This is a genomic window from Streptococcus sp. DD12 (assembly GCF_001578885.1).
GTDB lineage: Bacteria > Bacillota > Bacilli > Lactobacillales > Streptococcaceae > Streptococcus.
This window is the reverse complement of sequence record NZ_KQ969495.1, coordinates 962,137-1,019,807: the sequence shown is the minus strand read 5'-3', so window position 1 is coordinate 1,019,807 and position 57,671 is coordinate 962,137. Positions and strand designations below refer to the sequence as shown.

Here is a 57,671-nt window from a genome sequence, read left to right as displayed (position 1 = left end):
CATTGACATCATAGGTTGACACGTAGTCAAAGCGGTCATGGTCCTTTTCGGCCATTTTCTTGTAGAGAGGAAGGACCACGCGGACCTCAGCGCCTTGTTTGACCAGCTCTTTTGGAAGAGAACCGATAACATCGGCAAGGCCACCACTTTTAATATAAGGAAGCCCTTCTGAAGCCACAAAGAGGATAGAGGGCTGTTTTTTTGCGGTATTTGTTTTAGACATGGGGCCTCCTAGATGATTTCGCTAGCCTTGATGTATTCCGGTTTGTCTGGTTGCCCTTGAATATCAATAGGGTGCTTGATGAAGGCATGCTTGTCAATAATAGTGTTTTCAATATTGGCACCGCGTTTGACTGTCACGCCACCCAAGATGATACAGTTTTTGACCACAACCCCTTCTTCGATAGTGACATCACGGTCAATCACGCAGTTTTCGACCTGTCCATCAATATTGCTACCGTTAGAAATCAAGCTTCGTGTCACCTCGGCAGAGGCGCCGTAAAGGGTTGGTGAAGAATCGTTGCTTCGGGTGTAGATTGGCCAGTTGTTCTTGAAGAGGAGGCGACGTTTGCTAGCGTCAATGAGCTCCAACTGTGTTTCAAAGAAGGCTTTTACATTGTTGATGCAAGCGACATAGTCCCGATGCACATAGCCATAAATCTTGTATTCGTCAACGACGTCACGCAAGATATCCTTGAACCAGTAAAGGGAAGACACTTGGTTAGCCCGTTTAATCAACTGCACGAAGAGTTCTCGTTTCATAAAGTAAGCTTCGAGTGAAATCGGACGGTTTTTGTATTTCCCGTGGTTTTCTTCAAAGGCTGTGATGCGACGGTTGTCATCCAACTTAATCGTGTTACAACCGATATAACTGTCTTTGGCGTTTGTAATGTTTTTGTAGAGGACGGTGATGTCGGCACCTGTTTCCTGATGCGCTTCAGCCAGTTCTGTGAAATCTTGGCTGTAGATGAAGTAGCTCGGCGCAATCAAGACATACTCTTTTGTGGAGGACTCGATATAGCGGAGGTTATCCGTAAAGGCCCCGACATCGTGATTGTAGATAGGGGAAACATCACTTTCACGGTTGAGGAGGCGGAAACTTCCACGTTTACTGTTGATGTTGTAGCTTTTTCCAGTCCCCACGTGTTGGATGGTGGAACGGCTTTTTTCTGGCATGTAAACTTGAAATTCTGTGATGCCAGAATTAGACATATTGGACAAGACGAAGTCAATCAAGCGGTAGCGCCCTAAAAAAGAGAAGGCTTGGATGCCGCGATGGGCCATGACGCTGTCAAAATCAACATTTGTACCTTCGATATTGACGATCCCTAGTGTATTTCTTAGCATGAAAACCTCCTATAATGTTGTGTTTTTATCAATGAGCAAGATGTCGTCCTCGCTACCAGAAAGGATAACGTCTTCACCGATGTGGACATCTTCGGCCACAATGGCATAGTCAATCTTGGCACCAGCTGCAATATTCGCTCCTGGTAGCAGTACGGTATTGGTAACTTTAGCGCCTTCTGCAATCTTGGCATTGGTAGACACGACCGTGTGTTCAGCATGGCCCTCAATGACGGCTCCCTTGTCGACATAGACACTACGAACAAAGGCATTTTCACCGATGACTTGAGCAGGGGCACCAGAATCATCAGAGTAGACACGCCAGCTCGGGTCAAACAAATTGAGTTCGTTGGTAGGGTCTACCAAGTCCATATTGGCCTCCCACAGGCTGTTGACCGTACCCACATCCTTCCAGTAACCTTTGAAAGGATGGGCTTGTAGGCGAAGACCGTCTTCGAGGTATTTTGGAATGATATCATGGCCAAAGTCATGGGAAGATTCTTCATTTTTCTCGTCTTCGATCAGGTATTTTTTGAGGGTTTTCCAAGTAAAGATGTAAATCCCCATGGAAGCCAGGTTGCTCTTAGGGTTTTCAGGTTTTTCTTCGAACTCTTCGATGCGTAGTTTTTCATCGGTGTTCATAATCCCAAAGCGTGACGCTTCTTTCATCGGAACTTCGATGACGGCAATCGTAGCATCAGCCTTATTTTTTTCGTGGGTTTCTAACAGCCGATCATAGTTCATCTTGTAAATGTGGTCACCTGAAAGGATGAGCACGTATTCGGGCTCATTGAGGTCCAAAAAGTCGATGTTTTGTGTGATGGCGTCGGCTGTTCCCTTATAGAGGCCAAAACCTTCGATTTTTTCACGAGGAGGAAGTACAAAGATACCGGATCCTTGCACGTCGAGCCCCCAACGTTGGGATTGCGAAACGTATGAGTTGAGCAAGACGGATTCGTACTGGGTCAAAACACCGACCGTGTCGATGCCTGAGTTAGCGCAGTTACTGAGCGGAAAGTCGATAATACGGTACTTTCCTCCGTAGGCTACAGCAGGTTTGGCGATTTTCTTGGTCAGGCTTTTCAGCCGTGTGCCACGCCCTCCAGCTAGAATCATTGCTACCATTTTATTACGTGCCAAATGATTGTCCTCCTTTAATAATGAATGAATTTACCATCCTTAGTATAGCATAAAGTCGTTCACATTGAAAGCGCTATCTGATTAAAGATGTGACTTTTTTCAAAAGAATTGTTCGGTTTTCCCGAATTTTCCAGGATTTTAGAAAAATAGGCCTTTTTTCAAGAAAACAGACGCAAGCTTCTATAAAAGGTTCGATGCTAGAAGAAATGATGGCTGTGGATTTGAGAGGGGAAACAGTCTTTTTCCAGCGGAAAATTGTCATATTTTTGTCATGCGCTTGCAAGTTCTGCGACAGCTCTTTTACAAGTTTCTAACACTTGATGATAAGATAATGACACTTATTGAAAACTTAAACGGCTTTGGGTAGAATGACAATTGGAATAATAGTATTCTTAGAAATCACAGTGGAGTGAGATAGGAATGACAGATAAGATCTTAAAGCATGATAATAAACAGCGGTTTTCCTTGCGAAAGGCCAAGACGGCTGTGGGGGTAGCCTCGGTTTTGGTGGGCTTGACCTTTATGGGAGGACAAGTGTCCGCTGATAGTGTCACGACTAGTCTACCTGAAGGAGACACGAGCGCTAGCGCTACGCCTGTAGAGACTTCTCAAGAGACGGATATTACGCCAGAAACGACAAGAGAGGAAGCGACGACCCAGGAAGCACAAGTGGATCAAACAGCAGGGACCTCTGATTCATCGCAGCAAGAAACGGCCCCTGATACGGCTAGCACGGCTTCTGCTGAGACCTCAACCTCAGCGCAAACGAGCCAGCAGGCTGTTACCAGCACGGCTAATTCAGCTGAAAAAGCAACAAGCTTGACTAGTAGTAGTCAAGGGCTTTCAGCAACTAGTCAGGCTCAGGCGACTATTTCAAGTCCAGTCCAGGCAGAAGATAAGTCAGCGCCAGCACCTGCTTTGCCCGCCAGCTTGTCCCAAGAGACTGCTAAAACGGATACGCGAGACAATAGCGTAGCGAGCCCTACCACGCAAGCAGTCAATCGCAGCAAGCGTTCTTTAGCAAGTTCCGAAAGCTCTGTAGCCATCTGGGATGAGGCTGAAAAATCAGACCGTGTGACGCTCAATCACGGGGACAACCAACAACGCCAGGTTGCCATTTCCCTACCGACACAACTCGGTGACACCATCACGGTTACTGTCCCAAGTATTTTTACGGCCTCTACTGACCGAGATGCCACAGGGACACTCTATACCGTCACGACCAGCACACAGGCAGCAGAAGCTGGTTATGTGACCAGCAAGGGGCATTACCTGACAACCTACACTTATCGGGTCAATACAACGGCTAGTTTGTCTTTCACGCTGAATCTGACCCCTGCAGTGTCTGATTGGTCTTTCTTGAAGACCGGAGATAATTATGCGCTAACAGTCAGCCAAAACGGCCAGTCGGTTGGGCAGGTGACCTATACCATCGGTCAAGCCGCTAGTATGGGAGCAGTCAGTCTCTTGAACGATAGCAATCAATACGCTAACGGCAACATGATGACTGGGCAAAAGTACGCTTTTGGCATACAATTGGCCAATGACGGCAGCCGTGACGGGGACCAGTTTGCAGGGCAGGTGACCATTGCCGTGCCCAAAGGTTTTGTTTTGGACACGAGTGAACAGGCAGGCTTTGGTCTGGTCAGAGATAGCCAAACCATCGGAGACAGTGCGGAAGCCTTTCATCTTTTGGCAGATGGTTCAGGTGTGACTGTCAGCCAAGCTGGTGGTGCAGGTCATCCTATTACCATGACCTTCCAGACAGATAAAGCCCTCCTTGACAAGGGCAGTCTGATTTTTTGGGGGACTTATCAAGAAAGTTTGTCGGCCCAAGATAATCATTTCTCGGCTAAAGTGGCTTACTATTCGACCAATGCGCAAGGCGAACGGTCGCTGGCTGCAGACTTGACAACCGCGAGCGATTTAGTGGTTGCCATACCCGTCACGCGAGAAGCGCAAGCAAATCTGACAGCAAGTTTCACCAATGCATCTGATTATGTTTACCTCGACCACGGTCAGGTGGATGGCCCGCATCAGTCCGATGATAAAGCCTTAGATTATGGGCAGTCTCGTGGTTTGATGGTCTTTAACGAGGGAAATCAGGCGCAGACCAATGTAGCCATTCAACTAACGCTAGAACCTGGTAGTGTTCTAGTGGATCAGTCGGGCACCTTTGCCTTGGGGATTGTGACCACTTCTGAAAATGAACCTGGTGACATCGTTGCGACGCTGACGGATGGACGTCGCGTCACCCTGGCGACAGCTGTGCGCCATCGCAGCAATCAAAATGCGACTGTAGTTGCTATCACAGAAGAACAAATTGCACAAGGGGTTGCACGTGACGGCTCCAACATCGGTGGGCTGAGCCTCCATTATCGGGTCATCCAAGCGGGCTCCAAAGTGCAAGTGACTTTTTCTAAAAATGCGCTCTTAGCTGCCGCTAGCAGTAAAAAAGCCGGCGATAAGGCCCTCTATAGTTACAGTGTGAGCTCAGACCAGTCAGCTAACCAATCGGATGTGTTGCAGTTGACCATTGCTGAACCTGTCCAAACGCGGGTGCAGTTTACAGGGGTGGTAGAGGACTTTAAAAATACCAGCTACCAACCAACTTCAGATGAAGGGGGTAACCGTGCGCAAATCACTTACAATTTCCGTAATTCGGTTTCTGGTGCCACAACAACAGCGACGAGTTATCTGGTGACTGTGCCACGAGGCTTTGATGTCGTGTCCGTAGACGATTTGGCCCTATACAAGGATGAAACCCTTTATGAACAAGGAAGTATCACAGATTTAGGGCGTGTCGGTCTTTCAGGTGAACGGATGTTCCGTATTGACTTGGCTGAAACACCATCTTATCAGCACCCTATCTACCTCAAGAGCAAGACCTCTTATCAAAGGCCTGTGCAATTGGTGGCTGACCGAGACCAACTGCCAGCAACCTACACCTATCGTTACGGAAATTATCATGATAACAGCGCCCAATCCCTTATTATGGCCATTGACCAGCTGGGGCTTTATGCAGACAATGCCTTTTATGATAAAGAGACACTAACCTTAAAAGACGGTAGCTCTTATGCGGTCATCTTGTCTGGGACAGGCTGGTATCCTGATTTTCAAGAGGCTCATTACCAGTTTACTTACCCATCAGCTTATGGGCAACTCAACGCGGTGAAATCATCGGACGAAGAGCGCTATAGCGGGGCTTGGTCTAGTGGTAAGCCGACTGAAAATGTCGCCACTAACAATTATTCTCAAGGCCACGAGGTTGCAGATACCAGCGGTACCATTCGTTTGGTGACCCTTCTGACCGACAAGTCTTCATCCAATTATTCTTATAATGTCATCAATCTTCCGAGTCAAGCAGCTGGGGATAAGGCGGATTTGCGTTTGACGGGACCTGGAGAGGTTTCTCTTTCTGGTGACTTGGCCAATGGCACCCTCTACTATGCCATGACGCCGTTAGCAAGCCCTCAGCAGGCTTTGACCGAAGCAGACCTGTCTGCCTATGTCTTGGCCGACCAGGTGACGGACTGGAGTCAAGTGCGGTCTGTCCTTCTGAAATCAAACCTCATGCGACCAGGGGCGACAGCGGTGGCCTACTTGCCTTATGTCGTGACAGGGATGGCAGATGGCCAAGGTCAGGTGGATGTTGATGTGGTGACCTACTTTACGGGAGACCATGGCGGCAACACCTATCAGGCTAGTCAGGTCAATAAAGTCGCTATCCAACGCTATGTCGGGGTGATAACAAAATGGCAAAAAGAGGAAACAGCTGGACGTTATACAGATTTGCAAGAGGCGAGCACGCTTGTCTTGGCTTCAGGCCAACCCTACGCAACGAGTGGTCTTTCAGCAGCAAGCATCCCAGCTAGCTACCATCTCGAAAGCGCACCATCTAACGCGACAGGCATTGCACCGACAAAGGATGTCACGGTTACTTATCGTTATGTCAAAGACATCCAACAAGCCTTGGTGACTATCTACGATGCGACCGAAGGACGCATGATGTCAAACCTGCTTTTTGAAGGAAAGTCTGGTGAGGCCATTGACTTTGCTCAGGCAAATGCGGTATTGAAGGGCGCCTTAGCTTCTGGTTATGTCATCGATCCAACAAGAGGGGATAGTAAGGATGGGCAAATGCTTCCTGCAAGCTATGATTGGAACACTGAGCAACAACAAGCTTTCGTGGTCTACCTCTTGCATACCTATGTAACCAGTCAAGACAAGCGCCAGATTGTGAGAGATATTCGCTTGCATGACCTGGATGGTCAGGTCTATACGACCCGTCAAAGCGCTGAGATCAGCCGTCGTAAGCAAAGCGATAATGTCACCAATGAGGTGACCTATGGCCCTTGGTCGACGGATATCTGGGCGGATTATCAAACGCCAGAGCGACCAGGTTACACCCCAACGCCTGCAACTGTATCGGCCCAAACGGTGACAGCTGACCAAGCGGATGTGGTGGTCGATATTAGCTACTCAGCCAATAAACAGCAGGCAAGAGTTGACTTTATCGATGCAGAGACCAAGCAGGTTTTAGAAACCGTTAGCCTAACAGGGCTTTCGGATCAGCCATCTGACTATGACCCAGCTAAGACTATCGCTGCCTTTGAAGGAAAAGGGTATCGCCTCTTGACTAGCAACTTCCCTGAAGCAGGCCTTGTCTTTGATCATGAAGATGGTCAGGATCAGGTTTATCTTATCAGCTTCAACCATGGCTTTGTAGACGGAAGCGAAAGCAAGGAAGTCAACTCAACGGTGCGTTACCTGGATAAGGATGGCCAAAGCCTCTTGGCTGACCATGTTCAAACGGCTACCTGGACACGTTCGACAAGGACAGACCAGGTAACAGGCCAAGTGACCTATGGCGATTGGGCTAGCGACAAAGCGCAGTTCCAAGCAGTGAAAACGCCTGTGGTTATCGGTTACCTAGCCGATGTCGCAGCGGTTCCAGAGACTGCAGTGACTTTGGCTGACCAGACGCAAGTTGTTCGCTATCAAGCCTTGGGACGCATTATCCCTGTACGCCGTTGGGGAGAAGCTATTCCAGGAGCCGACAGGCCCTTTTACACCAATGACCCTGAGGATGCGACTAAGGTTTTAGAAACCCAAACGCCTGAAGTTGACGGTTTTACAGCGACGGTAGCTAGCCTGCTCCCAGGTGACCCGTTAGTGGATACACCAGTCGTTTATACCCGCGAAACGTCTCGAACCATTTACTGGGAAGAAGGGTCAACGATTTCTTGGACAGAATACTATGCGAGTCGTCAAGGACGCCGGATGCGGATGACAGGCGGTGAATGGACTACCTACTGGACACGTCGCAACCAAGGGCAAACGACCTATGCGACTAGAGCAGTTGTTCTGCCACGCACAGGCGACAGTCAAACCACAGGGGCCGCCTTGCTAGGGATCGGTCTGATGGGCTTAGGCCTGTTAGGGGCAAGCCCAGGAAAAAAGAAAGAAGTAGACTAAGGTCATCGACTAGTCACTTCCAGTAAAAGTCTAGAACGAAAGTTCTGGGCTTTTTTGTATGGGCAATGGAAAATGATTTTTATACTGGAATAGCTAATAAAGCGGTCTACTTAGAGGAAAAAAGCTGGAAAATTTCTGGATTTTTATAAAAACTTTGAAAAAACCTTGACAGGAATCAAATAAAGAGTATAATAATTCGTATAATTATTCAAAAGGAGATAAAACATGAAAGTTTCGATTGTCGGCGTCACAGGCTACAGCGGTTTAGAATTAGTCAAGTTGCTCTCTCAGCATCCTCAAGCAGAATTGGTATCCATTCATGCGACGCGCGATGTCGGAAAAGCTTTATCAACGATTTACCCTTACCTATCCGGTGTCTGTGACTTGCCTATTACAGCAGTTGACCCTGAGGTGATTATGGCTGAGGCGGACCTGGTTTTCTTGGCAACGCCATCGGGTGTAGCCAGCAGGTTGAGTGCTCCCTTTGTGGCAGCCAACTTCCCTGTGATAGACCTTTCTGGGGACCACCGCTTGCCAGCAACCACCTATGCCAAATGGTATCCTAAACCACCTGCCGAGCAAAACATTATTGATCAATTTGTCTATGGGCTGTCAGAGGTCGGCATCCCCAAAGGAAGTCGCTTTATTGCCAATCCTGGCTGCTATGCGACAGCGACGGAGTTAGCCTTGTTACCACTGGTCAAGGCTGGTGTCATAGACAACCAACACATTATCGTTGATGCCAAGAGTGGTCTGACAGGGGCTGGCAAGGCCCTCACAGAAACCAGTCATTTTGTTAATGTCCATGATAATTATGTGACCTATAAGCTCAATCGCCACCAACACATTCCAGAAATTGTTCAGTTGTTGGCGCGCTACGATAAGAGCCTTGATAGCTTGCAATTTTCAACCTCCCTCCTACCAATCAACCGTGGGATTATGGCGACGGTCTATGCGCCTTTAAAAGAGCCCTTGTCTGAAGAGGAAATCTTTGCCCTCTATCAGACTTGCTATCAGGACAAGCCCTTTGTGCGTTTGCAGACGGATTTGCCAGAATTGCATAATGTGATTGGCTCCAATTTTTGTGATATTGGCTTTGCCTACAACTCGGCTACTAATGTGCTGACGGTTATTTCAGTTATTGACAATCTCATCAAGGGGGCAGCTGGTCAAGCCATGCAGAATTTCAATCTCATGTTTGGCCTTCCTGAAGACATGGGCTTTGTCAAAACACCGACCTACCTTTAAAAACGAGAAAATAAGAAAAGAGATAATATGAAAATTATAGATGGAACTATTGCTAGCCCGCTAGGTTTTTCAGCGGATGGCTTACATGCTGGCTTTAAAAAGAAAAAATTGGATTTTGGTTGGATTGTATCGGAAAAACCTGCCAGTGTGGCTGGGGTTTACACGACCAACAAAGTTATTGCAGCACCACTGGTTTTGACGCGGCAGTCGGTTCAAAAGACTGGGCAGATGCAAGCTATTGTGGTCAATTCGGGAGTGGCTAACTCTTGTACGGGTATTCAAGGGATGGAAGATGCCCAAACCATGCAGGCTTGGACAGCGGAGAAATTGCAAATTGACCCTGATTTGGTAGGCGTTGCCTCCACCGGTGTCATTGGGGACCTGATGCCCATGGATACGCTGAAGTCAGGTTTGGAAAAACTTGTCGTCAATGGCAATAGCGAGGATTTTGCCAAAGCCATTTTAACCACTGATACCATGACTAAGACTATCACTGTCCAAGAGACTTTTGGCAAGGATACCGTCACCATGTCAGGCGTGGCTAAGGGGTCAGGCATGATTCATCCTAATATGGCAACCATGCTGGCCTTTATCACCTGCGATGCTGTCATCAGTAGTGAGGTTCTCCAAACAGCCCTATCTGAGCTGGTGGAGACGACCTTCAATCAAATCACGGTGGATGGGGATACCTCTACCAATGATATGGTCTTGGTTTTGGCTAATGGTTGCACCCTCAACCAGCCTATCGAACTTGGCACGCCCGAGTATGATAGCTTTAAAGCCATGCTGGCTTGTGTCATGGAAGATTTGGCTAAAAAAATCGCCCAAGATGGCGAAGGAGCGACCAAGCTGATTGCTGTAGAAGTAACTGGGGCGCCCAATGCCTTGGATGCGCGGATGATGGCAAAGAGTGTTGTTGGTTCTAGTTTGGTCAAGACGGCGGCTTTCGGGGAAGACCCCAACTGGGGGCGGATTTTGGCAGCCGTCGGCTATGCCGGAGTGGATGTGCCGGTGGACAATATCGACATTTCCCTGGGTGGCTTGCCGGTTATGCTGGCTTCAAGTCCCGTCTCATTTGACGATGAAGAAATGCATGATATTTTGCAAGAAGGGCAGTTGACAATCAAGGTTGATTTGCATGCCGGAAAGGCTTCTGGTAAGGCCTGGGGCTGTGACCTCTCCTATGATTATGTGAAAATCAATTCCCTCTATCGGACCTAAGCGAAAGGAGCTAAGCATGGCAGAAGTCATTGTTATTAAAATCGGTGGGAGAGCTAGTCAGCAACTGACGCCAGCCTTCTTGGAGCAAGTGCAGGCTTGGCATGCGGCCAATAAACAGCTTGTTCTCGTCCACGGGGGTGGTTTTGCCATTACAGAAGCGCTCCAACAGGCGGGGGTTAACAGCAAAAAAGTCGATGGGCAACGCGTCACAGAAAAAGAGCAACTGCCCTTGATAGAATCAGCCCTTCTTGATAAGGTCGGTGTTAGTATCAAAAAGACCTTGCGCCAGGCAGGTTTGCCCGTGATTCAACTAGGCAGTGATTTGGAGCAGGTTGTTGCAGCAAGTTTTCTCGACCAAGAGCGCTACGGGTATGTGGGAAAAGTCGATAAGATTGAACGCGCATGGCTGGACCATCTGTTGGATTTGGGCAATATCCCCTTATTAGCGTCATTAGGCTACAGTGCCAACGGCCAATTGCTCAATATCAATGCCGACTACCTAGCAACAGCGGTTGCTGTGGCCCTACAAGCAGAGGAGTTAATCCTCATGACGGACGTGCCAGGTGTACTGCTTGACGGTCAAGTTGTCGCAAAATTGACCTCTCAAGACCTTGACCACTTGAAAACGAGTGGGCAAATTACAGGGGGCATGATTCCTAAACTAGAGAGCGCCTGCCAGACAGCGGCGGCTGGTGTAGGTCAGGTGCGTATTAGCGACCAATTGACCGGAGGCACCATTATTCAGAAAGGGTAAAACATGAGTCATCTATTTCAAAACTATAATCGGGCGGCTATCGAGTTTGTCAAAGCTGAGGGCAATACGCTCATTGATAGCCAAGGAAAGGTCTATCTGGACTTTTCAACTGGTATTGGGGTTACCGGTCTAGGTTTTCATCCACAGGTCGTTACAGCTCTAGAAGAACAAGTGGCGGCTATCTGGCACACACCCAATCTCTACCAAAACAGTTTGCAAGAAGCGGTCGCGGAGCAGTTGACCCTGACCCATCCAGACTATTTAGCTTTTTTCTGTAATAGTGGGGCGGAAGCCAACGAAGCAGCCATCAAACTGGCCCGTAAGGCTAGCGGCAAAGAAGACATTATCAGTTTTAACCAGTCCTTTCACGGGCGGACCTTTGGGGCCATGTCAGCGACTGGCCAAGACAAGATTAAGCAAGGTTTCGGTGCTGGGGTTCCTCATTTTCACTATGCGACCTATAATGACTTGGAGAGTGTCAAGGCCTTGGTAACCGACCAGACGGCGGCTGTGATGTTAGAACTGGTACAAGGGGAGTCGGGCGTGGTTCCGGCGGATGCGGCTTTCGTCTCGGCGCTGGCAGATTATTGTCAAAGCCAAGGGATTTTGCTGATTGTGGATGAAGTGCAGACAGGGATGGGAAGAACAGGACATCTCTATGCCTTTGAACACTATGGCATTAGCCCAGATATTTTCACCTTGGCTAAAGGTTTGGCTAATGGGGTACCGGTTGGGGCCATGCTAGGTAAGCAGGAACTGGGCTGGGCTCTAGATTATGGCAGTCATGGGTCAACTTTTGGGGGCAATAAACTGGCTATGAAGGCAGCTCAGGCGACGCTAAACCTGCTGCAGGCACCAGGCTTTTTGACCCAGGTCCAAGAAAAAGCCAGCTACCTCATGGGTCAATTGCAGGAGCAATTGGGCGACCTTTCTTCGGTGGTTGAGATTCGTGGGCTTGGGGCTATGATTGGTATTCAAACAAAAGCCTCCCTACAAGCCATTGTCAGTCAGGCGCGTGAGCAAGGCCTGATTGTTTTGACAGCTGGTTCTGATGTTATCCGTCTCTTGCCACCCTTAACCCTGACAACTCAGGAAATCGATCAAGGAGTCAGCATTTTAAAAAGCATTTTTGAAGCCATTGATTAAGGTCCCGAGAAGTCATCTCAGCCTGAGATTGAAGATGAAATCTTTTTAAGGCTACCCTTAGGCGAGGGCGGACAATAGCGCCTCCTGACGGATTGCCTAGCTTAACTTTTGGCTTAAGCTCTCAAAATGACAAAACGTTTGAAACACTACTGTTTCAAGCGTTTTTCTCACGACGGGAAGTCTTGGTTCTTGCTCGACTTAACGGAAAAATTTTTTTAGTGGCAGAGTTCTGTAGCATCTAGCAATAAACAGTTTTCTAGGGTCTAAGGCTGAGAAAATTTTCTCGGCCTTTTTGGAAGGTTATCAATATGAGGAAGAAAAACAGCAGAAAATGCCAGAAAGAAGTCAATTTATGACGTTTTTTTTTTTTCGGAAATTTAATATAGTAAAAGGCGGTATTAAAACTTAAAAGAAACTGAAAGGAAGGCTTGAGATGCATAGATTTATTATTCCCAATGTAGCTCTTGTTTTAACGGCGGTATTTTTATTTTTAAACCCCTTTGTGGCGATTGTCATTGCGGTTGTAGGGACTGCTGCGACATTTTTGATTAAATAACTCGTAATACTTATTTGAAAGGAACTGAATGCATGTTTGCGATTAAAAAAACTTTTTCTTGGTTAAAAAATACCAGGGTGTCTCTTCTTGTTTTGCTGATTGTCTTTTTAGGGCTGGTAGGTGGTTATTTCTACGCCTATACTAAAGGCTTTAGATTTGGTCAACAAGCCGCCAATGGCACGCGTCAGAGCACGCTAGTCACAAAAAAATTGGAAAGCGCTAGTGAAGTTGTCTTTTTAAATGTTGGGATTCAGCGTGTGGATAAGATTGAAAAGAATTCAAAAATCCCTGGAACCAACGTGACGGTACCGATGTCTTCTAAAAAAGCCATTATCATCTTAAACTACACGGCTAAGTTTGGTATCAAAGAAAAGGTTTCTGTCAAACAAGTTGGCCAACACAAGTATCAGGTCACCATTCCTAAGTATCAAGTGATTGGTTTCCAACTGGATGAAAATAGCCCTTATGAGCTCTACAGTGCTTCTGGTGAGTTTTTGAGTTACTCAACAGAAAATATCGACACAGGTAAGGCTGTCACGGATGCCCTGTCAGACAAAGAACAGGCCAAGTACCTGGAAGCCTATAAGGAACAAATCACGCAATCGGCTAAAGACTACTACACCCTTTTAGCTAAAGGATTTGACAGTAAGGCACAGCTCGTTTTCACTAACCGCAATTAAAAAAAGAGAGTCACGCGATAACCGGATACCTTTAAGGGGTTATCGAGAGGACTCTCTTTTTATTTTATTGGGCCATGAAAGCTTTAGGTATTGCTTTGTGACATCAGCCAGAGGAAGTAAGGGGCGCCGATAATAGCGATGACAAGGCCAGTTGGGATATTGGTACCAACCAGAAAAAGTCTGTCAAGGCTATCCGCTAGACTGAAAATGAAGTGTGTGGGGGTGAGCGGGCGCCCTTTTTTCGTTAAAGGATAGAAAAAATCAAAATTCTACGATACAATAAATTGTAGTGTAAGCGCAATAGATGTTACCACAGCAGAGGAGAGTCGGAATGCTGAAGAATATGGTGGAAGTCGATGTGAAAGTGAAATGTATAGAGGATGATGTTACTCAGGCAAAACTGTCAGAAGAAATTGGCACTTCGGCACCGTATATCAGTCGACTCATAAGGAATAACGAAAGAATCGTCAATAAAACTTTTCTGCAGCTGATGGAAAAGCTGGGTTACGATGTTGAGTTGACCTATCTAAAGCGAGAGGAGGATTAAGACGATGGTGAATTTGAGCAGATTGAAAGAAATAAAAGATTTGCGTACCGTGTGGCCACATGAAGCCCTGGACTTCACTCCGTGGCTTTCGCAAGACGATAACATCTCTCTCCTCGCCGATGCGATAGGTCTTGATGTTACCGTGGATGAAACGGAATCATCCGTGGGCGATTTTAATGTTGATATCTTTGCGTCCGAGACGGGGACGGACAGAAAAATCATCATCGAGAATCAGCTGGAGGATACCAACCATGACCACCTCGGTAAGCTGATAACTTATGCGTCCGGCAAGTCGGCGGATGTTATCGTTTGGGTAGTGAAACACGCTCGTGAGGAACATAAGGCCGCTATCGAATGGCTGAACAACCATACCGATGAGAAAATCGGATTCTTTCTTTGCGAAATAAAATTATACCGAATCGGCACTTCTGAACCTGCCGTGAAGTTCGAGGTCATTGAAAAGCCGAATGACTGGACTAAGGAAGTAAAAAAGAGCGAGTCCGCAAGTAAAACTCAGCAGCAGAGATATGACTATTGGGTGGCGTTCCAGGAATACGCTTTCCAGAACGCACAGTTTGCAAAGAACTTCAATCGCCGAAAGCCGTCTATGGATCATTGGATGAACTTCAGCGTGGGTTCTTCTGCCTGCCACATCGCCGTATCACAAATTCAAAAACGGAACGAACTGGATGTGGAACTGTATATCCGTGAGGATAAAGATTTGTTCCACTCCCTCTTTGATAATAAGGATGCCATCGAATCAGATGCCGGTTTGACCTTCGACTGGCGAGAACTGCTGGAACGCAAGGCAAGTCGCATCGTTATCGAGAAGGGCGTAACCTTTGCTGATAAAAACCAATGGAATGCACAGTTTGACTGGATAATCGAGGTCATGCTCAAAATGAAGAAGGCTTTCAAAAAATTCATATAGTGACAGGGGGGCAATCTAATGCAGCGCGAATGCAGAATAATAGTTCTGAAAATAAAGGTATTCTCGGAACTGCAGGAAAAATATCTGACTGTTCCAAAGTAAGGACTACGTCCCTGCTACAAGGTCTTATTGAAGAAGAACAGGTCTATCTGGAATGCGAGGTGCAGAAATGAACAAACTTGGGCTGATCGGCGGTACAGGGCCGGAATCCACCATCGAGTATTACAAGGGTATTGAATACGGCGTACAACAGAAGGTGGGACGCAGCTTTTTCCCAAATCTGACCATCGAAAGTCTGAGTGTGTTTGATGTGCTGAACTTTTGCGGGAAACAGGACTATGCTGGATTGATGGAGTATCTTCTAAAAGGCATCCGCAATCTGGCAGCAGCCGGGGCGCAGTATGCCACGCTAACAGGCATCACGCCACATATCGTATTTGACGAGCTGTCTCAAGCATCGCCTATCCCGCTTATCAGCATGGTGGACACGGCAGGGGACTACGCCTTGCTGCACGGCTACAAGAAGATCTGCTTGCTTGGTACGCTGCCCACTATGGAGGGGAAGTTCTTCCAGAACTCCTTTGCAAAAGGCGGTATTGAAGTGATAACACCCGATGCGGAGGAAAGGAACTACATCGGGACAAAAATTGAAACAGAGCTGGAATTTGGCAAAGTACTGCCGGAGACACAACAGGCGTTCAAAGAGATTGCAGAGCGCATTATCCGAGAGGAGCGGGTGCAGGCGGTTGTGCTGGGTTGCACAGAACTGCCGCTGATCTTTGACGGCGTGGAGTTGCCGGTGCCCTACATTGACGTGATGCAGGTGCATATCAACGCACTTGTTGACTTGATCATGCATGGCTAAGCGAATCGACAACTTCTAGCTTGCAACACAGAAACTCCAGGAAAGAAGGTGTAGCCGATGGACGTACAAGCCGCTATAAAATGGAATCCCATACGCCGTCACGGTGCAATCGATACCGTTATGAGGGGTGTGCATCGTTAAGGGGTGGAAAAAGGCTGTCACGGATGCCCTGTCAGACAAAGAACAGGCCAAGTATCTCGAAGCCTATAAGGAACAAATCACGCAATCGGCTAAAGACTACTACACCCTTTTAGCCAAAGGATTTGACAGTAAGGCACAGCTCGTTTTCACCAACCGCAATTAAAAAAAGAGAGTCACGCGATAACCGGATACCTTTAAGGGGTTATCGAGAGGACTCTCTTTTTATTTTATTGGCCCATGAAAGTTTTAGGTCTTGCTTTGTGACATCAGCCAGAGGAAGTAAGGGGCGCCGATAACAGCGATGACAAGGCCAGTTGGGATATTGGTACCAACCAGAAAGAGTCTGTCAAGGCTATCCGCTAGACTGAAAAAGAGCAATCCTATCAAGGCGCTGGCCGGCAAGGTCCAACGATGGTCCTGACCAAAGATACGCTGACTCAAGTGGCCTGCCAAAAGGCCAATAAAGCTGACGTTGCCGACTAAGACGACACTGATAGCGGTCAAGCCAGCGGCTAGGAATAATGCGTATAGGCGCTCGCGGTGCAGATGGAGGCCCAGCCCTTGTGCGGTTTCTTCAGGGAGGGCCAAAATATTGAGGGCCTGGCTGCGGCAGTAGGCTAAATCGAGAAGAATACCGATAAGGGGGCTAAAAACCGCTAGACTGGTCCAGTTGTCACCTGTTATCTGACCACTTAACCAATTGGTTACCAAGCTGGTTTGGTTATCATTTAAGCCAGCCATCAGAGCAATCATCAGCCCTGAAATAAGGGTAGCCAAGCCGACACCTGTGATAATGAAGCGCGTGGGATTGAGCGGACGCCCTTTTTCTTTGGCTAGAAGAAAAATGAGGCTGATAATAGCTAAACCGCCTGCTAAGGCAGCCAGAACCATGAGCGCTTGGGTGGCAATCAGGCTACTGTCTGCAAAGGCCACTACCAAGGTGATGGCAAGTCCAGCTCCTGCATTGATGCCTAAAACACCTGCATCAGCCAAAGGGTTTCGAGTCAGGGTTTGTAGCAATTTACCTGCTACTGCTAGGGCGCAACCGACAACCAGTGTCACTAAAAGGCGGGGAAGTCGAATTTCTGTCAGGATAAAGACTGAAGCGCTATCGGCCTGACCTGTCAGGACAGCCAAAGGCAAAGTCAGGTCTTGACTGCTGTCTCCAACGGCCAAAGCGCCATAAGCTGCTAGCAGACAAAGGCAAATCAGAAAGCTGAGTTTGATTTTTTTGGCTTTAGAGGTCATAGGCGCTCCCTTCTGACTAACCATAAAAAGCAAGGCAGACCGACCAAGCTAATCACCGCACTGATTGGGGTTTCCTTAGGTGCTTGAATAAGCCGACAGACCAGATCTACCCAAATCAAAAAGACAGCTCCAGCCAAAGCTGTTAAAGGCAATAACTGTCGGTAATCTTTTTTGACAAGGCTAGCGATGGCGTGGGGAATGATGAGGCCCACAAAGGCAATGGCTCCCACCAGAGAGACTGCTGTTGCCGAGAGCAAGAGAACGGTGGCTAGCGCACGCAAGCGGACCTTCTGTGAGGATTGTCCCAAGGCTTGAGCTAACTGCCCATCCAAACTGAGAATATTGAGCTGATGAGCCTGTAACTGCGCCAAAACAAGCCCTAGCAGGATGAGTGGTGCAATGATGCCCAGCATGGACCAATTGGTCGCTGCTAAACCGCCAGCCTGCCAGCCAATCACTCGTGTAGAAAGATTAAAGGCTAGGGTAATGGCCTGTCCAAGGGCAGTGAAAAAACTGGCTACCATGACGCCGGCTAGGAGTAGGCGAAGTGGGGGAAACCCCTTTTGTCTTTGATAAGCTAGTCCAAAGACCAAGAAGGTCGCTAAAAGAGAACCTAAAAGGCAGACCAGTATCAGGCCTAGATAGGGAATTGACCCCCAAAAGGCATAGGTAAGAATAAGAGCGAGCCCAGCCCCTGCATTGATGCCTAGTAGCCCTGGGTCAGCAATGGGATTTTTAGTAACCCCTTGCATGATGGCGCCGGAGCTAGCCATGGCAGCCCCCACTAAGGCAGCGGCGATGACCCGTGGCAGGCGCAGGTCGATGATGACATCGGATAGGGCATTTTGACGGAAAGGCTCTTGCAAGGTTGTCCAAAGGTCCTGTGTGCTATAAGCAATGGCCCCAAAGCGTAAAGCGAGATAGAAGCCTAAGAGCAATAAACAAAACAAGGTGAAAAAAACAAGCCAAAAAGCTTTTGGCTGTTTTTTGAGACCTTTTTGTGGAAATAAACTTGCCATAAAAGGCCCCTTGCCTTAGTTAGCTTGGTCTTGCGCTAGTTTGATGAAGGCCTTCAATTGACTTTCTAATGACAGAGGGTCAGAAAAGTAAAAGAGGGCTTCGTCAACTTGGAAGACATGCTTGTTCTGGTAAGCGCTCGTGTTTTTCCAGACGTCGCTTTCGGTTAAGGCGTTGACAGAATCAGCACTAGCTTTTGTGCTATTTAAAATAGCATAATCGCCGATGTAGTCACCGATGGCTTCTTGTGATACGCCAAAGTAGCCCGTCTTAAAGACATCGTCTTGAACTTTTTGAGGGGCTTTATAACCTAGGGCATCGTAGACCAGTTCGCCACCACGGCCCCAGTTGTTGCCGTAGAGGTAGATGTTTTTATCATAAAAGTCCATGACGGTAAAGGTTGCATCGCTAGGGATGGTTTTGGCTAAGGTTTTCTTAGCAGATGCGACTTGTTTTTTCCAACTGCTGAGCCAGTTTTGGGCTTCTTTTTCCTTGCCAAAAACCTTGCCGAGTTGTGTCATCATATCCAGGTAGTCGTGTTTTCCGTAGGTGATCACAAGGACGGGTGCAATTTTTTTGAGCTTGTCCAGGTTTTGGTCAGTCGAAAAAGCGATAATCAAGTCAGGTTTTTGTGCCGCAATGGCTTCTGTATCGCTAGATTGCAATTTCTTAGCCTTTTTGAGTTGGTCGCCAAAGGCTGGGCTGTCTTTTTCATAATCAAGGGAATAGCTAGACACATTGACCCCGAGTTTGAGCAGATAACCGGTGTAAGAGTAGGCGAAGTTCACAACTTTTTTCGGATTTTCAGGGATTTTACCAGAATAGCTAAAACCTGAAATTTTTGGCATGCTGGATGTCTTGCTTTGGTTAGTGGATGAGGCTTGACAACCCGCTAAAAAAAGCAAGAGGGTGATGAGGCTAGCAAGACCTAGCCAGATTTTTTTACGGTGCATATAAAACTCCATAATCTATAGGGACTATACTAACCGATAGGTCAGTAAGATAGGGCGATGGGTGATAGGGTCTTGGGTTAGCTCCGCTTGGATTTGGAAAATGTCTTTCAAATGGTCAGCAGTCATCACATCCCAAACAGACCCTTGGGTGATGATTTGGCCGTCTTTCATGGCGATGAGATAATCTGAAAAACGGGCCGATAAATTGAGATCGTGCAAGACCATAACAATGGTCTTGTGCGTCGTCTCGTTGAGCTCTTTGAGGAGCTCAAGGATTTCGAGCTGATGGTTCAAATCGAGGTAGGTGGTCGGTTCATCTAAAAAAATGGTATCCGTGTCCTGGGCCAGAGCCATGGCAATCCAGACCCGCTGACGTTGGCCACCCGATAGGGCGTCAACTGGCTGGTCTTTTAAAGCTTGTGTGCCCGTCACGTCCAAAGCCCAGTCAATGCAGGCCTTATCCTTGTCGGACAAAGACCCTAGAAAAGACTGGTGCGGGTAGCGGCCGTAAGCCACTAAATCGTAGACCTTGATGTGTTCTTCTTGCCCTAAAACTTGGGGCAAGAGAGCGATTTTCTTTGCGACGGCCTTGGTAGGCAGTGTGGCAATGTTTTGACCATCTAGGATGACCTGCCCATCCGTCAGGGGTAGGAGTCGGGTAAGTGCCTTAAGCAGTGTGGATTTTCCACAGCCGTTGGCCCCGATGATCGTCGTGATTTGTCCTTGGGGGATGGTCACACTCAGTTGGTCCAAGATAGGCCTGGTGTCGTAACCGACTTGAATGCCATCAGCTTGAAGATGTGTCATATCTATCCTCCTTTCTATTTGTGGATTAAAAATCATTATAACATAAGCCAATCTTAAAATATAGCGCATTCAAAGCTTGCTTGGCTGGTAAGGGACCATGGTTTTGCTTGGGGTTTGGCAGGTCTAAGTCAGTTGGACGGTCGCTGAGGAAATATGGCTGGCCCGTCTTGGGTGGGGCCATGAGCAGGGGATTTAAGGCCAGTAGAAGGCGAAAGCAATCTGCGGTCACATCTTGAAAGTAGCCGTTTTTTGTGCTAAAATGGAGCGATAGATTAGCGAAAGGAAACATTATGGCCAACCTATTAAAAAGTGTCATTGAAAATGATCGTGGCGAGCTCAGAAAATTGAGCCGTACGGCCAAAAAAGTCGAATCGTACGCCGAAGAAATGGAAGCCCTGACAGATGAGCAACTGCAGGCAAAAACAGAGGAATTTAAAGAACGTTATCAAAAGGGTGAAAGTCTAGATGCCCTTTTGCCCGAGGCCTTTGCGGTTGTCCGTGAGGCGGCCCGCCGAGTGCTAGGCCTCTACCCTTATCATGTGCAAATCATGGGAGGGATCGTCCTTCACCATGGTGATGTCCCTGAAATGCGGACGGGTGAGGGGAAAACCCTGACTGCGACCATGCCTGTGTACTTGAATGCTTTGGCAGGTGAAGGTGTGCATGTTATCACGGTCAATGAATACCTCTCTACACGTGATGCGACAGAGATGGGTGAGTTATATAGCTGGCTGGGCCTATCTGTTGGGATTAACCTAGCGGCCAAATCGCCACAAGAAAAGCGTGAAGCCTATGCTTGCGACATTACCTATTCGACCAATGCCGAAATCGGTTTTGACTACCTACGTGACAACATGGTTGTCCGCAAGGAAAACATGGTGCAACGGCCTTTGAATTTCGCCTTGGTGGATGAGGTGGACTCCGTTCTTATCGATGAAGCACGGACCCCTTTGATTGTGTCTGGTCCTGTCAGCTCTGAGACCAACCAATTGTATTACCGTGCCGATAGTTTTGTAAAAACCTTACACCAGTCTGATTATGCCATTGATACACCGACCAAGACCATCGGTTTGACAGATTCTGGGATTGATAAGGCCGAGGCTTTCTTTAACCTAGATAACCTCTATGACTTGGAAAACGTTGCGCTGACACACTTTATTGACAATGCCCTTCGAGCAAACTACATCATGCTCTTAGACATTGACTACGTTGTTAGTCCAGATAAGGAAATTCTCATCGTCGACCAATTTACTGGACGGACCATGGAAGGGCGTCGCTTCTCAGATGGCTTGCACCAAGCTATCGAAGCCAAAGAAGGGGTACCAATCCAAGATGAGACCAAGACGTCAGCTTCGATTACCTACCAAAACATGTTCCGCATGTACAAAAAATTGGCTGGGATGACAGGAACGGCTAAGACGGAAGAAGAAGAATTCCGCGAAGTCTATAACATGCGCATCATTCCTATCCCAACCAACAAACCCATTGCGCGGATTGACCATGCAGATATTCTTTACCCAACCCTGCAATCAAAATTCCGTGCGGTTGTAGATGAAGTCAAACAACGCCATCACCGTGGCCAACCGGTATTGGTGGGTACCGTGGCGGTTGAGACCTCTGACTTGCTTTCACAAGAGTTGGTCAAGGCAGGCATTCCTCATGAAGTGCTCAATGCCAAAAACCACTTTAAAGAAGCACAAATCATCATGAACGCCGGTCAGCGTGGGGCGGTTACCATCGCAACCAATATGGCAGGTCGTGGAACCGACATCAAATTGGGCGAGGGGGTTCGTGACCTGGGTGGCCTTTGTGTCATCGGGACAGAACGCCATGAGAGCCGTCGGATTGATAACCAATTGCGTGGACGGGCGGGTCGTCAAGGGGACCCGGGGGAATCTCAATTTTACCTGTCTTTAGAAGATGACCTCATGCGCCGCTTTGGTTCAGACCGCATCAAGGCCATCCTAGAGCGGATGCGTTTGGATGAAAACGACACCGTTATCAAATCACGGATGTTTTCTCGTCAGGTCGAGTCCGCTCAAAAACGTGTGGAAGGGAACAACTACGATACCCGTAAACAGGTCTTGCAGTATGATGACATTATGCGTGAGCAAAGGGAAATTATCTACGCTGAACGCTACGATGTGATTACCGCCGACCGAGACCTGGGCCCTGAAATCAAGGCCATGATTGGTCGCACAATCGACCGCACAGTCGACGGCCACAGTCACTCAGGCAGCAGCCGTGAGGAAACGCTGGAAGCCATCTTGACCTTTGCCAAATCAAGTCTCTTGCCAGAAGATAGTATCTCAATGGCGGATTTGACAGACAAGTCGGATAAAGAGCTAAAGGCAGACTTGTACGCACGGGCTGAAAAAGTTTACGACAAGCAAATCGCTCGCTTGCGAGACGAAGAGGCTGTTAAAGAATTCCAAAAGGTTCTGATTTTGATGGTTGTCGATAACAAATGGACAGACCATATCGATGCTTTGGACCAATTGCGCAATTCTGTCGGACTACGTGGTTATGCACAAAATAACCCAGTGGTCGAATATCAAGCCGAAGGTTTCCGTATGTTCCAAGATATGATTGGCTCAATCGAATTTGACGTCACACGGACCATGATGAAGGCGCAAATCCACGAACAAGAACGTGAACGGGAACCAGAACATGCGTCGACAACCGCTGTGCGCAATATCAAGCCAGCCCATGTTGGAAAGACGCTAGCAGAGATTGAAGAGTCTGACATCGACTACAGCCAGGTCAAACGCAATGACCCATGTCCATGTGGCTCAGGCAAGAAATTTAAAAATTGCCATGGAAAAAAACAGTATTAGGATAGAAAAAGGGGATAACCATGACATTCACACCAAAAAGTGAAAAAATCGATATCGATGCCGTACGCAAAGAGTCACAATTAACCGGCCAAGCCTTGGCAAACAAAGAGGCGCGTGACCGTGAACTGGAAGCTATCATCAAAGGAGAAGATGACCGTCTGCTCTTGGTGATTGGCCCTTGTTCATCTGACAATGAAGAAGCTGTCTTGGACTATGCCCACCGTTTGGCCAAATTACAAGAAGCTGTCAAAGACCGGATTTTCATCGTCATGCGGGTTTACACCGCCAAACCACGGACCAATGGTGATGGTTACAAGGGACTGATGCACCAACCAGATACCCAACAAGCACCAAGCTTGATCAATGGGATTAAGGCTGTGCGTAACTTGCACTACCGTGTGATCACTGAAACAGGGATGACAACGGCTGATGAGATGCTGTATCCAGAAAACCTGCACTTGGTTGATGATTTGGTGTCTTACATCGCTGTGGGGGCACGTTCTGTTGAAAACCAACAACACCGTTTTGTCGCTTCAGGGATTGATGTGCCAACAGGGTTGAAAAACCCAACTTCTGGTAATCTGAATGTGATGTTTAATGGGATTTATGCGGCTCAAAATGAGCAGAATTTCCTGTTCAACAACGAAGAAGTTGAAACATCAGGCAATCCTTTGGCCCATGCTATCTTGCGTGGTGCAGTCAACGAACATGGGGAGAATGTTCCAAATTTCTACTATGAAAATATTTTAGAAGCGATTGCCCACTATGAAAAAATGGGGCTTAAGAACCCATTCATCATCATTGACACCAACCATGATAACTCTGGTAAGCAATACATGGAACAAATCCGTATCATTCGTCAAACCTTGATTAACCGTGACTGGAACGAAAAAATCAAGCAGACGGTACGTGGTTTCATGATTGAGTCTTACCTAGAAGACGGTCGCCAAGATGAACCCCTTGTCTATGGAAAATCTATCACCGACCCATGCTTAGGTTGGGACAAGACCCAAACATTGATTGAAGATATTTACGAAACGTTAGGAAAATAAGATGGCGATTCACGAACAAGGACTTCCCTTGGATATCCAGGAAGTGAAAGCTTACTCCAAACTCTCTGGACAGGCTTTGGCAACTAAAGAAGCGCGGGACAAAGAGTTGGCGGCTATTATCCGTGGTGAGGATGACCGCTTGCTTTTGGTCATCGGCCCTTGCTCTTCGGATAACGAAGAAGCTGTTTTGGATTATGCTCACCGTTTGGCGGCCTTGCAGGAAGCTGTTAAGGATAAAATTTTTATCGTCATGCGGGTTTACACAGCCAAACCACGGACCAATGGGGATGGCTACAAGGGCTTGGTTCACCAGCCAGACACCTCCAAACACCCAGATTTGATTAATGGCATCAAGGCTGTTCGTCACTTGCACTACCGCGTGATTACAGAGACGGGCTTGACAACGGCAGATGAAATGCTCTACCCTTCAAACCTTCGCTTGGTGGATGACCTTGTGTCCTACCACGCAGTAGGTGCACGCTCTGTCGAGGACCAGGAACACCGCTTTGTCGCTTCTGGATTAGATGCCCCAACTGGGATGAAAAACCCCACTTCAGGGAATCTCAATATTATGTTTAATGCCATTTATGCGGCACAAAACAAACAACATTTTATCTACAATAATTCAGAGGTGAAAACCGACGGGAACCCATTGGCTCATGCCATCTTACGGGGAGCTCTGGACGAATATGGGGTTAATCAGCCTAATTATTATTACGATAAAGTCGTACGTGCCATTGCTAGCTATAAGCAAATGGGCTTAGAAAATCCCTTCATCGTCATTGATACCAACCATGACAACTCTGGGAAAAACTACCTGGAACAGGTTAGAATTGTACGGCAGACCTTGATTAACCGTGACTGGAACGAGGACATCAAAAAGGCTGTGCGTGGCTTTATGATTGAGTCTTATCTCGAAGACGGTCGTCAAGATGAACCGGTAATTTACGGGAAATCCATCACCGACCCTTGTCTCGGTTGGGACAAGACCAAGGCCATGATTGAAGACATTTATCAACAATTATAGAAAGGAGTGAGTGGACTCGTCAGACCAACTGACAGGTTCACTCACTTTTCATCAGGTATGATTAGAGGACATGGGATTGATTTGCAGGCCATTTCAGCTATCGCTAAAGCTCAAGACAAGCACCCGCGTTTTGCCCAGCGGGTCTTGACTCCTGCTGAGTTAGCCGTTTTTCAGCAAAAACCGAGACAGGCTCAACTGACCTATCTGGCAGGACGGTGGGCGGCCAAGGAGGCTTTTTCAAAAGCCTTAGGAACTGGCATTGGAAAAACAGTAGGTTTTCAAGACCTAGAGGTTTTGTCGGATAGCAAGGGGGCTCCTTACTTTTCACGTTTGCCTTATGACGGGAAAGCTTTTGTGTCGATTAGCCATAGCGGAGATTTTGTGCAAGCCAGTGTCATCTTAGAGGAGGATGTATGATTCCAAGTTTACACCGCCCCACGCAAGTGGTGGTAGAAACCGATAAAATCCGAGAAAATATTGCGACCATTCAGGCGCATTTGCCCAAAAAGACGCAGACTTTTGCGGTTGTTAAGGCCAATGCCTATGGGCATGGGGCCCAGGAAGTCGCACAAGCTGTTGAGGATCAAGTAGATGCTTTTTGCGTTTCTAATCTGGATGAAGCCTTGGAATTACGGACAGCTGGGATTGCGCAGGATATTCTCATTCTAGGGGTGGTCATGCCGGATAATCTCCGATTGGCAAGGGCCTATCGCATCACCCTAACAGTGGCTAGCTTAGAATGGTTGGACCAAGCTCAAGCTTTTGCTAAGGATTTGCGTGGTCTTCAAGTTCACCTCAAGGTCGACTCAGGTATGGGGCGGATTGGTTTTCGTGATGCCGAAAGTCTCAACAAGGCCATGACAGCTTTAGAAGCGGCAGGTTGTGAAGTGGCTGGTATTTTCACCCATTTTGCCACGGCTGATGAAGCAGATGTTAGCTTTTTTGAGCAGCAGTTGACCCGATTTAAGACTATTCTAGCCGACCTAGACAAGCTTCCTCCCCTCATCCACAGTAGTAATTCAGCAACTAGTCTTTGGCATGCTGACACGGTTTTTAATGCTGTGCGGTTAGGGGCCGCCATGTACGGTATCAACCCAAGTGGTCAAGCCCTAGACCTGCCCTATCCCTTAGAGCCTGCCCTGAGCATTACCAGCGAATTGGTACACGTCAAAGAGGTGCCAGCGGGTAGCCAGGTAGGCTATGGGGCGACTTATGTCAGCTTGTTTGACGAAGTGATTGGGACCTTACCCATTGGTTATGCGGATGGCTATACCAGAGATATGCAAGACTTTTATGTGCTGGTCGATGGGCATTTTTGCCCTGTGGTTGGCCGGGTCTCCATGGACCAGATTACCATTCGCTTGCCCAAAGTTTACCCTATCGGGACACGGGTTACCCTTTTAGGGACAGATGGGGCTAACCAAATTACAGCGACAGATATTGCGGCCTATCGGCAGACCATCAACTATGAAGTCTTATGCTTGCTGAGTGACCGCATCCCAAGGGTTTACCGTTAGGAGGCTTATGCAGTTACAAGATTCTCTAACGGTTCTCAAGGGGGTAGGGCCAAAAAGTGCAGAGGCCTACACCAAATTAGGCCTCTTTACCCTTGAAGACCTTCTGACTTATTACCCTTTTCGTTATGAAGATTTTTCGCAAAAGTCTGTGGCCGATTTGGGTGATGAGGAAAAGGCGGTTGTGACAGGGCGGGTTGTGACCCCACCCCAGGTGCAATATTATGGCCGAGCGCGCAATCGGCTATCCTTTAAAATCAAACAAGCAGATCTGGTGATCAATGTTAGCTTTTTCAATCAGCCCTATTTACAGGATAAGATTCAGCTAGATGAGGAGGTGGCCATTTTTGGAAAATGGCAGGCGGCTAAAGCCTCGCTAGTGGGAATGAAAGTCTTAGCTCAAGTGACTGACGACATGCAACCGGTTTACCATCTGGCTAAGGGTATTAGTCAACAAAAATTGGTTGGCATGATTCGCACGGCTTTTGAGGCTGGCTATTTGGCGCTTGTACCAGAAAATCTGCCTTCGCCTCTCCTAGAGCGTTACCGCCTAGTCGACCGGCAAACAGCTATTCACGATATGCATTTTCCAGCTGACCAAGCCAGCTATAAGGCTGCCCTACGCCGGGTCAAGTTTGAGGAATTGTTTTACTTCCAAATGCAACTGGCTCAGCTCAAGGGGCAAGAGATGGCTGTTCCAGGCATTCAAGAAAACTATGATCTTGAGCAATTGAATGCCAAAAAAGCCCAGCTTCCTTTTGCTTTGACAGCCGCACAGGAAAACAGTTTGTCAGAGATTTTAGCGGATATGGCTTCTTTTCGCCATATGAACCGTCTTTTGCAAGGGGACGTGGGTTCTGGAAAGACTGTCGTGGCTAGTCTAGCCATGTATGCCAGCTATACGGCGGGCTATCAATCGGCCCTCATGGTCCCGACAGAAATCTTGGCTGAGCAGCATTATGAGAGTTTGCAAGGTCTTTTTCCAGACCTGTCCATTGCCCTTTTGACATCGGGGATGAAAACCGCTGTCAAAAAAGCAGCCCTTGATGCCATTGCCTCTGGGCAAGTGGACATGATTGTGGGGACTCATGCCCTCATTCAAGAAGGTGTTGTTTACCAGCGTTTGGGACTAGTCATCACAGACGAACAGCACCGCTTTGGCGTTAAGCAACGTCAGGCCTTTCGTGAAAAGGGCGACAATCCCGACGTCTTGATGATGACAGCAACCCCAATCCCCAGAACCTTAGCCATCACTGCTTTTGGGGAGATGGATGTTTCTGTGATTGACCAGTTGCCGGCGGGGCGTAAGCCCATTGTCACCCGCTGGGTCAAACACCAGCAGTTGGAGACAGTTTTGGATTGGGTCCAAGGGCAAGTCAAGGAAGGGGCTCAGGTCTACGTTGTTTCTCCTTTGATTGAAGAGTCAGAAGCGCTAGATTTGAAAAATGCCATGGCGCTCAAAGAGGAATTAAGCACCTATTTTGGGCCGTCCATTCGTCTGGACTTGATGCATGGTCGGATGAAAAACGACGAAAAAGAGGCGGTCATGACCGCTTTCAAAGCCCACGAACTAGATGTTTTGGTCTCCACAACCGTTATTGAGGTTGGTGTCAATGTGCCGAATGCCAGTATTATGCTGATTATGGATGCGGACCGCTTTGGTTTGAGCCAACTCCACCAGTTACGTGGCCGTGTCGGTCGGGGAGACAAGCAGTCTTATGCGATTTTGGTGGCCAATCCTAAAACAGATTCAGGCAAACGCCGCATGCAAATCATGACGGAAACGACCAATGGCTTTGTTTTAGCAGAAGAAGATTTGAAAATGCGAGGGACGGGTGAAGTTTTTGGTGTCCGTCAGTCTGGCATCCCTGAGTTTCGGACGGTTGATTTGGTTCAGGATTTTGCCATCGTTGAGGAGGCGCGAAAGGTCGCCCAAGAGATTGCGGCTATCCCAGATTGGCAAGAAACTGCCCCCTGGTCACTGGTAACCAATTTTCTGTCAAGGCCAGACCATCTGGACTAAAGCGCTCCCTCTTTCTAGGCCTTTCAAACAAAAAACGAGATGGGAGTTCAAAAATATGGGGCTATCAAGCGCATTGCGTGTGATGATGCCTGATTTTTTTAGAAGGAATTAGAGCTAACCTAGACAAGATGGCGTCAGCTGGGGGCTCTTTTCTTTTTGCCCTTGCTTAAGTCATCTGGCTTGAAAATATGATACAATAGTAAGGCTATGGGAATGGACTTTAATCACACAACAGTACTTTTAAAAGAAACGGTGGATGCCTTGGCGGTAAAGCCAGACGGTATCTATGTTGACGCCACCTTAGGTGGGGCAGGACACAGCGCTTACCTCTTATCTCAACTGGGAGAAGGGGGGCACCTTTATTGTTTCGACCAGGATATGACGGCTATTGCCAATGCTCAGCAACGCTTGGTTGAGGCAGTTGATAAGGGACAGGTGACCTTTATTCATGCCAATTTTAGAGACCTAACCACTGCTTTGGCGCAAGAAGGCGTCTCACAAATTGATGGGATTCTTTATGATTTAGGGGTGTCTAGCCCTCAGTTAGACAGACAAGAAAGAGGGTTTTCTTATAAGCTGGAGGCCCCTCTAGACATGCGGATGAACCAAGACCAAGCCCTGACCGCTTATGATGTGGTCAATACCTATAGTTACCACGATTTGGTCACAATTTTCTTTCGTTATGGGGAAGACCCCTTTGCAAAGCAGGTCGCACGACGCATTGAAAAAGCCCGTGAGATTAAGCCGATTGAAACAACGACAGAATTAGCCGAGCTCATTAAATCCGCTAAACCAGCCAAGGCTTTACGCAAAAAAGGGCATCCCGCCAAACAAATTTTCCAAGCCATTCGCATTGCGGTCAACGATGAATTGGGGGCGGCTGAGGATTCCTTGGAACAGGCGCTGGACCTTTTGACGGTTGATGGGCGTTGTGCGGTGATTACTTTTCATTCTTTAGAAGACCGCCTGACCAAACAGTTGTTTAAAGAGAAATCTACGGTGGATGTTCCAAAGGGTCTCCCATTTATCCCAGAGGACATGCAGCCTCATTACCGTTTGGTGAATCGGAAACCGATTTTACCGTCTGCATCAGAACTAGCAGCCAATAATCGGGCACATTCTGCCAAGTTGCGGGTGATTGAAAGGGTAAAAGACGATGGCCAAAGAAATTAGAAGAGAACGGGAACAATTAACCCAAAAAGCTGTTGCACGCCATGTGCACCGCTTTACACGCTTGGAATTGGCCTTTTATGGCACCATTATTTTGACAGCGATTGTCATGGCTGTATCGACGATCTACCTGCAAAGCCGTAGCCAGCAAGTCCAGCAACGCATCACCAAACTGAATGCAGATATCAGTGATGGCCAGACCCGTTATGAAAATGCCAAGCAACAAGTCAACGAATTATCAGCCTATGACCGCATCGCTCAGATAGCGCAAGAGGCTGGGTTGACCATTTCCAACGATAATATCAAGAAAGTCGAGTAGGGTATGTGAAAAATCTCAGAGAACGCCTTCTCCGCTATATCTTAAGCGGACGAAAAACGCCTCGTGGCAATCGAGAACGGGTCGGCCAGAATCTCATGATTTTAGCGGTTGTTCTGTTTTTCGTTTTTATTATCAACTTTATTATCATTATTGGGACGGATAGCAAATTTGGGGAAAACCTATCCGCAGGTGCCAAGGCAGTCTATCAAACACGCCAGACCCTGCAAGCCAAACGTGGGACGATTTATGACCGCGATGGCAATGTGATTGCCGAAGATTCGACCACCTACAGTGTCTATGCTGTCATTGATAAGACCTACAAGGACGCGACAGGTAAGAAGTTATTTGTCCAAGAGTCCCAGTACGATAAGGTTGCTGAAATTTTCAACCAGCTATTAGGCATGGATACGGCTTATGTTAAGAGCCAATTGCAGCAACAAAAGTTAAAACAAGTCTCCTTTGGAACGCAGGGGACGGGCCTTAGTTATACGACTATGACCGCAGTGCAAAAAGCGGCGAAAGAAGCAGGAATCGAGGGCATCAACTTTACCACGACGCCTGGACGCTCTTACCCAAATGGGGTTTTTGCCTCCCACTTTATCGGCCTGGCCCAATTGCACGAAAACAAGGACGGCACGTCTAGTTTGCAGGGAAGTACGGGTCTGGAGTCTTCGCTAAATAGCATCTTGTCTGGGACGGATGGTACCATTGTTTATGAAAAGGACAAAAATGGGAACACGCTCTTAGGAACCGGGACGGTGACCAAAAAAGCCGTCAATGGGAAAGACGTTTACACCACCTTGTCAGCGCCCTTGCAAACTTACCTAGAGACGCAAATGGATGCCTTTCAAGCTCAGGCCAATGGGGTCTTAGCGGCAGCGACTGTGGTCAATGCTAAAACAGGGGAAATCCTTGCCACCACTCAGCGGCCGACCTTCAATGCGTCAACGCTAGATGGCATGACCGCCCAAAACTTTACCTGGACGACGGCCCTTTATCAGGGCATGTACGAGCCAGGGTCTACCATGAAGACCATGCTTTTGGCTTCGGCTATTGATAATGGCACCTTTAACCCCAACGAAACCTACACCAACAACGGGGTGACGGTCTACGATACCACCATCAATGACTGGACGGTCAATGAGGGGCGTGATGCGCAAACCTTGACCTTTGCCCAAGGTTTCTCCCTGTCGAGTAACGTGGGGATGACCCTCTTGGAGCAAAAAATGGGGAACAGCAAGTGGAGTTCCTATCTTGAGAAATTCAAATTTGGCTTCCCGACACGTTTTGGGATGTCCAATGAAGATTCTGGTAGTATCTCTGATAATGCCGTCAACGTGATTATGTCAGCTTTTGGGCAAGGGATTTCAGTCACTCAGGTTCAAATGCTGCGTGCCTTTGGGGCTATCGCCAACAACGGCGTCATGCTAGAACCACAATTTATTTCAAAACTCTATGACCCCAATACTTCGACCACACGGGTAGCCAGCTCAGAAGTTGTCGGAAACCCCGTTTCGGCTGATGCAGCCAGTCAAACCCGTAACTATATGGTCAATGTTGGAACCGACCCTTATTATGGGACACTTTATGCCAAAGGGGCACCCGTTATTCAGGTTGGTGATTTATCTGTCGCGGTCAAGTCAGGGACAGCCCAGATTGCCGGCGATGGCGGCTATTTAACCGGCGCTCATGATTATGTCTATTCTGTTGTTGCCATGGTTCCGTCAGATAATCCTGACTTTGTGATGTACGTCACCATTCAACAGCCTGAAAATTTCCAAATTAGTTTTTATGCGACCGTTGTTAACCCTGTCTTAACTGAAGCAGAGCAGATGAAAGATAGCCTGATGGCCACGCCAACCGCAACCAGCGAAAGTAAGGGAGAGACCAGCTATGAAATCGGAAATGTCATTGGCAAGGCCCCAGGTGAAGTGGCACAGACGCTTCGGAACAATCTGATTCATCCAGTCATCGTCGGTAACGGTAGCAAGATTGCTAAAATCTCTGTCGGTCAAAAGGATAAATTGTCTGCCAACCAGCAAGTCTTGTTGCTAACGGACCAGGTGACAACCGTGCCAGATATGTATGGTTGGACCAAGGAAAATGTCAAGACCTTCGCCAAATGGCACAATCTCAAAGTGAGTTTCAAGGGGAGTAGCAATGGACGTGTCACTGCTCAGGACAAGGACACTACGACCAAGCTCAAAGATACCAAGAAAATCACAGTTACTTTAGGAGAATAAAATGATAATGTTTAGCTTGGCAGGTCTAACTGCCTTTATCCTCACCTTAGTGGGCGTTCCGGTATTTATGCGTTGGTATCGTCGAGCGCATATTTCAGGTCAGCAGATGCACGAAGATGTAAAGCAGCACCAAGCCAAGGCTGGAACACCGACCATGGGTGGGACAGTTTTCCTGCTGGCCATGGTGGTGGTGACCTTGATTTATTCTTTCTTGGTGCAAACCCTCCACGGCGGTATTTGGGCCATGGTTTCCGTTCTTCTCATTTACGGCCTGATTGGCTTTTGGGATGACTTTGTCAAAATTTTTCGCCAAAAGAATGAAGGATTGACCCCTATACAAAAATTCAGTCTTCAAGTGGTCGGTGCGCTCTTCTTTTATTTCTTGCATGTCCGTCCGAGTGGCATTGATAGCATTAACTTTTTTGGGATTGCCATTCATTTGGGAATCTTCTACCTCCTATTTGTCGTCTTTTGGCTGGTTGGTTTTTCAAATGCGGTCAATTTGACTGATGGGATTGATGGCCTGGCAACCATTTCGGTGGTTATCAGCCTGGTGGCCTATGCTTTGATTGCTGTCAAGGAACAAAATTTTGATGTCTTGTTAATGATTGCCGCAGCTATCGGCGCCTTGCTCGCCTTCTTTGTCTTCAACCACAAACCCGCCAAAATTTTCATGGGAGACGTGGGCAGTCTAGCCCTGGGGGCGCTTTTAGCAGCCATTTCAATTTCCCTCCATCGGGAGTGGACCTTGCTCTTGGTTGGGCTAGTCTACATTTTGGAAACAGCTTCTGTCATGCTTCAGGTGCTCTACTTCAAATGGACCAAAAAGCGGTATGGAGAAGGGCGTCGCATTTTCCGTATGACCCCTTTGCACCATCACTTTGAGCTGGGTGGTTTCACTGGACATGGAAAAACATGGTCCGAGTGGCAGGTAGACGGCCTCTTTTGGACAGTCAATGCGATTGGTAGTGTTCTGGCCCTTTTGATTGTCTTTCTCAAATAAAAGGACACAAACAAGCCCTGTCGCTGCCTAACAGCTAGGACTTGTTTTCTTTTGGAAACCGCAATTGCCCCAAAACACTCTTGTCGCACCTTCAAAGAATCGAGACTATTATGAAATTTACAGAATTTACGTTAAAACCTTACCTTCAGGAGGCCCTTCAAGCGATTGGCTTTAAGGAAGCAACCCCTGTTCAGGAAAAACTTATTCCCCTTGTCCTGTCTGGACGCGATTTGGTGGGGGAATCAAAAACAGGGTCTGGTAAGACCCATACCTTTTTGCTGCCGATCTTTGAGCAATTAGACCCTACTATCGAGGCTGTTCAGGCAGTTATTACGGCCCCTAGTCGCGAATTGGCCCGTCAGATTTCTGAAGCGGCCTTACAATTGGCTCAGTTTTCGCCACAACCCTTGCGCATCATGACCTTGGTCGGAGGGACAGATAAGCAACGCCAACAAGCAAAGATTGACCAACAGCAACCCCATTTAGTCATTGGGACACCTGGCCGTATTTATGATATGGTGGCTTCAGGACACCTAGCCATCCACACGGCAAAAACTTTGGTCATTGACGAGGCAGATATGACCTTGGACATGGGCTTTTTGACGACTGTGGATAAAATCGCTGCCCGTTTGGGGAAAGACGTGCAAATCCTTGTCTTTTCAGCGACCATTCCGCAAAAACTTCAACCTTTCTTGAAAAAATACCTGCAGTCGCCTGTGATGGAAAAAATCAAGAACCAGACGGTTATTTCTGATACGATTGACAACTGGCTGATTTCAACCAAGGGTCAGAATAAGAACCAGCTCATCCTAGAAATGACCAAGGCCTTGCAACCTTATCTGGCCATGATTTTTGTTAACACGAAAGAGCGCGCGGATGACTTGCACCAATTCCTCCTGGCTAATGGCCTCAAGGTAGCTAAGCTCCATGGGGGAATTAGCCCTCGGGAACGTAAACGCATCATGGGACAAATTAAAAAATTGGATTATCCTTATATCGTTGCGACAGATTTGGCAGCCCGTGGTATCGATATCGAGGGGGTTAGCCATGTCATCAACGATGCTATTCCGCAGGACTTGTCCTTTTTTGTCCACCGGGTGGGTCGTACAGGGCGCAATGGCCTGTCTGGAACTGCCATTACCCTTTACCAGCCAAGTGATGACTCAGATATTCGAGAGTTGGAAAAGTTAGGCATCAGTTTTGTGCCAAAACAGCTCAAAAATGGGGAATTTAGCGATACTTATGACCGTGACCGTCGGGAAAATCGTGAAAAGGGCTACAAAAAGCTGGACACTGAAATGATTGGCCTCGTGAAGAAGAAAAAGAAAAAAATCAAACCAGGCTATAAAAAGAAAATCCAATGGAAAGTGGACGAAAAACGACGTAAGGAACGGCGTGCTGAAAACCGTGCCAGAGGACGGGCAGAACGAAAAGCCAAACGTCAAAGTTTTTAAGTTGATAAAAAAGACCTATCACAGTGATAGAAAGAAGCTAATGGTCTTTTTTTTTTACCCGTGATATACTAGTCCAATAATATGAGGAGTATGCTATGAAAAAGTTTAAACACTTATTATTGGCTCTAGTTTTGGGCTTGAGCTTTGTGACGGGGCAGCGTGTCTTGGCAGCGCAAACCACAGTGACTGTCGCAACCGATTCGGACACCGCCCCTTTTACCTATAAGGAAAAAAATAGTTTTAAGGGTTATGATATTGACGTTCTTAAGGCAGTTTTTAAGGGGTCAAAAGACTACAAGCTTTCCTTTCAGACGGTTGGTTTTTCATCCATCCTAACAGGTGTGGATGCAGGGCGCTATCAGATTGCGGCCAACGACTACAACTATAACGATGAGCGGGCTAAGAAATACCTCTTTTCTGATCCGGTATCCAAGTCCCACTATGCCATTGTCTCAAAGAAAGGGACCTCATATGCGAGTTTGGATGACTTGGCCGGCAAGACTACCGAAGCCATGGCAGGCTCCAACTACGCACAGGTTTTAGAAAATTACAACAAAGACCATAGCGATAAGCCAATTACCATCAACTATGTATCCAGTCAAACCGGTTTAACCTCACGTTTGCAGAATATTGAAAGTGGTAAGATTGATTTTATCCTCTATGACCAGATTTCTTCAGCTTACGTTGTCAAGGATCAAAAACTTCAGCTGACAGTCACCAAACTAAAAGACCAGCTAGATGATGATGACAAAGCTGGCAAGGAATACTTCCTTTTTGCTAATAGCAAAGAGGGGAAAGCCTTGCAAAAATTTGTTAACAAGCGTCTGAAGGCCTTGAAAGCGGATGGCACATTGAAGAAAATTAGCCAAAAGTATTTTGGTGGTGACTACGTTACCGAGCTTAACTAAGGGGGACTGACATGACGATATATTTAGCGGCATCTTGGTATGATAATTTTTTAAAGTTAATTCCAGATGGTACAAGTTTTAGCTGGCGGGCTGTCTTTGATGCTTTTCCGAGTATTTTAGAACGCTTACCCATCACACTAGGGTTAACGCTAGGTGGTGCCTTCTTTGGTCTGATTTTAGCCTTGTTTTTTGCCATCGTTAAAATCAATCGTGTGCGCATCCTCTATCCCATCCAGGCAGTATTTGTTTCTTTCCTGAGGGGAACGCCTATCTTGGTACAACTGATGTTAACCTACTACGGGATTCCCTTAGTACTCAACATCATCAACCGTAAGTATAACTTGAATCTCAATATCAACGGTATCCCAGCATCTGTCTTTGCCATCACGGCCTTTGCTTTCAATGAAGCCGCCTACACCAGTGAAACCATTCGCGCTGCGATCTTGTCAGTTGACCCTGGTGAAATTGAAGCGGCGCGTGCCCTAGGGATGACCAATGCCCAAGTCTACCGTCGAGTGATTATTCCTAATGCAGCAGTAGTCGCAGTACCGACTTTGATTAATACTTTGATTGGTTTGACCAAGGGGACATCATTGGCCTTTAGTGCAGGTATCGTTGAAATGTTCGCTCAAGCCCAAATTTTGGGTGGTGCTGACTACCGCTACTTTGAACGCTACATCGCCGTTGCCTTGATTTATTGGGCAATCAGCGTCATTATTGAAAATATTGGTCGCTTGATTGAAAAGAAAATGGATATCACCGAATCACCAGATATTAGTGAAGACATTGCGGCAGAAGGAGGAATCAAATAATGATTAGTATTCGTCATTTGAGCAAAACATTTTCTGGGCAAACGGTTTTGAATGATTTAAACTTGGAAATTGAAAAAGGGGAAGTGATTGCACTGGTTGGCGCTTCCGGTGCCGGAAAGTCAACTTTCTTGCGCAGTCTCAACTATTTGGAACAGCCTGATTCAGGAGAGTTGACCCTAGATGGTGATTTTACTGTCGATTTTGCGACCATTAGTCAAGATGACATTTTGACGCTCCGACGCAAGCTATCCATGGTGTTTCAACAGTTCAACCTCTTTAGTCGGCGGACAGCTTTGGAAAATGTGAAAGAGGGCCTAAAAGTCGTCAAGCATCTGTCAGATGATGAAGCGACCAAGATTGCCCGCAATGAATTAGCCAAAGTTGGTCTGGCTGATCGTGAAAACCATTACCCACGCCATCTATCTGGGGGGCAAAAACAACGGGTGGCTTTGGCACGGGCATTGGCCATGAAACCAGAAGTACTGTTGTTGGATGAACCCACCTCTGCGCTTGACCCAGAGCTGGTTGGAGAAGTTGAAGCCTCTATCGTCCGGTCCGCCAGAGCAGGCCAAACCATGATTTTGGTCAGCCACGATATGAGTTTTGTCCGTCAAGTCTCTGACCGAGTGCTCTTTTTGGACAAGGGACACATCATCGAAGAGGGCACACCGGACGAAATTTTCAACCATCCAAAGAACGAACGAACAAAAGAATTTTTCGCCAGTTACAAAAAAACCTTTATCTGATATAATAAGAGAAAGACGAGAGGCTGGTAAATCTACCTGCCTCTCCTTATTTGACAAATGGTGCAGGCAAAGGGGAAGGCATGGCAGATTTATTTCGATTTTATATCTTAGGCTTAGCGTTAGCAGCTGTTTTTGGTCTCGCTTCTAGTATCATCTGGTTACTTTTTCGGGTGGTGAGGCGCAAGGATCGCTTGGCCGTTCAGCGACGGTCATTTCTTTATGATCTCTTGATGATCAATTTGGTCACCATTCCGGTCGCCTCCTTTGCCTTTGCGGCCCTTGTGATTATGTTGCAAGCATAATCACAAGGATTTTGACACCTTTGCGTTATAATAAGCCTATGATTTTTGCCTAATGAGGAGGAAAAGCATGTTTGATACATTAGTTATTGGTTCTGGCCCTGCTGGGATGACAGCAGCTCTCTATGCGGCTCGCGCTAACCTTAAAGTTGGTTTGATTGAACAAGGGGCTCCTGGCGGACAGATGAACAATACCTCAGAGATTGAAAATTACCCAGGCTATGAAATGATTTCTGGACCAGAGTTGGCGATGAATATGTATGAACCATTGGAAAAATTCGGTGTTGAACATATTTATGGCATTGTTCAGGAGGTTCAAGACCACGGCTCTATTAAAATTGTCCGGACAGAAGAGGAAGCCTACCAAGCTAAAACCGTTATTTTAGCAACAGGGGCTTACCACCGTCTGCTAGGTGTTCCTGGTGAAGAGACCTACAATAGCCGAGGCGTTTCTTATTGTGCTGTCTGTGATGGGGCTTTCTTTAGAGATCAAGATTTGGCTGTTGTCGGTGGCGGGGATTCTGCCGTCGAAGAAGCGATCTACTTGACCCAGTTTGCCAAAAGTGTCACCATTATCCATCGCCGTGATGAATTGCGGGCGCAAAAAATTCTGCAAGATCGTGCCTTTAAAAACCCTAAAATTAAATTTCTTTGGGACAGTGTCGTTGAAGAAATTAAAGGGGACGATGTTAAGGTGCAAGAACTGGTCGTCAAAAATGTGAAAACGGGTGAAAGTGAAAACCATGCTTTCGGCGGCGTCTTTATTTATGTCGGTCTCATTCCTGTTTCACAGATGGTCAGCCAACTGGGTGTAACCGATGCAGAGGGCTGGGTGAAGACAGATGACAGCATGCAAACCAGCATCCCAGGCCTTTTTGCGGTGGGTGATATTCGCCAAAAAGAACTGCGTCAAATTGCGACAGCTGTCGGTGACGGCGCGCAAGCGGGTGTGGGTGTTTACCAATATTTACAAAATCATTAAACTCTAGGGCAACTGTTTTTTTCAGTTGCTTTTTTTTCAAATCATGATATAATGAAAGCGTTGAAAGGTTAGTAGACGTTGACTTGTTAACCTTTTCACAATAGGTTCAAAGCATAGCTTTGAAAAAATATTTTTTTGATTTTCATAAGGAGGAAATCACGAATGGTAGTTAAAGTTGGTATTAACGGTTTCGGTCGTATCGGACGTCTTGCATTCCGTCGTATCCAAAATGTTGAAGGTGTAGAAGTAACTCGTATCAACGACCTTACTGACCCAGTAATGCTTGCACACTTGTTGAAATACGATACTACACAAGGACGTTTTGACGGAACTGTTGAAGTTAAAGAAGGCGGATTCGAAGTTAACGGCAAATTCGTTAAAGTTTCTGCTGAACGTGACCCAGAACAAATCGACTGGGCTACTGACGGTGTAGAAATCGTTCTTGAAGCAACTGGTTTCTTTGCTAAGAAAGAAGCAGCTGAAAAACACCTTAAAGGTGGCGCTAAGAAAGTTGTTATCACTGCTCCTGGTGGAAACGACGTTAAAACAATCGTATTTAACACAAACCACGAAACACTTGACGGAACTGAAACAGTTATCTCAGGTGCTTCATGTACTACTAACTGTTTGGCACCAATGGCTAAAGCTTTGCAAGACAACTTTGGTGTTAAACAAGGTTTGATGACAACTATCCACGCTTACACTGGTGACCAAATGATCCTTGACGGACCACACCGTGGTGGTGACTTGCGTCGTGCCCGTGCTGGTGCTGCAAACATCGTTCCTAACTCAACTGGTGCTGCTAAAGCTATCGGTTTGGTTATCCCTGAATTGAACGGTAAACTTGACGGTGCTGCACAACGTGTTCCAGTTCCAACTGGATCAGTTACTGAGTTGGTAACTATTCTTGAAAAAGAAGTTACTGTTGACGAAGTAAACGCTGCAATGAAAGCTGCTGCTAACGAATCTTACGGATACACTGAAGACCCAATCGTATCTTCAGATATCGTAGGTATCTCATTTGGTTCATTGTTTGACGCAACTCAAACAAAAGTTCAAACAGTTGACGGTCAACAATTGGTTAAAACTGTTTCTTGGTACGACAACGAAATGTCTTACACATCTCAATTGGTTCGTACACTTGAATACTTTGCAAAAATCGCTAAATAATTTTTGCTAAATGAAAAGGTTCAAGCTCTGCTTGGGCCTTTTTGCTTGCTCCATTTCATGATGCTATGTCTTAGCCTTGGCATTTTGGCTTTTCCATGGCTATCTTTGTGACTTCTTTCGCATTTAAACTATGGAAATTAAGGCTTTTATGCTATAATGGAAGCGTATAATAATTTAAAAGGAGTCTGACTAATGGCTAAATTGACTGTTAAAGACGTTGACTTGAAAGGGAAAAAAGTTCTCGTTCGTGTTGACTTCAACGTACCTGTAAAAGACGGCGTGATTACCAACGACAACCGTATCACTGCTGCGCTTCCAACGATCAAGTACATCCTTGAACAAGGTGGACGTGCAATCCTCTTCTCTCACCTTGGACGTGTGAAAGAAGAAGCTGACAAAGAAGGCAAATCATTGGCTCCTGTAGCCGCAGACTTGGCTGCTAAATTGGGTCAAGAAGTTGCCTTCATCCCTGGCGTGACGCGTGGTGCTGAATTGGAAGCAGCCATCAACGCTTTGGAAGACGGCCAAGTCCTTTTGGTTGAAAACACACGTTTTGAAGACGTTGACGGTAAAAAAGAGTCTAAGAACGACGAAGAACTTGGTAAATACTGGGCTTCTCTTGGAGATGGTATCTTTGTAAACGATGCTTTTGGTACTGCTCACCGTGCGCATGCCTCTAACGTTGGTATCTCAGCAAACGTAGACAAAGCTGTTGCTGGATTCCTTCTTGAAAACGAAATTGCTTACATCCAAGAAGCTGTTGAAGCTCCAGAACGTCCATTCGTGGCTATTCTCGGTGGTTCTAAAGTATCTGACAAGATTGGTGTTATCGAAAACTTGCTTAAAAAAGCTGATAAAGTCCTTATCGGTGGTGGGATGACTTATACTTTCTACAAAGCGCAAGGAATCGAAATCGGTAACTCACTTGTCGAAGAAGACAAATTGGATGTGGCAAAAGATTTGCTTGAAAAATCAAACGGTAAATTGATCTTGCCAGTTGACTCAAAAGAAGCCAATGCCTTTGCTGACTACACTGAAGTGAAAGACACTGAAGGTGAAGCTGTTGACCCAGGTTTCCTTGGTCTTGATATCGGTCCAAAATCTATCGCTAAATTTGACCAAGAATTGACTGGTGCAAAAACAGTTGTTTGGAACGGACCAATGGGAGTCTTTGAAAACCCTGACTTCCAAGCTGGTACAATCGGTGTCATGGACGCTATTGTGAAACAACCAGGCGTGAAATCAATCATCGGTGGTGGTGACTCAGCTGCTGCAGCGATCAACCTTGGACGTGCAGACAAGTTCTCATGGATCTCTACTGGCGGAGGCGCTTCAATGGAGCTTCTCGAAGGTAAAGTATTGCCAGGTTTGGCTGCATTGACTGAAAAATAAGTCCTGGGCTTACCCATAGGACTAGAAAAAGGCATCGTAGGATGCCTTTTTTTGTGCTTGCTGAGCGGACCAGTCTTGTCAGGAAAGTCGTTGAACTTGCTTTGCTTATAGGGTCAAAAGGGAACGGTCAGTTTACAGGAAAAACGCAAACCGGTATTCTCAGTAGGCTTGTCACAGAAAACTTGTCACATCCCCTTTTCCTGTTGACGGTTTTTTGATAGAATAGCTAGGACTGACGACAGAAATTGAGGCCCTATGTTTAAACACGTTAACTTTAGATTTCATCCTGAAAAATTTCGACTGGGTATGCGAACCTTTAAGACGGGGTTGGCTGTTTTCTTGGTCTTAGCCCTGTTTGCCCTCTTTGGTTGGAAAGGGACACAGATTGGAACCTTGACCGCTGTTTTTTCCCTTAGAGAAGATTTTGATAAGAGTATTCATTTTGGCTCATCTCGTATTTTTGCCAACAGCATCGGAGGGGCCCTAAGCCTGCTATTTTTCTTGGTGAATGATTTTTTCAACTACAATGTTTGGGTGACCTTGTTGATGGTCCCTTTGTTGACAATGTTGACCATTATGATTAATGTGGCTTTTGACAATAAATCGGGAATTATCGGAGGCGTTGCGGCTCTCTTGATTATTTGCTTGTCTATTCCGCATGGGGAACAAATTACCTATGTCTTTGCCCGAGTTTTTGAGACCTTTGTTGGCGTTTTTATTGCCATTTTGGTCAATGCTGATGTGGATAGGCTGCGTCAATGGCTGAAAAGATAAGAAACCTAGAGCACTTGTTAGCCGAAAATCCTTCCCCAATCATAGGCTAAAAAAAAGTCTCCACCTTATGAGAAGCAAATGCTCTCGCAAACGTGGAGGCTCTTTTTAGTGGCTTTAAACTTCTTGCCCGTCGTATTTGAAAATGACATGTGAAAATTCTTCATAGCCATCTTTGTTTGCCATGAAGGCCTGGGCTTCTTGCTTAACAGCTTGTAGGTCGATACCTTGGTCGTTGGCTGCAAAGACACAACCACAGTAACATTGGCGATAGATGTCGTATTCATCAGACATTTCGACGGAGCGTCGGTAGCCTTGGTTTTTCTTTAAGTCACTCGGTAGGTATTGGGTAGCATAGAGTTTTTGCACCTCAATTCCGATGGAATTGATGACTTGGGCGTTTTTGTGCGGGCTGATGGTCAAGGCAGACCCGAAATAGTCAAAGCCCCATTCGACGGCTTGGGCGGCTGTTTTATCGAGGCGATAGTCAAAACAAACACTACAGCGGTCGCCACCTTCGGGTTCATTTTCCAAGCCATGAACCAGTTTTCGGTATTCGCTGGCATTGTAGGGGGCGGACATAAAAGCGACCGAATTGCCTGTTTTTTCGTTAAAATCAGACACAAACTTTTGGGTGACGTACTCGCGACGCTCGTACTCGATTTTGGGGTGAATGTTGGAATTGGCAAAGTAGATGGTCACATCACAATACTGGGTCAGATATTCCAAGGTATAGGTCGAACAAGGGGCACAGCAGACATGCATGAGTACTTTAGGGCGCACATCGGCCTTTTGCCATTGCTTGACCATTTGTTGCATGACACGGTCGTAATTGATTTTTTGGTTGGGGTTCATCTTGGCTAAGATGTCTTCGATGTCAATCATGAGCTTTCCTTTATAACGTTTTTCTACCAGTTTACCACAGAAGACCAGGCTTGGCTAGCCTTGCCAGTTCCTCTTTTTGGGCTAAAATGTTACAATAGATACACTAATGAAGGATGTGACGCAATGGCAAAACAAGTGAATCTTACAGGAGAAGAAGTGGTCGAGTTAACCCAGGCCTATCTGAGTGACAGTGATGTGGCTTTGGTGCAAGAGGCGCTGGACTATGCTCGAGAAGCCCACTCAGGACAATTTCGGAAATCTGGTGAGCCCTATATTATTCACCCGATTCAAGTAGCAGGGATTTTGGCAGGCTTGCACTTGGATGCGGTCACGGTGGCCTGCGGTTTCTTGCATGATGTGGTCGAAGATACCGATGCAACCTTGGATGACCTGGAAAAGAAGTTTGGGACCAATGTGCGAGATATTGTTGACGGTGTGACCAAACTGGGAAAAGTGACCTACAAATCCCACGAGGAACAATTGGCAGAAAACCATCAAAAGATGCTGATGGCCATGTCCAAAGATATTCGGGTTATCTTGGTCAAACTAGCGGACCGTCTGCACAATATGCGGACGCTCAAGCACTTGCGCAAGGATAAGCAAGAGCGAATTTCCCGTGAGACCATGGAAATTTATGCTCCCTTGGCTCATCGTTTGGGGATTTCTGCTATCAAGTGGGAACTTGAAGACTTGGCTTTTCGTTACCTGAATCCTGCGGAATTTTATAAGATTTCGCAAATGATGCATGAAAAGCGCCAAGAGCGTGAAGCTCTGGTAGATGAGATTATCAGTAAGCTGAAGACTTACACGAGCGAGCAGGGGCTAGACGGTAAGATTTACGGGCGGCCTAAACATATCTACTCCATCTATCGCAAGATGAAAAAGAAAAACAAGCGCTTTGATCAGATTTATGATTTGATTGCAGTGCGTTGTATCATGGAGACGCAGAGTGATGTCTATGCCATGCTGGGCTATATTCATGAACTCTGGCGGCCTATGCCAGGGCGTTTCAAGGACTATATTGCCAATCCCAAGTCTAATGGCTACCAATCCATCCATACGACTGTTTATGGACCAAAGGGGCCCATCGAATTTCAGATTCGAACGCAAGATATGCATGAGGTGGCCGAATACGGGGTTGCCGCTCACTGGGCCTATAAAAAAGGCATGACTGGTAAGGTCACAGACAAGGAATCGCAACTGAGCATGGAGTGGATTCGAGAGCTGGCTGACCTTCAAGATGCGTCTCATGGCGATGCGCAAGAATTTGTTGATGCGGTTAAGGAAGATATCTTCTCAGAGCGAGTCTATGTTTTTACCCCTAACGGAGAAGTCTGCGAGTTGCCAAAAGGGTCTGTGCCAATTGATTTTGCCTATGCCGTGCACACACAAATTGGTGAGCGGGCGACTGGGGCTAAGGTCAACGGCCGCATGGTTCCTCTGACAACGAAACTTAAGACTGGTGATGTGGTCGAAATCATCACCAATAGCAATTCTTTTGGGCCTAGCCGTGACTGGATTACCATTGTTAAAACCAGTAAGGCCCGCAATAAAATCCGTCAATTCTTCAAAAATCAAGACAAGGAACTCTCCATCAGCAAGGGGCGTGAACTTTTGGTTGACACCTTCCAAGAACACGGTTTTGTAGCCAACCAATACTTAGACAAACGCCATATGGATGACTTGTTACCAAAGATGAGTTTGCGTACAGAGGAGGCGCTTTATGCGGCGGTTGGCTTTGGTGAAATTAATCCGATTACGGTTTTCAATCGCCTGACTGAAAAAGAACGTCGGGAACAAGAAAGGGCCAAGGCGAAAGAAGAAGCTGACAAGCTCATGAAAGGCGAGGTTAAGCACGATAACAAGCAGGTGCTTAAGGTTGCTAGTGATGGTGGTGTCGTTATCGAAGGGGCATCTGGGCTCTTGGTTCGGATTGCCAAGTGCTGTAGCCCGGTTCCTGGGGATGCCATAGAAGGCTATATCACCAAGGGGCGTGGGGTTGCTATTCATCGTGTGGATTGCCACAATATCAAGAGCCAAGATGGTTACGAACAACGCTTGATTGATGTTGCCTGGGCCGATAATGTGGCGCGTGACCGTGACTATATCGCTGAAATTGACATTTACGGTCTCAATCGTTCAGGCCTTTTAAATGACGTTCTTCAAATCGTCAGCAATGCGACAAAGAATATTTCCTCGGTCAATGCCCAACCGACTAAGGACATGAAATTTGCCAATATCCATCTGACTTTTGCGGTCCCTAATCTGACGACTCTGACCAGTCTTGTGGATAAGGTCAAGGTTATTCCGGATGTTTATTCGGTCAAGCGGACCAATGGATAGGAGACAGGCATGCGGATTGTGATACAGAGGGTTAAACAGGCGCAAGTCAGTGTCGAACAAGAAGTGATTGCAGCGATTGGGCAAGGACTCTTGCTCCTGGTGGGAGTTGGCCCTAAGGATACGGCTGAAGACGTGCATTATGCGGTCAATAAAATCCGGCAGATGCGGATTTTCAGCGACGAAGCGGGCAAGATGAACCGGTCAGCCGCAGATGTTTCGGCTAGCATTTTGTCCGTTTCTCAGTTTACCCTATTTGCTAACACCAAAAAAGGAAACCGCCCAAGCTTTACAGGGGCTGCCCCTGCACAAAAAGCTCAGGAACTTTACGAATTTTTCAATGAGGAACTTGCCCGTCATTTGCCAGTAGCAAGAGGACAGTTTGGCGCAGATATGCAAGTTTCCTTGGTCAATGATGGTCCAGTGACGATTATCCTGGACACCCAAGATAACGCATAAGATGGAAATGAGGTCGAGAATGGTTCGATTACAAGATGATTTTTACGAAGCAATCAATGGCGAATGGGCAAAAACAGCTGTTATCCCAGATGATAAGCCTGTCACGGGCGGGTTTATGGACTTAAATGACGGCATCGAAAAGCTCATGCTGGAGACGACAGATGCTTGGTTGGCTGGTCAAGGCGTGCCCGAAGATGGTATTTTAGAAAACTTTGTGGCCTTTCACCGGATGGTAGCGGATTATGACAAGCGTGAAGCTGACGGGGTCAAGCCGGCCTTGCCTTGGATTGAGGCTATTGCTGAACTGGACTCTTTTGAAGACTTTGTGCAAAAGATTGCACAGTTTGAAAAAGAGGGCAAGCCAAATGACCTGCCATTTTCAGTTGCCCCTGACTTTATGGATGCCCAAACCAATGTTTTGTGGGCTGAAGCGCCAAGTATCATCTTGCCTGATACGACTTACTATGAGGCGGACAATGAAAAAGGCCCTGAATTGCTAGCCTTATGGCGGCAGACTCAAGAAACCGTCTTAGGGCATTTTCCCTTTACCAAGGAACAAATCAAGGATATCTTGGATAAGGTCATTGCCTTGGACGCTCAACTCGCATCCTATGTTTTGTCCCGTGAAGAAGGGTCTGAATACGCAAAACTTTACCACCCCTATAGCTGGGATAAGTTTGTCGCTTTAGCGCCAGACCTGCCCCTCACCGCAATTTTTGAGGACATTTTAGGACAAGTTCCTGACAAGGTTATCGTCCCTGAAGAGCGGTTTTGGACAGAGTTTGCCAGTCTCTATTATTCGCCTAACAACTGGGAAGCACTCAAGGCTGGTCTTTTGTTAGCGGCCGCTAATAGCTTTACCTCTTATCTCACGGATGACCTGCGTGTTGAGGCTGGTGCCTACGGCCGTGCGCTTTCTGGGACACCACAAGCCATGGACAAGAGAAAGGCTGCCTACTATTTGGCTTCAGCGGACTTCAGTCAAGCACTGGGCCTGTGGTATGCGGATGAAAAATTCTCCCCAGAAGCCAAGGCAGATGTCGAAGCCAAGGTGGCAACCATGATTGATGTGTATAAGGAACGTTTGGCTAAGCGGGACTGGTTGCAAGAAGAGACTAGACAACAAGCTATCACAAAACTTAATGCCATCACAGCGCATATCGGCTACCCAGAGAAGTTGCCTGAAACCTATGCAAAGAAAATCGTTGACCCCAACAAGTCTTTGGTCGAAAATGCCATTGCCTTTGACCAGATTGCCATCGCGCATAGCTGGAGCAAGTGGAATCAACCCGTAGACCGCAGTGAATGGCATATGCCAGCCCATATGGTCAATGCTTACTATGACCCGCAACAAAATCAGATTGTCTTTCCAGCGGCAATCTTGCAAGCGCCTTTTTATGATTTACAGCAATCGTCTTCAGCCAACTATGGTGGGATTGGTGCTGTTATTGCCCATGAAATTTCGCATGCTTTTGATACCAATGGGGCCTCCTTTGACGAGAATGGTAGTCTGAAGGACTGGTGGACCAAAGAAGACTATGAAGCCTTCCAAGAGCGTACCGATCAGGTCGTGGCCCAATTTGATGGCTTGGATTCCTATGGCGCTAAGGTCAACGGGAAGCTGACGGTTTCTGAAAATGTGGCTGATTTGGGTGGTTTGGCTTGTGCTTTAGAAGCTGCTCAAAGAGAAGCAGATTATTCTGCTAAGGCTTACTTTGAAAGCTTTGCGACCATTTGGCGCATGAAGGCACGTCCTGAATACATGCAGATGTTGGCTAGTGTTGATGTGCATGCACCAGGAAAATTGCGGACCAATGTTCAAGTGCCGAACTTTGACGCCTTCATTGACGCCTTTGAGGTGAGTGAAGGTGATGGTATGTGGCGAAAACCAGAAGATCGTATCATCATTTGGTAAAAATTCCCAGGTCATTGCCTGTGAGTGCCTTGTTGGCCTTAGGACAAAAATGACAAAAGACGGCAGTCTCAAAGAGAGGCCGTCTTTTTGGTTATCAGTCAAACTGATAACAGACCATCATAAAATGGTCTAGCCAGCCCCCTTGTCGATCGGCCTTTGGTCCTTTATAATAAAACTCACAAAGGAGGACCTCACATGACACAAGCTGATACTATTTTAAACGCCCTAAAGGCCGCACGTTGGGTGGACCTGACCCATCAAATTGATAGCAAGAGCCCTCACTTTCCGGCTCTACCAGCACTGGAGCAGACGGATGTTTTCACCCTTAAAGATGGCTTTCATGTTCAGAAATTTTCTGTGGTCGGTCAATACGGTACGCACATTGATGCGCCCATTCATTTTGTGGAAGGTGGCCGTTGGCTAGATGATTTGCCACTGAAGGATTTGCTTTTGCCCTTGTACGTGATTGATAAATCCCAAGCTGTTGCTGAAAATCCCGATTATGAATTGACCAAGGCAGATATTTTAGCCTTTGAGGCAGAACATGGGACAATTGCAGCGGGGGCTTTTGTGGCCTTTCGCAGTGACTGGAGTAAACGGTGGCCAGACCAAGATGCTATTCGCAACCTTGGCCCTGATGGCAGTCAGCATACCCCAGGCTGGAGCCATGAGGCCATTGACTTTTTAGTTCATGAGAGAGGGGCTAAAGCCTTGGGGCATGAAACCCTGGATACCGATAGTGGACAGGCTGCTGCCCGCAATGGGCGCTTGGTGGAAGAATATTACCTCTTAGAGCAAGATATCTATCAGCTTGAGGTATTGGCCAATTTAGACCAAGTGCCAGCAAGTGGCAGTCTCATCCAGATTAGTTTTCCCCATTGGCACAAGGCGACAGGGTCACCTGTAAGGGCTTTGGCTTGGGTATTTGACTAAGCGCCCCCATAACAAAACACTGTTGCTAGCAACAGTGTTTTTTCGTCATCAGTTTAGCTGATAAAAAAAGCCCTCAGACCAGTAGATAAGGCGTCAAGGCTAGCAGTCGAGGGGCTTTTTTTGTTTGCTTTTTAGTTAGCTTTTGGGGTAAAGCTGCTTTGAATATTGAACTGCTTTTTAAAGAAGTATTTGCCTGCTAAGGCTGCTGCACCGATTAGGATAGTGACGATAGCGGGCAGTTGGATGTTGATACTTGCCGGAATCAAACCAGAAACGGTCACAATGATAACCAGCAGGATTAAGACAGGGATTAAAGCTAAGATGCTCTTGAGCCAGCCAAAGCGTTTGCGGTTTTGGGCCAGGTTGGTCTGGAAGCGATACATGAAGTAGAGTAAAGCGCCACCTGCAAAACCAAAGACAAAGAGGGAAATGAGGCCATAACTGGTGGTTCGACTGTCAAAGAAATTCATCACACCGCTAAAGAGGGCGATAAAGCCTAAAAAGAAGAGAGAAGAATCTAAAAACATGAGCCAAGGGTTATCGTTGGTTGCTTGGGCAGCTGTTTTTGCCTCGGTTTGGGTGTAACTTTGTGCCCAGCGTGTTGGGGCCCCTAGGAAGGTCCGGGCTGGAATCCCTCGTCCTTGTTCTTCGATGATTTGTGGCAGGACTTCTTCTAGGATAAGCTTGATGTCTTCATCAGTCTTGCCATTGGCGATCAGTTCATTGGTAGCGATGTGGATAAATTCTTGATTTTTTTTGGTGAGTTGATTAAGGTCGATAGTCATGAAATGCTCCTTGTTGAGGTGGGTTAGAACCATTTTTTACGGATAAAGTAGGCGACGACAATGCCTGACATCACCGCAGCCATGAGAGTGACAAACCAGAAGGCACCCTTGAGGTCGTTGAGTGGCAGGTAGTTGTCTTGAAAGTTCATCCCATAGGCGGAGAAAATTACCGTTGGGATGTCTAGCGCCATGGTCATGAGCGCTAGTGTTTTCATGATGGAGTTCTGGTTGTTATTGATGATAGAAGCTGCCGTTTCGGTCATGGCATTCAAAATATTTTCATAGATGGATGCCATCTCGATAGCCTGTTGGGTCTCGACCAAGGTATCCTCTAGCAGGTCTTCGTCTTCGACATATTTTTTCAGGCTAGAGGCATTGCCTGTCAGCTTTTTGACAATTCGTTCGTTAAGCTTGAGGGCGGCCTTTAGGTAGACGATGGACTTTTCCAACTCCATCATGTCCAGCAACTGCTCATTTTTTGTTGAGCCTTCCAGTTGGGTCTCCAACTTATCGCTTTGGCGGTCAATGGAGCGCAAGGCTGTCAGGAAGAGTTCGGCATTGCGATAGAGCAATTGAAAGACAAAGCGGGTCTTCATAAAGGTGTAGAAATTGCGAGGTCGCCCTTTTTTAAAGCTGTCAAAGAGGCTAATATCTTCCAAACAAGTCGTAATGACAGCTTCTTTGGTAACGATAATTCCTAGCGGGATGGTCACATAATAAGTCCGTTCATTGCGCTCTTCTTGAGTGGGAGCATCGACGATGATTAAGGTATAGTCATCCTCAGTCACCACACGAGAAGATTCTTCAGCATCCAGAGGCGCCCGAAGGTCCTGGATATCGACATGGAAATGGTCAGCAACCTTGCGCGATTCTTCGTCTGAGGGATTGACCAAATGGACCCAACAGCCTGCTTCATAGTGGTCAATGGGCTCAAAGGCAGTCGCTTTAGATAGGTAAATCTCTTGCACGATGGTCTCTCCTTTTCAGAATTTTTGGCATACCGTTTCATTATACTACAAATCACCGATTTTGTAAGCCGTCTTTACTGGGAAAATTTGATATAATGGCTGATAGGATTTGAGGGAAAGGAGATCGCATGCAAGACAAAATTCGTATTCATGGTGCACGTTCTCACAATTTGAAAAATATCGATGTGGATATTCCGCGTGACAAACTGGTTGTTGTCACAGGTCTGTCAGGATCGGGTAAATCAAGTTTGGCCTTTGACACGATCTATGCAGAAGGGCAACGCCGCTATGTGGAGAGCCTCTCTGCCTATGCGCGTCAATTTTTGGGCAATACGGAAAAGGCTGATGTAGACGCTATTGATGGTCTGAGCCCAGCAATCTCCATCGACCAAAAAACAACCAGCCGCAACCCTCGCTCAACCGTTGGGACGGCTACAGAAATCAATGATTATTTACGTCTGCTCTATGCGCGTGTCGGGGTACCTTACTGTCCCAATGGCCATGGGGCGATTACGGCCTCCTCACCAGAACAGATTGTCAATAGAATCTTGGACCTGCCTGAGAGACAGCGGATGCAGATCTTGGCACCTGTGGTACGAGGCAAAAAAGGCCAACACAAGACGACTTTTGAACGGATTGAACGAGACGGTTATGTGCGGGTACGGGTTGACGGTGAGGTCTATGATGTCAGTGAAGTACCCGAACTTAACAAAAATAAGGCTCACACCATTGAAGTGGTTGTGGATCGGATTGTCAATAAGGAAGGGATTCGCAGCCGTGTCTTTGGGTCGGTGGAAGCAGCCCTGCTTTTGGCGGATGGTTACGTCATCATTGACACCATGGACGGCAATGAAATCGTCTGCTCTGAGCATTATTCCTGCCCTATCTGTGGCTTTATGGTGCCTGAGCTAGAACCGCGGCTCTTTTCATTCAATGCGCCTCTGGGGGCTTGTCCCACCTGCGATGGTCTGGGCAATCGTCTGGAAGTAGACCTCGATCTGGTTCTTCCAGACCCGACTCTCACTTTGCGTCAAGGGGCCTTAGCGCCATGGAACCCTATTTCATCTAATTATTACCCTGCTCTTTTGGAGCAAGCCATGACCGCTTTCGGCATCGACATGGACACCCCTTTTGAGAAATTAACCCAGGCCGAGCAAGATGTGGTCTTGTACGGAGCGGGAGACCGAGAATTTCATTTTCACTACCATAGTGACTTTGGGGGCGAACGTGACCTCTTCATGCCTTTTGAGGGTGTGGTTAATAACGTCAACCGCCGTTACCATGAGACAAACTCCGACTACACTCGCAACGTCATGCGTGAGTACATGAATGAGCTGACCTGTCCTAGCTGTCACGGCTATCGGCTAAATCCTCAGGCTCTATCTGTCCGAGTAGGTGGCGAAGATGGTCTCAATATTGGGCAAGTCTCAGAACTCTCGATTGGTGACCATCTGGCCTATGTGTCTGCCCTAAACTTAAAGGACAATGAAGCAACCATTGCGCGCCCTATCCTCAAGGAAATCAAAGACCGCTTGACCTTCCTCAACAATGTTGGTCTGGCTTACTTGACCTTGTCACGGGCAGCGGGGACCTTATCTGGAGGAGAAAGTCAGCGGATTCGCCTAGCCACCCAAATCGGTTCTAACCTTTCTGGTGTGCTCTACGTCTTAGATGAGCCTTCTATCGGCTTGCACCAAAGGGACAATGACCGTTTGATTGCCAGCCTGAAAAAAATGCGAGACTTGGGCAATACGCTCATCGTGGTCGAACACGACGAAGACACCATGCGTGAAGCGGACTGGTTGATTGATGTGGGGCCAGGTGCTGGGCATCTGGGTGGTGAGATTGTCGCGTCAGGGACTCCAAAACAAGTCGCCCGCATGACCAAATCCATCACAGGGCAATATCTCTCAGGTAAAAAATCTATTCCGGTTCCGGAGACTCGGCGCCCGGGTAACGGCCAAACGATTCGGCTAGAGGGAGCGAGCGAAAACAATCTAAAAGACCTAACGGTTGACTTTCCTTTAGGGACTTTTACTGCTGTGACCGGTGTGTCAGGTTCTGGCAAGTCAACCTTGGTCAATGGTATCCTCAAAAAAGCCATTGCTCAAACGCTGAATGGGAACTCTGAAAAACCTGGGAAATTTAAGGCTATCTCTGGGCTAGAGCATATTGACCGTTTGATTGATATTGACCAAAGCCCGATTGGGCGGACACCACGCTCAAACCCAGCGACCTACACAGGCGTTTTTGACGATATTCGGGACCTCTTTGCACAGACAAATGAAGCTAAAATTCGTGGTTACAAGAAAGGCCGTTTTAGCTTTAATGTCAAGGGTGGGCGTTGTGAAAACTGCTCGGGTGATGGCATTATCAAGATTGAAATGCACTTTTTGCCAGACGTTTACGTCCCTTGTGAAGTTTGCCATGGCACACGCTATAACTCAGAAACCTTGGAAGTCCATTATAAGGAAAAAAACATTGCGCAAGTCTTAGATATGACCGTAGATGATGCGCTGGACTTCTTTTCAGCCATCCCTAAGATTGCACGCAAGTTGCAGACCATCAAGGATGTGGGCTTGGGCTATGTGACCTTGGGGCAACCAGCAACGACCCTCTCTGGTGGAGAGGCCCAACGGATGAAGCTGGCCTCCGAACTGCACAAACGTTCTACAGGCAAGTCCTTCTATGTGCTTGATGAACCGACAACCGGGCTTCATACGGATGACATTGCCCGTCTGATTAAGGTTTTGGACCGCTTTGTCGAAGATGGCAATACGGTGCTCGTGATTGAGCACAATCTAGATGTCATCAAAACTGCGGACCACATCATCGACCTCGGACCAGAGGGGGGTGTCGGCGGTGGAAGCATCGTGGCTACTGGAACTCCAGAAGCCATTACCCAAGTCGCGGCTAGCTATACCGGCCAATACCTGAAAGCCAAGTTAGCCGGTCAAGACGAAACATAAAATCATCACAACATGAAAAAGAGTCACTTTCTCAGCTCTAGGCCAAGTTCCAAGAGTCGAGGGAAGTGATTCTTTTTTGTGATTAAGCTTATCCCCTATTGGTGAGGGTTTGCTTGTAGCTTTTGTGCATAAACGACAAAAAAGCCTGGGTGGTGAAACCCAGGCTTTCTGGAGGATGTGACCTTAGTCACGAATGGTGTGCTTGTTGTCAAACAAGGCTTGTGGTGGTTTAAGCGGTTACCCCATCAGTCATCTCATCATTGGTAGTTAAAGGACCAGTAGTAGGTACCGTCTCCTGCCACGACACAGGCAACGGCCCCTTGGGTGATGTCAGGGCTGTAGAAGATTTCTCTCCAACCACTGTTGATCCACTTGTCGGCAACGACCACACCGTTACTTTCCCGGCGGAAGACGAGACCTTCGCTGACAAAGCTGTGGGAGATGTCTTTGGTGTGTGGCAGTGTGGTTGACGTGTAGAGCTCTTCAGACCATGTTAAAGGTTGCAGGCCAGCAGCCTGACGTTGGAAGTTGATTTCATCAAAGGCTGTTTGAGCAGCTTGGCGGTCAACGTAGTCGGACGTTTCTGTCGGTTCAACACGGTAGATAAATTTGACATCGCCAAACTCATAGTCTTTGTACTTGTCATCGGTGACGCCACTCTTGAGGTGGGCCACTAAGACATAGTCACGAGACCAAGCACTAGCTTTAGAAGCGTCAAAGTTTGTTTGGTCTTCGATTTCCCAAGTCACTGCGCAATCCCAGCCAGCGTTGTCTTTAAAGACAGGATTGGCATTTGCGATGACATAGTTCTTGAACTCTTCAAGGTTTTGGAATGGCAGGGCTTCACCCGCTTTTCCGGTACCAACCACATTTTCAGAGTAGAGCGCTACGCTGGAGGCTTTGTCATCGTAGTTGTACTCGTCATCATTGGCCGTGCTGTGAATGTCAGGGTCAAGGGCAGGGTCGTTATTATCTGTCCCATTGAAGAGTTTCCAATGGTCTCCCATCCATTTGTAGTAGCCATCGATACCGCGTTCTTTTTCTTCGTCGGTCATGGCCACACGGTAGTAGTAAACCCCATCAGCATCCACAAAACGAGGGTCGGCTTGCATAGCAGGGTCGGTCGGTGGGAGGGTTGGTTTTGGTAACTTGTCATAGTCGATATTGGTTTCAGGGGCGTAACCAGGGGTTTCTGTTGTATCATCGCCAGTACCTGGAGTGACGGTTCCGCCATTATCTGAGCCGGAGTTATCGTTATTACCGTTGTTACCATTGTCAGAAGGGTTGGTATTAGAGTTGTCAGTATTGCCATTATCGGCATGGTCACCACCAGAGTTATTGTCAGAGTTATTGACCTTGACGAAGACCCATTGGCCATTGCTGTAGTAATAGTAATCGCCATTATCTAGGACATAGTAGTGGTAGCCATTTTCATAGCGGTAGTGGCTATCGTTGGTCAAGGCAGTGTAACCATTGTTGGTATTGGTGTTGCCATTGTCAGCGTTGTTATTGCCGTTGTTGGCATAGTAAACCCACCGGTTGTTGGTATAAACATAGTAGGAACCATCATCTAGCAGGTAGTAGAGGTAGCCGTTGCTGTAGCGGTAACGGGAGTTGTTGTTGTAAGAGTTGCCCCCAGGAGTGTAGCCATTATAACCAGGATAGGTATAACCGTAATCATAGTAGTAAGGGTAATATGGGCGGTAAGGGTTCCAAGGGTTGTAATTGTAGCCATAGTTGTAGGGGTTCCAACTATTGTAATAGTAGCCGTAATTATAGGGACTCCAACCATAGTTGCCATAGCCATAAGGATTATAGCCTAAACCGTAGCTATAATAAGGGGCATACCCGTAGGCATCTGCGTAGTTGTTGTAGGCATAGTTCCAGTTGTTATAGCCGTAATTCCTGTTATAAGCTGAGTTATAGTAGACAGGAGAGGCATTGTAGCCGTTAAAGCCATTGTTCCAGTTGTTGTAGGCATAGTTATTGTAGCTATAGGCGGAGTTCCAAGGGGCATAGTAGGTTGGTGGTGCCGTCGGATAGCCATAATAATCATAGGCTTTAGCCTCAGAAGCATTTAGGGCCAAGGGCGCTAAAAAAGCCAGTGCCAAGCCAGCCTGTGATAAGAATCCTAAACCTTTTTTCATGAGTGTCATCTCCTTTTCTTTAGCAAAAGTTCAGGGAAGTTTAAGGTAACCGCTTTCATGTTTATTATAGATATCTACCTGACATTTGTCAAAGGGGAATTTAACAAAAATGACATGTCACAAACATTTAATGTTTGTCACGAAAATGAAATGTGAAATGTTTCACGAACTCTTTCACTGCCCCTCTTGTAGGAAAGAAGATGATGAAAATCTCCATCATTAATGAACAATTAGTGCTATAATAAGAAAGAAACGTTAGCTATCAGAAAGGAACTGCCATGCAACACCGTTTGGAAAATGTCGCTCAAGCCTTAAAAACTGCCCCTTTTGATGGGCTCTTGGTCACAAACCATACCAATATCTACTATCTAACTGGTTTTTCTGGTACCAATGCCACGGTTTTTATCTCTGACAAACACCGCCTCTTCATCACGGACAGTCGGTATAGCTTGATTGCCAAGGAAAAGGTTCACGGTTGGGATATCATCGAAGCCAAAGACCCCCTAGCGGTCATCAAAGAACGCTTAGCTGGTTCTGGTTTGAAGCGCTTTGGCTTTGAAAGTGACCTGCCTTACCGCTCTTTTCATCAGCTAGAAATTGTTTTTAGCGACTACCAATTGGTCGCAGATGATGGCTTGATTGAACGCCTGCGTATCGTCAAGGATGCTAAAGAACTGGCAACCATTCGTCAGGCTTGCTCGATTTCAGACCGTGCCTTTGCGGACGTTTTGGACTACATCAAGCCTGGTCAAACGACCGAAAAAGACATCCGAGACTTCTTGGATTTTCGCATGCGCAAGTACGGGGCCTCTGGGGTTTCCTTTGAGTTGATTATCGCCTCAGGCTATCGCTCTAGCATGCCACACGGGGTAGCTTCTGACAAGGTTGTCGAAAACGGAGACATGTTGACCATGGACTTTGGCTGTTACTATGACCACTATGTCAGTGACATGACACGGACCATCCACCTGGGGCCAGCAACAGATAAAGAAGAAGAAGTTTACCAGCTCGTCCTCAAGGCCAACCAAGCCCTTTTAGACCAAGCCAAGGCAGGGCTGTCAATGCGGGATTTTGATAAGATTCCACGTGACATCATCACTGAAGCTGGTTATGGGCCTGCCTTTTCACACGGGATTGGCCATGGTATCGGTCTCGATATCCACGAGGAGCCTTACTTTAGTCAAAAAGATACCGAACATCATATCCAAGCAGGCATGGTCTTGACGGACGAACCAGGCATCTATCTGGACAATGCTTTTGGTGTGCGGATTGAAGACGACCTCATCGTGACTGAGGAAGGTTGTGAATTGATTACCTTGGCACCAAAAGAGTTCATCATTCTCTAAGGAGGTTATATGACAGAACGTCTGAGCTGGGAAGATTATTTTATGGCCAATGCCGAGTTGATTGCCAAACGCTCAACCTGTGACCGTGCCTTTGTCGGAGCGGTCTTGGTTCGAAAAAAGCGCATCATTGCGACGGGTTACAATGGCGGTGTGTCAGCGACCGATAACTGCCATGAAGTTGGGCATGAAATGGAAGAAGGGCATTGTATCCGAACAGTACATGCTGAGATGAATGCCCTAATCCAGTGTGCCAAAGAAGGGATTTCAACGGACGGGACCGAGATCTACGTCACGCACTTTCCTTGTGTCAACTGCACCAAGGCCCTCCTGCAGGCGGGCATCAAAAAAATCACCTACAAAGAAAGTTATCGGCCCCACCCTTTTGCCATCAAGCTCATGGAACAAAAAGGGGTCAGCTATCAGCAACACGATGTCCCTCGTGTGCAACTGGGAAAATAATGGTTTAAAATGACAAAGCTCAGGTTTTTCTGAGCTTTGTCATTTTTTTAAAAAGAGAAAACAAAAACAAACATTTTTGGAACCCTTTTCATGTAATTATGGTCATAATTAAGTGCAGATTATGATAGCTTTTTTGAGAAAAAAAGGCTTCTTTGCAAAAAAAGATAAGAAAACAACACTATATGATTACACAATATGACAAGATATTGCTATAATGTGACATTTGTGTAATATTACATCTTTAAAGTGCAATTCATTGACATAAAATGCTCTAGTGTGTAAAATGGTCTTAACGTTTTGTTAAAGACAGACGATATTAAAATATTTTTGTAAAGAAGGGGCTCCTATGCGTCGTAAACATTTCAATAAAAACTTTGATGAGGTCAACCGTACCTCCCGGGTCAAAATGCACAAATCTGGTAAGAACTGGGTTCGTACCGTTATCTCCTATCTCAATATCTTCCGTGTCTTCAAGGGCGGTGTTGTCAAAGAAAGTAAGGTCACTGTTGAAACAACTAGTGACAACACCTTATCTACCTCTAGCCATGCCTTGCTCAAGACCCTGACAGCGGCAGGAGCCGTAGCAGGGGGAGGGGCCATCTTGGCCCAAACCGGCCAAACCGTTCACGCGGATGAAACGGCAACAACAGCAAGTGTTGATAGCACG

Annotated in this window: 49 protein-coding genes and 1 pseudogene (2 of these 50 only partly in view); 38 read left to right on the top strand and 12 right to left on the bottom strand. The window is 47.0% G+C overall.

Annotated features, from left to right (window positions below; all coding sequences use genetic code 11):
- The 3 genes in view from glgA to STRDD12_RS04685 are tightly spaced (at most 9 nt apart) and all read right to left on the bottom strand, a layout consistent with a single transcriptional unit that may run on beyond the window.
- Nucleotides 1–223, bottom strand: partial view of a glycogen synthase GlgA gene (gene glgA, locus STRDD12_RS04695; protein WP_066915634.1) — the beginning only. Its footprint begins 1,244 nt before the window's first position; 223 of the gene's 1,467 nt are visible here — the first part of the coding sequence; it begins with the start codon at nt 221–223; the stop codon falls past the left edge of the window.
- Between the two features lie 8 nt (nt 224–231).
- Nucleotides 232–1,347 (bottom strand): glucose-1-phosphate adenylyltransferase subunit GlgD, encoded by a 1,116-nt coding sequence (gene glgD / locus STRDD12_RS04690; RefSeq protein WP_066915632.1) that lies wholly within the window; start codon nt 1,345–1,347, stop codon nt 232–234.
- A 9-nt stretch (nt 1,348–1,356) separates the two neighbouring features.
- Complete coding sequence (locus STRDD12_RS04685) at nt 1,357–2,469, bottom strand: glucose-1-phosphate adenylyltransferase (protein WP_197456663.1); 1,113 nt, start codon at nt 2,467–2,469, stop codon at nt 1,357–1,359.
- Between the two features lie 435 nt (nt 2,470–2,904).
- Here STRDD12_RS04685 and STRDD12_RS04680 point away from each other — a divergent pair, with 435 nt between their 5' ends.
- The 7 genes from STRDD12_RS04680 to STRDD12_RS04655 all read left to right on the top strand — a co-directional run bounded on the left by STRDD12_RS04680 (nt 2,905) and on the right by STRDD12_RS04655 (nt 13,567).
- Nucleotides 2,905–7,962 (top strand): mucin-binding protein, encoded by a 5,058-nt coding sequence (locus STRDD12_RS04680; RefSeq protein ID WP_066915628.1) that lies wholly within the window; start codon nt 2,905–2,907, stop codon nt 7,960–7,962.
- A 225-nt stretch (nt 7,963–8,187) separates the two neighbouring features.
- Nucleotides 8,188–9,210: an N-acetyl-gamma-glutamyl-phosphate reductase gene (gene argC, locus STRDD12_RS08225; RefSeq protein WP_066915626.1), complete on the top strand. Its 1,023-nt coding sequence runs from the start codon at nt 8,188–8,190 to the stop codon at nt 9,208–9,210.
- Between the two features lie 27 nt (nt 9,211–9,237).
- A complete protein-coding gene (gene argJ, locus STRDD12_RS08220; RefSeq protein WP_066915625.1) occupies nt 9,238–10,431 on the top strand; it encodes a bifunctional glutamate N-acetyltransferase/amino-acid acetyltransferase ArgJ in 1,194 nt (397 codons plus the stop codon).
- 16 nt (nt 10,432–10,447) lie between these two features.
- The gene (gene argB / locus STRDD12_RS04665; protein ID WP_066915624.1) at nt 10,448–11,185 is read left to right on the top strand and encodes an acetylglutamate kinase; all 738 of its coding nucleotides are present in this window, start codon (nt 10,448–10,450) and stop codon (nt 11,183–11,185) included.
- Nucleotides 11,186–11,188: 3 nt separating this feature from the next.
- Nucleotides 11,189–12,331, top strand: a complete 1,143-nt coding sequence (locus STRDD12_RS04660; RefSeq protein WP_066915613.1) for an acetylornithine transaminase — start codon at nt 11,189–11,191, stop codon at nt 12,329–12,331.
- Nucleotides 12,332–12,764: 433 nt separating this feature from the next.
- Nucleotides 12,765–12,887: a hypothetical protein gene (locus STRDD12_RS08500; RefSeq protein WP_269450039.1), complete on the top strand. Its 123-nt coding sequence runs from the start codon at nt 12,765–12,767 to the stop codon at nt 12,885–12,887.
- Nucleotides 12,888–12,919: 32 nt separating this feature from the next.
- The gene (locus tag STRDD12_RS04655; protein ID WP_082753064.1) at nt 12,920–13,567 is read left to right on the top strand and encodes a DUF4230 domain-containing protein; all 648 of its coding nucleotides are present in this window, start codon (nt 12,920–12,922) and stop codon (nt 13,565–13,567) included.
- An 83-nt stretch (nt 13,568–13,650) separates the two neighbouring features.
- Here the strand turns inward: STRDD12_RS04655 and STRDD12_RS08080 are convergent.
- Nucleotides 13,651–13,767: pseudogene (locus STRDD12_RS08080) on the bottom strand (iron chelate uptake ABC transporter family permease subunit); the annotation flags it as partial.
- A 131-nt stretch (nt 13,768–13,898) separates the two neighbouring features.
- On the opposite strand from STRDD12_RS08080, the gene STRDD12_RS04650 reads away from it, so the two are divergent.
- From STRDD12_RS04650 to STRDD12_RS08215, 4 genes are all read left to right on the top strand, one after another.
- Nucleotides 13,899–14,114, top strand: coding sequence for a helix-turn-helix domain-containing protein (locus tag STRDD12_RS04650; protein ID WP_066915611.1), 216 nt, complete (start codon nt 13,899–13,901; stop codon nt 14,112–14,114).
- A 4-nt stretch (nt 14,115–14,118) separates the two neighbouring features.
- Nucleotides 14,119–15,045 (top strand): DUF4268 domain-containing protein, encoded by a 927-nt coding sequence (locus STRDD12_RS04645; RefSeq protein ID WP_066915610.1) that lies wholly within the window; start codon nt 14,119–14,121, stop codon nt 15,043–15,045.
- A gap of 169 nt (nt 15,046–15,214) precedes the next feature.
- The gene (locus STRDD12_RS04640; protein WP_066915609.1) at nt 15,215–15,910 is read left to right on the top strand and encodes an aspartate/glutamate racemase family protein; all 696 of its coding nucleotides are present in this window, start codon (nt 15,215–15,217) and stop codon (nt 15,908–15,910) included.
- Between the two features lie 127 nt (nt 15,911–16,037).
- On the top strand, nt 16,038–16,214 hold the full coding sequence (locus tag STRDD12_RS08215) for a hypothetical protein (RefSeq protein ID WP_156471440.1): 177 nt from the start codon (nt 16,038–16,040) through the stop codon (nt 16,212–16,214).
- Between the two features lie 83 nt (nt 16,215–16,297).
- Here STRDD12_RS08215 and STRDD12_RS04635 read toward each other — a convergent pair whose 3' ends face one another.
- From STRDD12_RS04635 to STRDD12_RS04620, 4 genes are read right to left on the bottom strand one after another with little or no spacing between them, the layout of a single operon-like run.
- The gene (locus tag STRDD12_RS04635) at nt 16,298–17,299 is read right to left on the bottom strand and encodes a FecCD family ABC transporter permease (RefSeq protein ID WP_066915608.1); all 1,002 of its coding nucleotides are present in this window, start codon (nt 17,297–17,299) and stop codon (nt 16,298–16,300) included.
- Complete coding sequence (locus tag STRDD12_RS04630; protein WP_066915607.1) at nt 17,296–18,318, bottom strand: FecCD family ABC transporter permease; 1,023 nt, start codon at nt 18,316–18,318, stop codon at nt 17,296–17,298. Before STRDD12_RS04630 ends, STRDD12_RS04635 begins: the two co-directional genes overlap by 4 nt.
- A 15-nt stretch (nt 18,319–18,333) precedes the next feature.
- Nucleotides 18,334–19,269 carry an ABC transporter substrate-binding protein gene (locus STRDD12_RS04625; RefSeq protein WP_066915603.1) on the bottom strand — a complete coding sequence of 312 codons (936 nt, stop codon included), beginning with the start codon at nt 19,267–19,269 and terminating at the stop codon, nt 18,334–18,336.
- A gap of 24 nt (nt 19,270–19,293) precedes the next feature.
- Entirely contained in the window at nt 19,294–20,076 is a 783-nt protein-coding gene (locus STRDD12_RS04620) for an ABC transporter ATP-binding protein (RefSeq protein ID WP_066915601.1), read from the bottom strand.
- 290 nt (nt 20,077–20,366) lie between these two features.
- Between STRDD12_RS04620 and secA the strand changes: the two genes are divergently transcribed.
- From secA to STRDD12_RS04520, 19 genes are all read left to right on the top strand, one after another.
- Entirely contained in the window at nt 20,367–22,913 is a 2,547-nt protein-coding gene (secA, locus tag STRDD12_RS04610) for a preprotein translocase subunit SecA (protein WP_066915595.1), read from the top strand.
- 20 nt (nt 22,914–22,933) lie between these two features.
- Nucleotides 22,934–23,965 (top strand): 3-deoxy-7-phosphoheptulonate synthase, encoded by a 1,032-nt coding sequence (locus STRDD12_RS04605; RefSeq protein WP_066915593.1) that lies wholly within the window; start codon nt 22,934–22,936, stop codon nt 23,963–23,965.
- Between the two features lies 1 nt (nt 23,966).
- Nucleotides 23,967–24,992, top strand: coding sequence for a 3-deoxy-7-phosphoheptulonate synthase (locus tag STRDD12_RS04600; protein WP_066915591.1), 1,026 nt, complete (start codon nt 23,967–23,969; stop codon nt 24,990–24,992).
- 57 nt (nt 24,993–25,049) lie between these two features.
- On the top strand, nt 25,050–25,409 hold the full coding sequence (acpS, locus tag STRDD12_RS04595) for a holo-ACP synthase (RefSeq protein ID WP_066915588.1): 360 nt from the start codon (nt 25,050–25,052) through the stop codon (nt 25,407–25,409).
- Entirely contained in the window at nt 25,406–26,509 is a 1,104-nt protein-coding gene (gene alr, locus STRDD12_RS04590; protein ID WP_066915587.1) for an alanine racemase, read from the top strand. Before acpS ends, alr begins: the two co-directional genes overlap by 4 nt.
- 7 nt (nt 26,510–26,516) lie before the next feature.
- Nucleotides 26,517–28,529: an ATP-dependent DNA helicase RecG gene (recG, locus tag STRDD12_RS04585; protein WP_066915586.1), complete on the top strand. Its 2,013-nt coding sequence runs from the start codon at nt 26,517–26,519 to the stop codon at nt 28,527–28,529.
- A gap of 207 nt (nt 28,530–28,736) precedes the next feature.
- On the top strand, nt 28,737–29,702 hold the full coding sequence (gene rsmH / locus STRDD12_RS04580; RefSeq protein WP_066915585.1) for a 16S rRNA (cytosine(1402)-N(4))-methyltransferase RsmH: 966 nt from the start codon (nt 28,737–28,739) through the stop codon (nt 29,700–29,702).
- On the top strand, nt 29,686–30,018 hold the full coding sequence (ftsL, locus tag STRDD12_RS04575) for a cell division protein FtsL (RefSeq protein ID WP_066915584.1): 333 nt from the start codon (nt 29,686–29,688) through the stop codon (nt 30,016–30,018). The genes rsmH and ftsL overlap by 17 nt, the downstream gene beginning before the upstream one ends.
- 5 nt (nt 30,019–30,023) lie before the next feature.
- Nucleotides 30,024–32,261, top strand: a complete 2,238-nt coding sequence (gene pbp2x / locus STRDD12_RS04570) for a penicillin-binding protein PBP2X (protein ID WP_066915583.1) — start codon at nt 30,024–30,026, stop codon at nt 32,259–32,261.
- A 1-nt stretch (nt 32,262) separates the two neighbouring features.
- Complete coding sequence (gene mraY, locus STRDD12_RS04565) at nt 32,263–33,264, top strand: phospho-N-acetylmuramoyl-pentapeptide-transferase (protein ID WP_066915581.1); 1,002 nt, start codon at nt 32,263–32,265, stop codon at nt 33,262–33,264.
- A 110-nt stretch (nt 33,265–33,374) separates the two neighbouring features.
- On the top strand, nt 33,375–34,718 hold the full coding sequence (locus tag STRDD12_RS04560; protein WP_066915576.1) for a DEAD/DEAH box helicase: 1,344 nt from the start codon (nt 33,375–33,377) through the stop codon (nt 34,716–34,718).
- Between the two features lie 95 nt (nt 34,719–34,813).
- Complete coding sequence (locus STRDD12_RS04555) at nt 34,814–35,626, top strand: transporter substrate-binding domain-containing protein (protein ID WP_066915571.1); 813 nt, start codon at nt 34,814–34,816, stop codon at nt 35,624–35,626.
- A gap of 11 nt (nt 35,627–35,637) precedes the next feature.
- Nucleotides 35,638–36,438: an amino acid ABC transporter permease gene (locus STRDD12_RS04550; protein WP_066915570.1), complete on the top strand. Its 801-nt coding sequence runs from the start codon at nt 35,638–35,640 to the stop codon at nt 36,436–36,438.
- Nucleotides 36,438–37,184 (top strand): amino acid ABC transporter ATP-binding protein, encoded by a 747-nt coding sequence (locus STRDD12_RS04545; RefSeq protein WP_066915569.1) that lies wholly within the window; start codon nt 36,438–36,440, stop codon nt 37,182–37,184. Before STRDD12_RS04550 ends, STRDD12_RS04545 begins: the two co-directional genes overlap by 1 nt.
- A gap of 80 nt (nt 37,185–37,264) precedes the next feature.
- Entirely contained in the window at nt 37,265–37,486 is a 222-nt protein-coding gene (locus tag STRDD12_RS04540; RefSeq protein WP_066915568.1) for a DUF4059 family protein, read from the top strand.
- A 67-nt stretch (nt 37,487–37,553) separates the two neighbouring features.
- A complete protein-coding gene (gene trxB / locus STRDD12_RS04535; RefSeq protein ID WP_066915566.1) occupies nt 37,554–38,465 on the top strand; it encodes a thioredoxin-disulfide reductase in 912 nt (303 codons plus the stop codon).
- Nucleotides 38,466–38,627: 162 nt separating this feature from the next.
- Nucleotides 38,628–39,635: a type I glyceraldehyde-3-phosphate dehydrogenase gene (gap, locus tag STRDD12_RS04530; RefSeq protein WP_066915559.1), complete on the top strand. Its 1,008-nt coding sequence runs from the start codon at nt 38,628–38,630 to the stop codon at nt 39,633–39,635.
- Nucleotides 39,636–39,827: 192 nt separating this feature from the next.
- Entirely contained in the window at nt 39,828–41,027 is a 1,200-nt protein-coding gene (locus tag STRDD12_RS04525; RefSeq protein ID WP_066915557.1) for a phosphoglycerate kinase, read from the top strand.
- Nucleotides 41,028–41,282: 255 nt separating this feature from the next.
- A complete protein-coding gene (locus STRDD12_RS04520; protein ID WP_066915555.1) occupies nt 41,283–41,801 on the top strand; it encodes an FUSC family protein in 519 nt (172 codons plus the stop codon).
- Between the two features lie 114 nt (nt 41,802–41,915).
- Here STRDD12_RS04520 and STRDD12_RS04515 read toward each other — a convergent pair whose 3' ends face one another.
- Nucleotides 41,916–42,683 (bottom strand): epoxyqueuosine reductase QueH, encoded by a 768-nt coding sequence (locus tag STRDD12_RS04515; protein ID WP_066915553.1) that lies wholly within the window; start codon nt 42,681–42,683, stop codon nt 41,916–41,918.
- 123 nt (nt 42,684–42,806) lie between these two features.
- On the opposite strand from STRDD12_RS04515, the gene STRDD12_RS04510 reads away from it, so the two are divergent.
- From STRDD12_RS04510 to STRDD12_RS04495, 4 genes are all read left to right on the top strand, one after another.
- A complete protein-coding gene (locus tag STRDD12_RS04510; protein WP_066915549.1) occupies nt 42,807–45,026 on the top strand; it encodes a RelA/SpoT family protein in 2,220 nt (739 codons plus the stop codon).
- A 9-nt stretch (nt 45,027–45,035) separates the two neighbouring features.
- Nucleotides 45,036–45,482 carry a D-aminoacyl-tRNA deacylase gene (gene dtd / locus STRDD12_RS04505; protein WP_066915548.1) on the top strand — a complete coding sequence of 149 codons (447 nt, stop codon included), beginning with the start codon at nt 45,036–45,038 and terminating at the stop codon, nt 45,480–45,482.
- A 19-nt stretch (nt 45,483–45,501) separates the two neighbouring features.
- Nucleotides 45,502–47,397: a M13 family metallopeptidase gene (locus tag STRDD12_RS04500; RefSeq protein ID WP_066915547.1), complete on the top strand. Its 1,896-nt coding sequence runs from the start codon at nt 45,502–45,504 to the stop codon at nt 47,395–47,397.
- 195 nt (nt 47,398–47,592) lie between these two features.
- Nucleotides 47,593–48,330 carry a cyclase family protein gene (locus tag STRDD12_RS04495; protein WP_066915546.1) on the top strand — a complete coding sequence of 246 codons (738 nt, stop codon included), beginning with the start codon at nt 47,593–47,595 and terminating at the stop codon, nt 48,328–48,330.
- Between the two features lie 131 nt (nt 48,331–48,461).
- On the opposite strand, the gene STRDD12_RS04490 is transcribed toward STRDD12_RS04495, so the two are convergent.
- Nucleotides 48,462–49,115, bottom strand: coding sequence for a DUF1129 domain-containing protein (locus tag STRDD12_RS04490; RefSeq protein WP_331709084.1), 654 nt, complete (start codon nt 49,113–49,115; stop codon nt 48,462–48,464).
- A 23-nt stretch (nt 49,116–49,138) separates the two neighbouring features.
- Nucleotides 49,139–50,083, bottom strand: coding sequence for a magnesium transporter CorA family protein (locus STRDD12_RS04485; RefSeq protein ID WP_066915544.1), 945 nt, complete (start codon nt 50,081–50,083; stop codon nt 49,139–49,141).
- Nucleotides 50,084–50,211: 128 nt separating this feature from the next.
- Here STRDD12_RS04485 and uvrA point away from each other — a divergent pair, with 128 nt between their 5' ends.
- The gene (gene uvrA / locus STRDD12_RS04480) at nt 50,212–53,052 is read left to right on the top strand and encodes an excinuclease ABC subunit UvrA (RefSeq protein WP_066915543.1); all 2,841 of its coding nucleotides are present in this window, start codon (nt 50,212–50,214) and stop codon (nt 53,050–53,052) included.
- 257 nt (nt 53,053–53,309) lie between these two features.
- Here uvrA and STRDD12_RS04475 read toward each other — a convergent pair whose 3' ends face one another.
- Nucleotides 53,310–55,199 (bottom strand): CAP domain-containing protein, encoded by a 1,890-nt coding sequence (locus tag STRDD12_RS04475; RefSeq protein WP_066915542.1) that lies wholly within the window; start codon nt 55,197–55,199, stop codon nt 53,310–53,312.
- A 278-nt stretch (nt 55,200–55,477) separates the two neighbouring features.
- On the opposite strand from STRDD12_RS04475, the gene STRDD12_RS04470 reads away from it, so the two are divergent.
- From STRDD12_RS04470 to STRDD12_RS04460, 3 genes are all read left to right on the top strand, one after another.
- A complete protein-coding gene (locus tag STRDD12_RS04470; protein ID WP_066915541.1) occupies nt 55,478–56,545 on the top strand; it encodes a M24 family metallopeptidase in 1,068 nt (355 codons plus the stop codon).
- Between the two features lie 9 nt (nt 56,546–56,554).
- A complete protein-coding gene (locus STRDD12_RS04465) occupies nt 56,555–57,004 on the top strand; it encodes a deoxycytidylate deaminase (protein WP_066915540.1) in 450 nt (149 codons plus the stop codon).
- Between the two features lie 346 nt (nt 57,005–57,350).
- On the top strand, nt 57,351–57,671 hold the start of the coding sequence (locus tag STRDD12_RS04460) for an accessory Sec-dependent serine-rich glycoprotein adhesin (RefSeq protein ID WP_066915539.1). The gene runs 4,191 nt beyond the window's last position; the window shows 321 of its 4,512 coding nt (coding positions 1–321); the start codon lies at nt 57,351–57,353; its stop codon lies beyond the right edge, outside the window.

Coding starts and splice junctions, on each gene's coding strand:
- glgD (WP_066915632.1), bottom strand. CDS start 1,347: ATGCTAAGAAATACACTAGGGATCGTCAATATCGAAGGTACAAATGTT.
- STRDD12_RS04685 (WP_197456663.1), bottom strand. CDS start 2,469: ATGGTAGCAATGATTCTAGCTGGAGGGCGTGGCACACGGCTGAAAAGC.
- STRDD12_RS04680 (WP_066915628.1), top strand. CDS start 2,905: ATGACAGATAAGATCTTAAAGCATGATAATAAACAGCGGTTTTCCTTG.
- argC (WP_066915626.1), top strand. CDS start 8,188: ATGAAAGTTTCGATTGTCGGCGTCACAGGCTACAGCGGTTTAGAATTA.
- argJ (WP_066915625.1), top strand. CDS start 9,238: ATGAAAATTATAGATGGAACTATTGCTAGCCCGCTAGGTTTTTCAGCG.
- argB (WP_066915624.1), top strand. CDS start 10,448: ATGGCAGAAGTCATTGTTATTAAAATCGGTGGGAGAGCTAGTCAGCAA.
- STRDD12_RS04660 (WP_066915613.1), top strand. CDS start 11,189: ATGAGTCATCTATTTCAAAACTATAATCGGGCGGCTATCGAGTTTGTC.
- STRDD12_RS08500 (WP_269450039.1), top strand. CDS start 12,765: ATGCATAGATTTATTATTCCCAATGTAGCTCTTGTTTTAACGGCGGTA.
- STRDD12_RS04655 (WP_082753064.1), top strand. CDS start 12,920: ATGTTTGCGATTAAAAAAACTTTTTCTTGGTTAAAAAATACCAGGGTG.
- STRDD12_RS04650 (WP_066915611.1), top strand. CDS start 13,899: ATGCTGAAGAATATGGTGGAAGTCGATGTGAAAGTGAAATGTATAGAG.
- STRDD12_RS04645 (WP_066915610.1), top strand. CDS start 14,119: ATGGTGAATTTGAGCAGATTGAAAGAAATAAAAGATTTGCGTACCGTG.
- STRDD12_RS04640 (WP_066915609.1), top strand. CDS start 15,215: ATGAACAAACTTGGGCTGATCGGCGGTACAGGGCCGGAATCCACCATC.
- STRDD12_RS04635 (WP_066915608.1), bottom strand. CDS start 17,299: ATGACCTCTAAAGCCAAAAAAATCAAACTCAGCTTTCTGATTTGCCTT.
- STRDD12_RS04630 (WP_066915607.1), bottom strand. CDS start 18,318: ATGGCAAGTTTATTTCCACAAAAAGGTCTCAAAAAACAGCCAAAAGCT.
- STRDD12_RS04625 (WP_066915603.1), bottom strand. CDS start 19,269: ATGCACCGTAAAAAAATCTGGCTAGGTCTTGCTAGCCTCATCACCCTC.
- STRDD12_RS04620 (WP_066915601.1), bottom strand. CDS start 20,076: ATGACACATCTTCAAGCTGATGGCATTCAAGTCGGTTACGACACCAGG.
- secA (WP_066915595.1), top strand. CDS start 20,367: ATGGCCAACCTATTAAAAAGTGTCATTGAAAATGATCGTGGCGAGCTC.
- STRDD12_RS04605 (WP_066915593.1), top strand. CDS start 22,934: ATGACATTCACACCAAAAAGTGAAAAAATCGATATCGATGCCGTACGC.
- STRDD12_RS04600 (WP_066915591.1), top strand. CDS start 23,967: ATGGCGATTCACGAACAAGGACTTCCCTTGGATATCCAGGAAGTGAAA.
- acpS (WP_066915588.1), top strand. CDS start 25,050: ATGATTAGAGGACATGGGATTGATTTGCAGGCCATTTCAGCTATCGCT.
- alr (WP_066915587.1), top strand. CDS start 25,406: ATGATTCCAAGTTTACACCGCCCCACGCAAGTGGTGGTAGAAACCGAT.
- recG (WP_066915586.1), top strand. CDS start 26,517: ATGCAGTTACAAGATTCTCTAACGGTTCTCAAGGGGGTAGGGCCAAAA.
- rsmH (WP_066915585.1), top strand. CDS start 28,737: ATGGGAATGGACTTTAATCACACAACAGTACTTTTAAAAGAAACGGTG.
- ftsL (WP_066915584.1), top strand. CDS start 29,686: ATGGCCAAAGAAATTAGAAGAGAACGGGAACAATTAACCCAAAAAGCT.
- mraY (WP_066915581.1), top strand. CDS start 32,263: ATGATAATGTTTAGCTTGGCAGGTCTAACTGCCTTTATCCTCACCTTA.
- STRDD12_RS04560 (WP_066915576.1), top strand. CDS start 33,375: ATGAAATTTACAGAATTTACGTTAAAACCTTACCTTCAGGAGGCCCTT.
- STRDD12_RS04555 (WP_066915571.1), top strand. CDS start 34,814: ATGAAAAAGTTTAAACACTTATTATTGGCTCTAGTTTTGGGCTTGAGC.
- STRDD12_RS04550 (WP_066915570.1), top strand. CDS start 35,638: ATGACGATATATTTAGCGGCATCTTGGTATGATAATTTTTTAAAGTTA.
- STRDD12_RS04545 (WP_066915569.1), top strand. CDS start 36,438: ATGATTAGTATTCGTCATTTGAGCAAAACATTTTCTGGGCAAACGGTT.
- STRDD12_RS04540 (WP_066915568.1), top strand. CDS start 37,265: ATGGCAGATTTATTTCGATTTTATATCTTAGGCTTAGCGTTAGCAGCT.
- trxB (WP_066915566.1), top strand. CDS start 37,554: ATGTTTGATACATTAGTTATTGGTTCTGGCCCTGCTGGGATGACAGCA.
- gap (WP_066915559.1), top strand. CDS start 38,628: ATGGTAGTTAAAGTTGGTATTAACGGTTTCGGTCGTATCGGACGTCTT.
- STRDD12_RS04525 (WP_066915557.1), top strand. CDS start 39,828: ATGGCTAAATTGACTGTTAAAGACGTTGACTTGAAAGGGAAAAAAGTT.
- STRDD12_RS04520 (WP_066915555.1), top strand. CDS start 41,283: ATGTTTAAACACGTTAACTTTAGATTTCATCCTGAAAAATTTCGACTG.
- STRDD12_RS04515 (WP_066915553.1), bottom strand. CDS start 42,683: ATGATTGACATCGAAGACATCTTAGCCAAGATGAACCCCAACCAAAAA.
- STRDD12_RS04510 (WP_066915549.1), top strand. CDS start 42,807: ATGGCAAAACAAGTGAATCTTACAGGAGAAGAAGTGGTCGAGTTAACC.
- dtd (WP_066915548.1), top strand. CDS start 45,036: ATGCGGATTGTGATACAGAGGGTTAAACAGGCGCAAGTCAGTGTCGAA.
- STRDD12_RS04500 (WP_066915547.1), top strand. CDS start 45,502: ATGGTTCGATTACAAGATGATTTTTACGAAGCAATCAATGGCGAATGG.
- STRDD12_RS04495 (WP_066915546.1), top strand. CDS start 47,593: ATGACACAAGCTGATACTATTTTAAACGCCCTAAAGGCCGCACGTTGG.
- STRDD12_RS04490 (WP_331709084.1), bottom strand. CDS start 49,115: ATGACTATCGACCTTAATCAACTCACCAAAAAAAATCAAGAATTTATC.
- uvrA (WP_066915543.1), top strand. CDS start 50,212: ATGCAAGACAAAATTCGTATTCATGGTGCACGTTCTCACAATTTGAAA.
- STRDD12_RS04475 (WP_066915542.1), bottom strand. CDS start 55,199: ATGAAAAAAGGTTTAGGATTCTTATCACAGGCTGGCTTGGCACTGGCT.
- STRDD12_RS04470 (WP_066915541.1), top strand. CDS start 55,478: ATGCAACACCGTTTGGAAAATGTCGCTCAAGCCTTAAAAACTGCCCCT.
- STRDD12_RS04465 (WP_066915540.1), top strand. CDS start 56,555: ATGACAGAACGTCTGAGCTGGGAAGATTATTTTATGGCCAATGCCGAG.